Source organism: Enterobacter cloacae complex sp. P42RS (genome assembly GCF_014930595.1).
Classification (GTDB): domain Bacteria; phylum Pseudomonadota; class Gammaproteobacteria; order Enterobacterales; family Enterobacteriaceae; genus Enterobacter; species Enterobacter bugandensis.
The window spans coordinates 1-57,671 of the sequence record NZ_JADBRK010000011.1; the positions used below are offsets into that span (position 1 = coordinate 1).

Here is a 57,671-nt window from a genome sequence, read left to right on the forward strand (position 1 = left end):
TCCTTGAAATACCACCCTTTAATGGCTGGTGTTCTAACGTGGACCCGTGATCCGGGTTGCGGACAGTGTCTGGTGGGTAGTTTGACTGGGGCGGTCTCCTCCCAAAGAGTAACGGAGGAGCACGAAGGTTAGCTAATCCTGGTCGGACATCAGGAGGTTAGTGCAATGGCATAAGCTAGCTTGACTGCGAGAGTGACGGCTCGAGCAGGTGCGAAAGCAGGTCATAGTGATCCGGTGGTTCTGAATGGAAGGGCCATCGCTCAACGGATAAAAGGTACTCCGGGGATAACAGGCTGATACCGCCCAAGAGTTCATATCGACGGCGGTGTTTGGCACCTCGATGTCGGCTCATCACATCCTGGGGCTGAAGTAGGTCCCAAGGGTATGGCTGTTCGCCATTTAAAGTGGTACGCGAGCTGGGTTTAGAACGTCGTGAGACAGTTCGGTCCCTATCTGCCGTGGGCGCTGGAGAATTGAGGGGGGCTGCTCCTAGTACGAGAGGACCGGAGTGGACGCATCACTGGTGTTCGGGTTGTCATGCCAATGGCACTGCCCGGTAGCTAAATGCGGAAGAGATAAGTGCTGAAAGCATCTAAGCACGAAACTTGCCCCGAGATGAGTTCTCCCTGAGACTTTAAGTCTCCTGAAGGAACGTTGAAGACGACGACGTTGATAGGCCGGGTGTGTAAGCGCAGCGATGCGTTGAGCTAACCGGTACTAATGAACCGTGAGGCTTAACCTTACAACGCCGAAGCTGTTTTGGCGGTGAGAGACACGATTTTCAGCCTGATACAGATTAACAGAATTTGCCTGGCGGCTTTAGCGCGGTGGTCCCACCTGACCCCATGCCGAACTCAGAAGTGAAACGCCGTAGCGCCGATGGTAGTGTGGGGTCTCCCCATGTGAGAGTAGGGAACTGCCAGGCATCAATCAAGAAGAACCCCGTACCGTAAGGTGCGGGGTTTTTTGCTTTTGTTTTTCTCCCTCTCCCTGAAACTTTCTCACCTTCGACTTGCAGGCTCGACATTCATACCATTTCTGGGTATCGTTAGCTGTCTGGATGTCTAAACGTTTATACGTATATTGTGAGGAAGTAAGGTTATGCCGATTCGGGTGCAGGACGAGCTACCAGCCGTCAATTTCTTACGTGAAGAGAACGTCTTCGTGATGACGGCTTCACGCGCGACAGGTCAGGAAATTCGCCCGCTGAAGGTTCTCATCCTCAACCTGATGCCGAAAAAGATTGAGACTGAGAACCAGTTTCTGCGTCTGCTGTCGAACTCCCCGCTGCAGGTCGATATTCAACTGCTGCGTATTGATGCCCGCGAGTCACGTAACACGCCCTCTGAGCATCTGAATAACTTCTACTGTAACTTCGAAGATATTCGGGGGGAAAACTTCGACGGACTGATTGTGACAGGCGCGCCGCTCGGTCTGGTTGAATTTAACGATGTTGCTTACTGGCCGCAGATCAAACAGGTGCTGGAGTGGGCAAAAGATCACGTCACGTCAACGCTGTTTGTCTGCTGGGCGGTACAGGCCGCACTCAACATTCTCTACGGTATTCCCAAGCAAACCCGCACTCAAAAGCTCTCCGGCGTATACGAACACCACATTCTTCATCCACACGCGCTGCTGACGCGTGGTTTTGATGACACCTTCCTGGCCCCGCATTCTCGCTACGCCGATTTTCCGGCCCAGCTGATTCGTGATTACACCGATCTGGAGATCCTGGCCGAAACGGAAGACGGGGATGCCTACCTGTTTGCCAGTAAAGACAAACGTATCGCGTTCGTTACCGGCCATCCTGAGTATGATCCCGATACTCTCGCATCAGAGTATTTTCGTGATGTCGAAGCGGGTCTTAATCCGGATATCCCGTACAACTATTTTCCGAAAAACGATCCGCAAAACAAACCAGGAGCCACCTGGCGCAGCCACGGAAATCTGCTGTTCACTAACTGGCTCAACTATTACGTCTACCAGATTACGCCGTACGATCTTCGCCACATGAATCCGACGCTGGAGTAATCGTCTGCATTAAACGATCCTAAAGCGTTTCAGCTATTCAGATCAGGCACCTTCGGGTGCCTTTTTTATTTCCGAAATCCCGTTCAACATACCAGGAAACTTTAACTCTATATTAATCATCATGTTGCGTTGTAATTAAAATTAAAATGGAAATTGTTTTTGATTTTGGAAAAATTATAGATAGTCTTAATTCTGCTGAGCGAAAACTACACAACGATCTTTCGTTCGCATTGGGGGCGTGATTTTGGATCTTTGATGAGGAGCAGAACGATGACTCAACAGGCAACCACGGTCGATGAATTGACCTTTACCCAGCCGAATGGTGAGCAAGAACAGCAGGTTTTGACGGCCGAAGCGGTAGAGTTTCTGACTGAGCTGGTGACCCGCTTTACGCCGCAGCGCAATAAGCTGCTGGCGGCACGCATTCATCAACAGCAGGAAATCGATAACGGCAAGTTGCCAGGATTTATTTCGGAAACTGCTTCCATTCGCCGTGGTGAGTGGAAAATCCGCGGCATTCCTGAAGATTTACAGGATCGTCGCGTTGAGATCACTGGTCCGGTAGAGCGCAAAATGGTGATCAACGCCATGAACGCCAACGTTAAAGTCTTTATGGCCGATTTTGAAGACTCGCTGGCCCCGGACTGGAACAAAGTTATCGACGGGCAGATCAACCTGCGCGATGCCGTCAACGGCACCATCAGCTACACCAACGAAGCCGGGAAAATCTACCAGCTCAAACCGAATCCGGCGGTGCTGATCTGTCGTGTACGAGGTCTGCACCTGCCTGAAAAACATGTCACATGGCGTGGAGAAGCCATTCCGGGCAGCCTGTTTGATTTCGCACTCTATTTCTACCATAACTACAAAAACCTGCTGGCAAAAGGTAGCGGTCCCTATTTCTATCTGCCAAAAACGCAGGCCTGGCAGGAAGCCGCCTGGTGGAGTGAAGTATTCAGCTACGCGGAAGATCGCTTCAACCTGCCGCGCGGCACGATCAAGGCCACGCTGCTGATTGAAACGCTGCCCGCCGTGTTCCAGATGAATGAAATTCTGCATGCCCTGCGCGACCACATTGTCGGCCTGAACTGCGGACGCTGGGACTATATTTTCAGCTACATCAAGACGCTGAAAAACTATCCCGATCGCGTGCTGCCGGACCGCCAGGTCGTGACCATGGATAAACCCTTCCTGAGCGCCTATTCGCGTCTGCTGATTAAAACCTGCCACAAGCGCGGTGCCTTTGCGATGGGCGGCATGGCGGCCTTTATTCCGAGCAAAGACGCGGAGCGCAATAATCAGGTGCTCAACAAGGTGAAAGCCGATAAAGAGCTGGAAGCCCGTAACGGTCACGACGGCACGTGGATTGCCCATCCGGGCCTGGCCGATACGGCGATGGAGGTCTTCAATCGCGTACTCGGCGATAACAAAAATCAGCTGTTTGTCACGCGCGAAGAAGATGCCCCAACGGCTGAAGAACAGCTGCTGGCACCGTGCGCGGGCGAGCGAACGGAAGAGGGGATGCGTGCCAATATTCGCGTCGCGGTCCAGTACATCGAAGCGTGGATCTCCGGCAACGGCTGCGTGCCTATCTACGGCCTGATGGAAGATGCTGCCACGGCGGAAATTTCGCGCACCTCTATCTGGCAGTGGATCCACCATCAAAAAACGCTCAGCAACGGCAAGCCGGTCACCAAAGCCCTGTTCCGTCAGATGCTGGCCGAAGAGATGCGGGTCATCCAGGACGAGCTGGGCGAACACCGCTTCAGCAGCGGACGCTTTGACGACGCAGCGCGGCTGATGGAGCAAATCACCACATCAGATGACTTAATCGACTTCCTGACCCTGCCGGGCTACCGCTTCCTGGCGTAACTCACCACATAACAATATGGAGCATCTGCACATGAAAACCCGTACCCAACAAATCGAAGAATTAAAGAAAGAGTGGACTCAACCGCGCTGGGAAGGCATCCGCCGTCCTTACAGCGCGGAGGACGTGGTGAAATTACGCGGCTCGGTCAACCCGGAATGCACGCTGGCACAGAACGGTGCGGCGAAAATGTGGAAGCTGCTGCACGGTGGCTCCAAAAAGGGTTATATCAACAGCCTCGGTGCGCTGACCGGCGGTCAGGCATTGCAGCAGGCGAAGGCCGGCATAGAAGCCATTTACCTTTCCGGCTGGCAGGTCGCGGCGGACGCCAACCTGGCCTCCAGCATGTATCCGGATCAATCTCTTTATCCGGCCAACTCGGTACCGTCGGTGGTGGATCGGATCAACAATACCTTCCGCCGCGCGGATCAGATCCAGTGGGCCGCAGGCATCGAGCCCAACGATCCGCGTTTTATTGATTACTTCCTGCCGATCGTGGCGGATGCGGAAGCGGGCTTCGGCGGCGTGCTGAACGCCTTCGAACTGATGAAATCGATGATTGAGGCCGGTGCAGCGGCCGTTCACTTCGAAGACCAGCTGGCGTCGGTGAAGAAGTGCGGGCATATGGGCGGAAAAGTTCTCGTCCCGACCCAGGAAGCGATTCAGAAGCTGGTTGCCGCGCGTCTGGCTGCTGACGTGCTCGGCGTGCCGACGCTGGTGATTGCCCGTACCGATGCGGATGCGGCAGACCTGATCACCTCTGACTGCGATCCGTACGATAGCGAATTTATTACCGGCGAGCGCACCAGCGAGGGGTTCTATCGCACGCATGCCGGTATCGAACAGGCCATCAGCCGCGGCCTGGCCTATGCCCCTTACGCCGACCTGGTCTGGTGTGAAACGTCCACGCCGGATCTGGCGCTGGCGAAGCGCTTTGCCGATGCGATTCATGCGAAATACCCGGGCAAACTGCTGGCCTACAACTGTTCGCCGTCCTTCAACTGGCAGAAAAAGCTGGATGACAAAACCATCGCCAGCTTCCAGCAGCAGCTGTCGGATATGGGCTACAAGTACCAGTTCATCACCCTGGCAGGCATCCACAGCATGTGGTTCAACATGTTCGACCTGGCGCACGCTTACGCGCAGGGGGAGGGCATGAAGCACTACGTTGAGAAGGTGCAGCAGCCGGAGTTTGCGGCGGGCAAAGATGGTTATACCTTCGTCTCTCACCAGCAGGAAGTGGGCACCGGCTACTTTGATAATGTGACCACGATTATTCAGGGCGGCACCTCCTCCGTCACCGCCTTGACGGGTTCAACGGAAGAAGCACAGTTCTAATCTTTTCCCCCTCTCCCCCCTGGGGAGAGGGTTGGTGGTGAGGGGGAATATATGTCGCGTGGCCTGGAATTACTGATTGCCCAAACCATTCTGCAGGGCTTTGATGCCCAGTATGGTCGTTTTCTGGAAGTGACCTCCGGCGCGCAGCAGCGCTTCGAACATGCAGACTGGCATGCGGTTCAGCAGGCCATGAAGCAGCGTATTCATCTCTATGACCACCATGTGGGTCTGGTGGTGGAGCAGCTGCGCTGTATTACCGACGGTAAAAGCCCGGACGCGGCATTTTTACTGCGCGTGAAAGAGCATTACACCCATCTGTTACCCGACTACCCTCGCTTCGAGATTGCGGAGAGCTTTTTCAACTCCGTCTATTGCCGGTTATTTGACCACCGCTCATTATCTCCTGAGCGGTTATTTATCTTCAGCTCCCAGCCTGAGCGCCGCTTCCGTACCATTCCGCGTCCGCTGGCGAAAGATTTCTTTCCCGATCGCGGGTGGGAAAAGCTCCTGCATCGCATCTTAACGGATTTGCCGCTGCGCCTGCCGTGGGAGAACAAGCTCCGGGATATCGGCTATATCCATGCGCATCTTCGTGAAACCTACGGCGAGGAGGTGCTCAGCCGTAGCCATTTGCAGGTGGCCAACGAGCTGTTCTACCGGAATAAGGCCGCCTGGCTGGTGGGCAAACTGGTTACGCCGACGGCCATTGTGCCGTTTCTGTTGCCCATTCACCGTACCGACGACGGCGAACTGTTTGTCGATACCTGCCTGACCACCAGCGCCGAGGCCAGCATCGTATTTGGCTTCGCCCGCTCCTATTTCATGGTGTACGCCCCGCTGCCTGCCGCCCTGGTGGAGTGGCTGCGCGAGATCCTGCCAGGTAAAACCACCGCCGAGCTGTATATGGCGATTGGCTGTCAGAAGCATGCCAAAACGGAAAGTTATCGGGAATACCTGCGATATGTCACCGCGGCGGATGAGCAGTTTATCGAAGCGCCAGGTATCCGCGGCATGGTGATGCTGGTCTTCACGCTGCCGGGCTTCGACCGGGTCTTTAAGGTGATAAAAGACAGATTCGCCCCGCAGAAAGAGATGACCGCCGCGCACGTCCGCGCCTGCTATCAGCTGGTAAAAGAGCACGATCGCGTCGGGCGAATGGCCGATACCCAGGAGTTTGAAAACTTTGTGCTGGATAAGCAGCAGATCGATCCGGCGCTCATGTCGCTGTTAATGCAGGAAGCGCCGACGAAAATCACCGATCTGGGCGATAAAATAGCGATTAGCCATCTCTATATTGAGCGCCGTATGGTGCCGCTCAATATCTGGCTGGAACAGTCAGAGGGCCAGGCATTACGTGATGCCATCGAAGAGTACGGCAACGCCATCCGCCAGCTCGCCGCCGCCAATATCTTCCCTGGCGATATGCTGTTTAAAAACTTCGGCGTCACCCGGCACGGGCGGGTGGTGTTCTACGATTACGATGAAATTTGCTACATGACCGAGGTGAACTTTCGCGATATCCCGCCGCCCCGTTACCCGGAGGATGAGCTCTCCAGCGAGCCGTGGTACAGCGTTTCGCCGGGCGATGTGTTTCCCGAGGAGTTTCGCCATTGGCTGTGTGCGGACCCACGCATCGGGCCGTTATTTGAAGAAATGCATGAAGATCTGTTCCACGCCAGCTACTGGCGCGGGCTACAAACGCGGATCAAAAATGGGCATGTGGAGGATGTGTACGCTTACCGCCGCAAGCAGCGGTTTTGTGTGCGGTTTAACGAATCCCACCGTACGCCAGCGTCACCTCTTTCGCGGCCTTAATCACCAGCGCGCCCAGCTCGGTCACCCGGTCGTCGGTCATACGTGAGATGGGGCCAGAGATGGAGATCGCAGCAAACGGCTCGCGATGTTCGTCGAAAATACAGGACGCGAGGCAGCGCAGCCCCAGCGCATGTTCTTCGTCATCAAACGAATAGCCGCGCTTGCGGGTCAACGCCAGATCTTCTTTCAGATGCACTGGCGACACCAGCGTGGCGTGGGTATAGGCGTGCAGCCCTTTACGGTGCAGCAGCCCCGTCACCTGCTCTTCGCTCAGCTGCGACAAAAACGCTTTCCCCGCCCCGGAGGCGTGCATCGGCAGCTTGCCGCCAATCGGCGCGGACATGCGCATCAGCTGCGTGCACTGCACCTGGTCGATGATAATCGCCTGGTGGTCGCTCTGGTCCAGCACCGCGAGGTTGACGGTTTCGCCGGACTCCTCCATCAGCTTGCGCAGAATCGGATGCACAATCGCCAGCAGGTTACGGCTCTGCAGGAAGCTGCTGCCCACGATAAACGCATGCGCGCCCACCGCCCAGTGCCCCAGCTCGCCGACCTGGCGGACAAAGCCCAACTGCTGCATGGTGGTCAGCAGGCGGTGCGTGGTGGAGTTCGGCAGGCCAGCCTGCTGGGCCAGCTCCGTCAGGGCCACGCTGCCGTGCGACTCGGCTATCCACTCCAGCAGCTTCAGACCGCGCGTCAGGGATTGAACCTGTCCGCCGGGTTGTGCAGCGGCGGTGGCGGCAGGTTTTCTGCCGCGTTTGGCGGGAACGGTCGCGACCATGACGATCTCCTTTTTCTGTATCGTGGAAATCATTTTCGTTTTATTTGGTGAATTTGCAACCGCTTTCCTGACTGATCGGAGGAGTGATGGTGAACATGTCTCATGTTACCGCGGCGTGACTTTTCCACCCTGCGAGATTGTGCCAGTATGGAACGCAGCCTTTTGGCCTTGTTGAGCGTTGTCGGGAGCAAGTGTGAGCAGCAAAGTAGAGCAACTGCGTGCGCAGTTAAATGAACGAATTCTGGTGCTGGACGGCGGCATGGGCACCATGATCCAGAGCTATCGTCTGAGCGAAGACGATTTCCGCGGCGAGCGCTTCGCCGACTGGCCCTGCGACCTGAAAGGGAACAACGACCTGCTGGTGCTCAGCAAGCCGTCCGTGATTAAGGATATCCACAACGCCTACTTCGAAGCAGGTGCGGATATTGTAGAAACCAACACCTTCAACTCGACAACCATCGCCATGGCGGATTACCAGATGGAATCCCTGTCGGCGGAGATCAACTATGAGGCGGCCAGGCTCGCCCGCGCCTGTGCCGACGAGTGGACGGCCCGCACGCCGGACAAGCCGCGCTACGTTGCCGGGGTGCTTGGCCCGACCAACCGCACCGCGTCGATTTCACCGGACGTCAACGACCCGGCGTTTCGTAATATCACCTTTGACCAGCTGGTTACGGCGTATCGTGAATCGACCAAAGCGCTGGTGGAAGGTGGCTCCGACCTGATCCTGATTGAAACGGTGTTCGATACCCTCAACGCCAAAGCCGCGATATACGCGGTGAAAGAGGAGTTTGAGGCGCTGGGCGTTGACCTGCCGATCATGATCTCCGGCACCATCACCGACGCCTCCGGCCGCACCCTGTCCGGCCAGACAACCGAAGCGTTTTATAACTCCCTGCGCCACGCCGACGCGCTCTCCTTCGGCCTGAATTGCGCGCTGGGACCAGACGAACTGCGCCAGTACGTGCAGGAGCTTTCGCGCATCGCCGAATGCTACGTTACCGCGCATCCGAACGCCGGTCTGCCGAACGCGTTTGGCGAGTACGATCTGGATGCTGACACCATGGCGGCGCAAATCCGCGAGTGGGCCGAGTCAGGCTTCCTGAACATCGTCGGCGGCTGCTGCGGCACCACGCCGGAGCACATCGCCGCCATGAGCCGCGCCGTGGCCGGGCTGCCGCCGCGCAAGCTGCCAGAGCTGCCGGTTGCCTGTCGCCTCTCCGGCCTGGAGCCGTTGACCATCGGCGACGACAGCCTGTTTGTGAACGTGGGTGAACGTACCAACGTTACCGGTTCCGCTAAATTCAAGCGCCTGATCAAAGAAGAGAAGTACAGCGAAGCGCTGGACGTCGCCCGCCAGCAGGTGGAAAGCGGGGCGCAGATTATCGATATCAACATGGACGAGGGGATGCTTGACGCCGAAGCGGCGATGGTGCGTTTCCTCAACCTGATTGCCGGTGAGCCGGATATCGCCCGCGTGCCGATCATGATTGACTCCTCCAAGTGGGAGGTCATCGAAAAAGGGCTGAAGTGCATTCAGGGCAAAGGCATCGTTAACTCCATCTCGATGAAAGAGGGCGTGGATATCTTTATCCACCACGCGAAGAGGGTGCGCCGCTACGGTGCGGCCGTGGTGGTGATGGCCTTCGATGAGGTGGGCCAGGCCGACACCCGCGAGCGCAAAATTGAGATATGCCGCCGCGCGTACAAAATTCTGACCGAAGAGGTGGGCTTCCCGCCGGAAGACATTATTTTCGACCCGAACATCTTTGCCGTCGCGACCGGCATCGAAGAGCACAACAACTACGCCCAGGACTTTATCGGCGCGTGTGAAGACATCAAGCGCGAGCTGCCGCATGCGCTGATCTCCGGCGGCGTGTCGAACGTCTCGTTCTCGTTCCGCGGCAACGACCCGGTGCGTGAGGCGATCCACGCCGTGTTCCTCTACTACGCCATCCGCAATGGGATGGACATGGGCATCGTCAACGCCGGACAGCTGGCGATTTACGACGATCTGCCTGCCGAACTGCGCGATGCCGTAGAGGACGTGATCCTCAACCGTCGCGACGACGCCACCGAGCGCATGCTCGACCTGGCGGAAAAATACCGCGGCAGTAAATCGGATGAATCGGCCAATGTTCAGCAGGCCGAGTGGCGTTCCTGGGACGTGAAAAAGCGTCTGGAATACTCGCTGGTGAAAGGGATTACCGAGTTCATCGAGCAGGACACCGAGGAAGCGCGTCAGCAGGCAGCCCGCCCGATTGAGGTGATCGAAGGGCCGCTGATGGACGGCATGAACGTGGTCGGCGATCTGTTCGGCGAGGGCAAGATGTTCCTGCCGCAGGTGGTGAAATCCGCCCGCGTCATGAAGCAGGCAGTGGCTTATCTTGAACCCTTCATCGAAGCCAGCAAAGAGAAGGGCTCCAGCAACGGTAAAATGGTTATCGCCACCGTGAAGGGCGACGTACACGACATCGGCAAAAATATTGTTAGCGTGGTGCTGCAGTGTAATAACTACGAAATTATCGACCTTGGCGTGATGGTTCCGGCGGATAAAATCCTCAAGACCGCGCGCGAAGTGAACGCCGATCTGATTGGCCTCTCCGGCCTGATTACGCCGTCGCTCGACGAAATGGTCAACGTGGCAAAAGAGATGGAGCGTCAGGGTTTCACCATTCCGTTATTGATTGGCGGGGCGACCACCTCGAAAGCGCACACGGCGGTGAAAATCGAGCAGAACTACAGCGGCCCGACGGTCTACGTGCAGAACGCCTCGCGCACGGTGGGCGTGGTTTCCGCACTGCTCTCCGAGACTCAGCGCGACGATTTTGTGGCGCGCACTCGCCAGGAGTACGAAACCGTTCGCGTGCAGCACGGGCGCAAAAAACCGCGCACGCCGCCGGTGACGCTCGCCGCCGCACGCGATAACGACCTGGCCTTTGACTGGGCAAGCTATACGCCGCCGGTCGCGCATCGTCTGGGCGTGCAGGACGTGACGGCCAGCATCGAGACGCTGCGCAACTACATTGACTGGACGCCGTTCTTTATGACCTGGTCGCTGGCGGGCAAATATCCGCGCATCCTTGAGGATGAAGTGGTTGGCGAAGAGGCGAAGCGTCTGTTTAAAGACGCCAACGATATGCTGGACACGCTGAGCGCAGAGAAAACCCTCAACCCACGCGGCGTGGTGGGGCTGTTCCCGGCGAACCGCGTGGGTGACGACGTAGAAATCTACCGCGATGAAACCCGCACCCACGTGCTGGCCGTGAGCCATCACCTGCGGCAGCAAACCGAAAAAGTGGGCTTTGCCAACTACTGCCTGGCGGATTTCGTTGCGCCGAAGCTGAGCGGGAAAGCTGACTATATCGGCGCCTTTGCGGTAACCGGCGGTCTGGAAGAAGACGCCCTGGCAGACGCGTTTGAAGCGCAACACGATGATTACAATAAGATCATGGTGAAAGCGATTGCCGACCGCCTGGCGGAAGCCTTTGCTGAATACCTGCACGAACGCGTACGTAAGGTGTACTGGGGTTACGCGGCGAATGAGAACCTCAGTAACGAGGAGCTGATCCGCGAAAACTACCAGGGGATTCGTCCGGCGCCGGGCTATCCGGCATGTCCGGAACACACCGAAAAAGGCACTATCTGGAAACTGCTGGACGTGGAAGCGCATACCGGCATGAAGCTCACCGAGTCGTTCGCTATGTGGCCGGGCGCGTCCGTGTCGGGCTGGTACTTCAGTCATCCGGACAGCAAGTACTTCGCCGTGGCGCAGCTGCAGCGCGATCAGATCGAAGACTACGCCCTGCGCAAAGGCATGAGCGTGTCAGAGGTAGAGCGCTGGCTGGCGCCGAATTTAGGCTACGACGCGGATTAACGTCACTTTTCCTTACAACAAACAGGGCACCTCAACGGTGCCCTGTCTCTTTCTTACGTTTAAACCCTTATACTTAATCATAAAATCTATAACGATAAGGAGAACCCACTTCCGTGCTGACGTTGTTACATCTGCTTTCGGCAGTCGCACTGCTCGTATGGGGCACCCATATTGTCCGCACCGGCGTGATGCGCGTGTTCGGCGCGCGCTTACGTACCGTCCTCAGCGGCAGCGTTGAGAAGAAGCCGCTCGCCTTCTGCGCGGGGATTGGCGTCACGGCGCTGGTGCAAAGCAGCAATGCCACCACCATGCTCGTCACCTCGTTCGTGGCGCAGGATCTGGTCGCGCTCGCCCCGGCGCTGGTGATCGTGCTGGGTGCTGACGTCGGTACCGCGCTGATGGCGCGTATCCTGACGTTCGATCTCTCCTGGCTGTCGCCGCTGCTGATTTTCATCGGTGTGATCTTTTTCCTTGGCCGCAAGCAGACCCGGGCCGGGCAGCTTGGCCGCGTGGGCATTGGCCTCGGGCTGATTCTGCTGGCGCTGGAACTGATTGTGCAGGCGGTGACGCCTATCACCCAGGCGAACGGCGTGCAGGTCATCTTCGCCTCGCTGACCGGTGACATTATGCTGGATGCGCTGATCGGGGCAGTGTTTGCCATCATCAGCTACTCCAGCCTGGCCGCCGTGCTGCTGACGGCCACGCTCACCGCCGCGGGCGCGATCTCCTTCCCGGTGGCGCTGTGTCTGGTGATCGGCGCTAACCTCGGCTCTGGCCTGCTGGCGATGCTCAACAACAGCGCGGCCAATGCTGCCGCCCGCCGCGTGGCGCTGGGGAGTTTGCTGTTTAAGCTGGTGGGCAGCCTGATTATTCTGCCGTTTGTCCATCCGCTGGCAAACCTGATGGACAACCTCCCGCTGCCGAAAGCGGAGCTGGTGATCTACTTCCACGTCTTCTATAACCTGGTGCGCTGTCTGGCTATGGTGCCGTTTGCCGCGCCGATGGCCCGCTTCTGCGAGCGTCTTATCCGTGATGAACCGGAGCTGGACGCGCGCCTTAAGCCGAAGCATCTGGATACCTCCGTGCTGGACACCCCCGCGCTGGCCATCGCCAACGCCGCCCGCGAAACGCTGCGCATGGGCGACGCGATGGAAACCATGCTCGAAGGGCTGAAAAAGGTGATGCACGGCGAGCCGCGCGAGGAAAAAGAGCTGCGCAGGCTGGCGGACGACATCAACGTGCTGTATACCGCCATCAAGCTCTATCTGGCGCGTATCCCGCAGGACGAACTGGCGGAAGAGGAGTCGCGCCGCTGGGCGGAAATCATTGAGATGTCGCTTAACCTTGAGCAGGCCTCGGACATCGTTGAGCGTATGGGCAGTGAAATCGCGGACAAATCCCTGGCCGCGCGTCGGGCGTTCTCCGTGGAAGGGCTGAAGGAGCTGGAAGCGCTGCACGAAAAGCTGGTGAGCAACCTGAAGCTGGCGATGTCGGTCTTCTTCTCCAGCGACGTACCGAGCGCGCGCCGCCTGCGCCGCAACAAGCATCGTTTCCGCATCCTCAACCGCCGCTACTCGCACGCCCACGTTGAGCGTCTGCACCAGCAGAACGTGCAAAGTATCGAGACCAGCTCCCTGCACCTGGGGCTGCTGGGGGATATGAAGCGTCTTAACTCGCTGTTCTGCGCGGTGGCCTACAGCGTGATGGAACAGCCGGATGAAGATGACGAACGGGATGAGTATTAATCCCCGGCGTGTTTGAGTGTTAACCCAAAACCCAATGCTTTCATGACCGCGAGCGTGGTTTTGAGCGTTGGGTTTCCTTTATCACTAAATGAACGATAAAGCTGCTCACGTGATAAGCCGGTTTGCTGTGAAATGGTCGACATTCCTTTGGCTCGCGCGACAACACCAAGGGCTTTAGCGATATACGTCGAGTCGCCTGTTTCTAGTGCATCAGCGATAAACACGGCGATTTCCTCGTCATCCACCAACGCGTTGGCGGGATCGTAAGGTGTTAATTTATGCATGCTCATTCACTCCTGCCATTGGGATACATTGCCCAGCATTTTTGCCATCAGTATGTCTCTGTCCTGGCTGCTTTTGTCACCGCCACATAACAGCACAATGATGCAATTGCTTTGGTATTTAAAATAGATTCTGTAGCCCGGACCAAAGTGGATCCTTAGCTCACCTATACCTTCTCCCACGGGTTTAACGTCGCCCGCTAAGCCATTTGCCAACCGAAAGAGGCGGGAAGCGATAATGGTCTTCGCTCGTCGATCTTTTAAGTTTTGCTCCCAGCGTCGGAAGGATTCTGTCTGAACAATCTCCTTCATATTACTCCCTGTGATTTATAAACTACAAACACTTCTACATGGAGAGCAAAACTAAAAGGCTTGAACACATGGGTAAATGACAGGATGCTAAATCCTGAAAGCATCTCGCAAACTAAAAAACCCGTCTCAGTTACCGTCGGCTAATCTTTTTTTTCGGCCCAAACCTAAGGTATATTTCGCCCTTCACAGGAGAAACTATGCTGCCAACTCAATCAACCCGATTAAACAAATACATTAGCGAGAGCGGGATCTGCTCACGTCGCGAGGCGGACCGTTACATTGAACAAGGTAATGTGTTCCTCAACGGCAAACGCGCCACTATCGGCGACCAGGTGGTGCCTGGCGATGTGGTTAAAGTGAATGGTCAGGTCATCGAACCGCGTGATGCTGAAGACCTGGTGTTTATCGCGTTGAACAAACCGGTTGGGATTGTCAGCACCACGGAAGACGGTGAACGGGACAACATCGTTGATTTCGTGAACCACAGCAGCCGTATCTTCCCGATTGGCCGTCTGGATAAAGACTCTCAGGGGCTGATTTTCCTCACCAACCATGGCGACCTGGTGAACAAAATTCTGCGTGCCGGTAACGACCACGAGAAAGAGTACATCGTGACGGTGAACAAGCCGGTGACGGACGAGTTCATTCGCGGGATGGGCGCAGGCGTGCCGATTCTGGGCACCGTCACGAAGAAGTGCAAGGTCAAAAAAGAAGCGCCGTTTGCCTTCCGTATTACCCTGGTGCAGGGCCTGAACCGCCAGATCCGTCGCATGTGCGAGTATTTTGGTTATGAAGTGACGAAGCTGGAACGCACGCGCATCATGAACGTCAGCCTGTCCGGGATCCCGCTGGGCGAGTGGCGTGACCTAACGGACGACGAGCTGATTGAACTGTTCAAGCTTATCGAAAACTCCTCGTCCGAAGCGAAGCCGAAAGCCAAAGCCAAACCGAAAACGCAGGCGATTAAACGTCCGGTGGTGAAGGCACCGCAGGCGGAAGAGAAAGGGCGGGGCAAGCCGGGTAACGGAAAACGCTTTACCCAGCCGGGTCGCAAAAAGAAAGGGCGCTGATTAGCGCCTTCCACGGGTTGATGTATTGGCGGACCAGGAAAAGGTCGCCTCTGCATCCGGCTTATAAGCCTGCTCTTTTTTCAGCTTGCGGGCTTTTTTCGCCGCAGCCTCACGTTGCGCCATCAGCTTGTCGATGTACTCTTTTTTAACCTGATTGGTTTCGGCGTTCGTCAGCGTGCGGCCATGGGCGATGCGGGCGCGGTCGAGAAGCGTTTTCAGTTCGCGCTGCTCGGCTTCCGTCATGTCTTTCTGGGTCAATCGTGGTGTAGCCATTGCTGAAGCCTCCTGATGGGGAGGCTCCAGTGTAAAGCAAGCTGCGTCAATTAACCCTGCTTCAGCGCATCTTTTTTCGGTTGTTCATCAATCGGTTTACCGGACCAGTAGCCCGCCAGCAGCGAACCGGACAGATTGTGCCAGACGGAGAACAGCGCGCCCGGCAGGGCCGCCAGCGGTGAGAAGTAAATTTTACCCAGCGCCGCCGCCAGGCCGGAGTTCTGCATCCCTACCTCGATTGCCAGCGTGCGGCAGGTGGACTCGTCAAAGCCAAACAGCTTCCCGCCCCAGTAGCCGCCCAGCAGGCCAATGGTGTTATGCAGCACCACCGCGACGATCACCACAAAGCCCACCGAGGCAATGTGCGACGCGGAACCGGCCACCACGGCGCTGATGATCGCCAGAATGCATACCATCGAAAACGCGGGCAGGTACGGCTCAACCGCTTTCACCACGCGTGGGAAAAGATGGTGAATGACCAGCCCCAGCGCAATCGGGATCACCACAATCTGCAGAATGCTGAGCAGCATGCCCATCACGTCCACCTGAATATGTGCGTCCACGTACAGGCGGGTTAACAGCGGTGTGGCAATCACGCCAACCAGCGTGGATACCGAAGAGATGGTCACGGAGAGCGCCACGTCACCTTTCGCGAGATAGATCATCACGTTAGATGCCGTACCGCTGGCGACGCTGCCCACCAGCACCATCCCGGCGGAGAGATCGGGCGGCATCTTAAAGGCCATCGCCAGCAGCCAGGCCGCGAGCGGCATCACCAGGTAGTGCAAAAATATTCCTGCCGCGACGGGCGCCGGGCGCGACAGCACGCGTTTAAAATCGTCGATTTTCAGGTGCACGCCCATGCCGAACATGATCAGCATCAGCAGCGTGGTGACCCACGGACCGATCCCGGTGAACGTGGTGGGGGTGTAATACGCGAGTACGGAGAGCAGCAGCGCCCATAACGGGAACAGCCGCGTGATGGCGGATAACATAATGGATTCCTTGCAGTATTGTCGTGTTGTTTAGTTATGAAAAAGCCGGGTCTGTGCCCGGCTTATCGATATTGTTTAACGTGCTAACGAATTTTATTCAAACAAATTCTGATGAAGTTTCTGCACCACCTGCTCGGCCTGATCGGCAGGGACCAGGAAGCAAAGGTTATAGCTGGATGCGCCGTAGCAGATCATGCGGATGTTGAACGGGTCAAGCACGCCGAACACCTCTTTGCCCACGCCGCAGGCGCGAGACAGCTTGTTACCGATGATGGCCACCAGCGCCAGGTCTTCTTCGACCTCCACGCGGCACAGCTCAGACAGCTCAATCAGCAGCGACTGCGTCAGGAGGGTGTCGCCGGTGGAAGTGGAGCCGGTGGTGTCCAGCGTCAGCGCAATGCTCACTTCGGAGGTGGTAATCAAATCTACAGAGATGTTATGGCGCGCGAGGATGCCAAACACTTCCGCAAGGAAGCCGCGGGAGTGCAGCATATTGTGGCTGTGCAGCGTGACCAGCGTCTGGCGGCGGCGCAGGGCCAGCGCGCGGAACAGCGGCGGGTTCTCGGTTTTCTTGCAGACCAGCGTCCCGCCCGCTTTTGGATCTTTACTGGAGCCAACGAAGACCGGGATATCGCTGCGCACGGCGGGCAGCAGCGTTGCCGGATGCAGCACTTTTGCACCGAAGGTGGCCATTTCCGCCGCTTCTTCAAACGCGATTACATCGATACGTTTTGCCGCGGAAACCACGCGCGGGTCGGTAGTGTAAATACCCGGCACGTCAGTCCAGATATCCACGCGCGTTGCGTGCAGGGCTTCGCCCAGCAGCGCGGCGGTGTAGTCGCTGCCGCCACGGCCCAGCGTGGTCGTGCGTCCTTTCGCTTCGCTGCCGATAAAGCCCTGGGTGATCACGATGCCGTCTGCCAGACGCGGGGCCAGCTGCTGATTGGTCAGCTCCGCCAGCACTTCAACGTCCGGTTCGGCGCGCCCAAAACGATCGCTGGTGCGCATCACTTTACGCACGTCAAACCACTGCGCCTGAACGTTACGCTCGCGCATGATTTCAACAAACAGCAGGGTGGACATCAGCTCGCCGTGGCTGACCAGTTCATCGGTCAGGGCGGTGGAGGTTGCCAGGGACGCCGCTTCTGCCAGGGTGGTGATATTTTCCAGCAGACGCTCCACTTCTTCGCGGATCACGTTCGGGTTTTGCAGACGTTCAAGAATGTCGAACTGAATTTTGCGCAGTGCATCCAGCTTCACGAAACGTTCTGTCGCTTCCAGTCCTTCAGACAGAGAAACCAGCAGGTTCGTCACGCCGGCGGATGCAGAGAGCACCACCAGGCGGGTATTCGGATCGGCCAGCACCACATCGGCGCTGCGGTTCATGGCATCGTAATCGGCCACACTGGTGCCGCCAAACTTGGCGACCACAAAACTCGTCATAACAACCTCGTGTCAGGGAATGAATAAGCGACCTTGGCACAAGAATGAAACGAAAACAGGTGCAGGCGCAAAATACGGCCCTATAAATAAAATGCGGGGGAGGTCCTGTCAATGCTGGGATTATGCGGATTTTTTATGGGGGGGTACCCCTGAGAAACAGGACTTATAACAGGCCCATATTTTATGCTCCTTTTTACCCCCTTTTGACCGACATTTCGCCACGCCGGAAGGGCGCGACAGCAGCTATACTTTTCGGGTCTTTTCACCTGCGTTTGATGCAGACCAGGGCAATGGCATAAAAACCATCACAATTTTTATTTGCAGGCGCTACAATCGACCGCAGTCACAATTCTCAAATCAGAAGAGTATTGCTAATGAAAAACATCAACCCAACGCAGACCGCTGCCTGGCAGGCACTCCAGAAACATTATGATGAAATGAAAGACGTCACCATCGCGGATCTGTTCGCGAAAGATGCCGATCGTTTCACTAAGTTCTCCGCGACCTTCGATGACCTCATGCTGGTGGATTTCTCCAAGAACCGCATTACCGAAGAGACGCTGGCAAAACTGCAGGATCTGGCGAAAGAGACCGAGCTGGCCGACGCCATCAAATCCATGTTCTCCGGCGAGAAGATCAACCGCACCGAAGACCGTGCCGTGCTTCACGTGGCGCTGCGCAACCGTAGCAATACGCCAATCATCGTTGACGGCAAAGATGTGATGCCGGAAGTAAACGCGGTGCTGGAAAAGATGAAAACCTTCTCTGAAGCGATCATCTCCGGCAGTTGGAAAGGCTACACCGGCAAAGCAATCACCGACGTGGTGAACATCGGTATCGGCGGCTCTGACCTCGGCCCGTTCATGGTGACCGAAGCGCTGCGCCCGTACAAAAACCACCTCAACATGCACTTTGTCTCTAACGTCGATGGTACCCACATCGCCGAAGTGCTGAAAAACGTGAACCCGGAAACCACCCTGTTCCTGGTGGCGTCTAAAACCTTTACCACCCAGGAAACCATGACCAACGCCCACAGCGCGCGCGACTGGTTCCTGAAAACCGCGGGCGACGAAAAGCACGTGGCGAAACACTTTGCGGCGCTCTCCACCAACGGTAAAGCGGTAGGCGAGTTTGGCATCGATACGGCGAACATGTTCGAGTTCTGGGACTGGGTTGGCGGCCGCTACTCGCTGTGGTCTGCAATCGGTCTGTCCATCATCCTGTCCGTGGGCTTTGACAACTTCGTTGAGCTGCTCTCCGGCGCGCATGCGATGGACAAACACTTCTCCACCACCGAGCCTGAGAAAAACCTGCCGGTGCTGCTGGCGCTGATCGGTATCTGGTACAACAACTTCTTCGGCGCTGAAACCGAAGCGATCCTGCCGTACGACCAGTACATGCACCGTTTTGCGGCCTACTTCCAGCAGGGCAACATGGAATCCAACGGTAAGTACGTTGACCGTAACGGCAACGCGGTGGATTACCAGACTGGCCCGATCATCTGGGGCGAGCCGGGCACCAACGGCCAGCATGCGTTCTACCAGCTGATTCACCAGGGTACCAAAATGGTACCGTGCGATTTCATCGCCCCGGCGATCACGCACAACCCGCTGTCCGACCACCATCCGAAGCTGTTGTCTAACTTCTTCGCACAGACCGAAGCGCTGGCGTTCGGTAAATCCCGCGAAGTGGTTGAGCAGGAATACCGTGACCAGGGTAAAGATCCGGCCACGCTGGAGCACGTTGTGCCGTTCAAAGTGTTCGAAGGCAACCGCCCAACCAACTCCATCCTGCTGCGCGAAATCACCCCGTTCAGCCTGGGCGCGCTGATTGCGCTGTACGAGCACAAGATCTTCACCCAGGGCGCGATCCTGAACATCTTCACCTTTGACCAGTGGGGCGTTGAGCTGGGCAAACAGCTGGCAAACCGCATTCTGCCAGAGCTGGGTGACGATAAAGCCATCGACAGCCACGACAGCTCCACCAATGGTTTGATTAACCGTTATAAAGCATGGCGTGCGTAATTAATATGTCATGAAAAATGCCGGCGATATGCCGGCATTTTTTTATCGGATAATTCCTGATGTCTGTTAGTTAACTCAAATTTTGACTCTGAGTTTAATCTGAAAAAGGCGGTTAACCTGCTAATTGCTGCGGTTTATTTTAAGAAAATACGCAGAGCTAAGATAATAAGGCTATATTATAATTTATTGATTTTTATCGATTATTTATTTCAAATATTTGTTTTTCGTTTCTGTTTTATCCATTAGTCCGAAAACCATCCCCCTATTTCCCCCCACGGTAAACCCTCTGCTGTAGTTGTGTATACTCGATTCCGCCTGAATTTCTTTTCGGGCAAATCTCCATTCATTCATTGAAGGGAAATTGTTATGAAGAAAGTACTGTATGGCATTTTTGCCATATCTGCACTTGCGGCGACGTCTGTCTATGCAGCTCCGGTCCAGGTCGGGGAAGCAGCAGGGTCGGCAGCGACGTCTGCGTCTGCGGGAAGTTCTACCGCAGCCAGCACCAGCACCGTAAGTTCAGCCGTGGGTGTCGCGCTGGCGGCAACCGGTGGCGGTGATGGCTCTAATACCGGAACCACGACCACTACGACAACCAGCACCCAGTAATACCGGGTGTTTTAATCATAACCACACTTCGGTGTGGTTATTTCGCCCCTTCGGAGAAGAGTCGTGAAGCGACCTGCAATCATTCTGATTTGCCTGCTGTTGCAGGCGTGCTCAGCCACCACCAAAGGGCTGGGACATTCACTGTGGGAAAGCCTGTTCGGCACGCCGGGCGTTCATCTGACCGATGACGAACTTCAGAACATGCCGTACGCCAGCCAGTACATGCAGCTAAACGATGGCCCGCAGCTGTTTGTGGTGCTCGCTTTCGATGAAAACGGGCAGCAGAAATGGGTGACGCAGGATCAGGCCACCATCGTCACGCAGCATGCCCGAATCGTGAAAACGCTGCTCGGCGGCGACAACTTGCTCGAGGTGAATAATCTCGCCGAAGACCCGCTCATCAAGCCAAATCAGATCGTCGACGGCGCAAGCTGGACGCGCACGATGGGCTGGACCGAGCACAAGCAGGTGCGCTACGCCACGGCCCGCTCCACCTTCCGCTGGGACGGTACGGACAACGTGAAAGTCGGCAGCGACGAAACGCAGGTTCGCGTGCTGGATGAAGAGGTCACCACCGACCAGGCCACCTGGCATAACCGCTTCTGGATCGACGAGGATGGGCAGATCCGTCAGTCCTTGCAGTATCTCGGTGCCGGTTTCTTCCCGGTGAAAACCACCCTGATCAAGGCGGCGAAATCATGAAAACGCTCATCCACGCTGCGCTTCTCGCCAGCCTTGCCGCGCCGCTGGCATGGTCCGCAGGAACGGTAAAGGTCTACACGCCGGACAGTGAAAAACCCAAAACCTTAACCAACGCCGAGCATCTGCTCGATCTCGTCGGGCAGCCAAGGCTTGCCAACAGCTGGTGGCCGGGAGCGGTGATCGGCGAGCGTCAGGCGACGGTTAAGGCGGAGCAGCAACACCGTGCCCTGCTGGCCCGCCTGACGAGCCTGGCGGAGCAGGAAGACGGCGACGATGCCGCGGCCATTAACAGCGTTCGCCAGCAGCTTCAGGCGCTGAAAGTGACAGGCCGCCAGAAAGTTAATCTTGATCCAGATGAAGTGCGCGTCACGGAAAAGGGCAACCCCACGCTTGAAGGGGAGTACACCCTCTGGCTTCCGGTGAAGCCGACGACGGTGACCGTGATGGGGCTTATCAGCAGCCCCGGTAAAAAGCCCTTTACGCCCGGCCGCGACGTGGCGAGCTATCTCGACGAACAAAGCCTGCTGAGCGGCGCGGATAACAGCTACGCATGGATTATTTATCCAGACGGGCATACGCAAAAAGCGCCGGTGGCGTACTGGAATAAACGCCATATCGAACCCATGCCGGGCAGCATCATTTTTGTCGGTTTTGCCGACCATTTCTGGACGAAGGCATATGACGGGCTTAACGCCGATATCCTTCACTCCCTGACACAGCGGATACCGGAAGAATGAAAAGAACCTATCTCTACAGCATGCTGGCGCTCTGCGTAAGCGCCGCCTGCCATGCAGAAACGTATCCGGCACCTGTTGGCCCGTCTCAGTCAGACTTCGGCGGCGTCGGTTTACTGCAAACGCCTACCGCGCGCATGGCGCGTGAAGGGGAAATTAGCCTTAACTACCGCGATAACGACCAGTATCGCTACTATTCCGCCTCCGTACAGCTTTTCCCGTGGCTTGAAACCACGCTGCGCTATACCGACGTGCGTACGAAACAGTACAGCAGCGTCGACGCCTTCTCCGGCGATCAGACCTACAAAGATAAAGCCTTCGACGTCAAACTGCGCCTATGGGAAGAGAGCTACTGGATGCCGCAGGTCTCCGTGGGTGCAAAAGATATCGGCGGTACCGGCCTGTTCGACGCGGAATACATCGTGGCCAGCAAGGCCTGGGGACCGTTTGATTTTTCTCTCGGTCTTGGCTGGGGCTATCTCGGCACCAGCGGCAACGTTAAAAACCCGTTCTGTACCTACAGCGATAAATACTGCTACCGCGATAACAGCTACAAGAAAGCCGGTTCCATCAACGGCGACCAGATGTTTCACGGCCCGGCCTCGCTGTTCGGTGGCGTGGAATACCAGACGCCGTGGCAGCCGCTGCGCCTGAAGCTGGAGTACGAAGGGAACGACTACTCGCAGGACTTCGCCGGGAAGATTGAGCAGAAGAGCAAGTTTAACGTCGGCGCCATTTATCGCGTCACCGACTGGGCCGACGTTAACCTCAGCTACGAGCGCGGCAACACGGTGATGTTTGGCTTCACGCTGCGCACCAACTTCAACGACATGCGGCCGCACTACAACGATAACGCGCGGCCTGCCTACCGGCCGGAGCCGCAGGACGCGATTCTGCAGCACTCCGTGGTGGCAAACCAGCTGACGCTGTTGAAATACAACGCCGGTCTGGCCGATCCGAAAATTCAGGTGAAAGGCGATACGCTGTACGTCACCGGCGAGCAGGTGAAATACCGCGACTCGCGGGAAGGGATCGAACGCGCCAACCGGATCGTGATGAACGATCTCCCGGACGGGATCCGCACGATCCGCGTGACGGAGAATCGCCTGAATCTGCCGCAGGTCACCACCGAAACCGATGTCGCCAGCCTCAAGCGCCATCTTGAAGGCGAACCGCTCGGGCATGAAACCGAGCTGGTGCAAAAACGCGTAGAGCCGATCGTGCCGGAAACCACCGAGCAGGGCTGGTATATCGATAAATCGCGCTTTGATTTCCATATCGATCCGGTACTGAACCAGTCCGTCGGCGGGCCGGAAAACTTCTACATGTATCAGCTGGGTGCGATGGCGACGGCGGATCTGTGGGTCACCGACCACCTGCTGACCACCGGCAGCCTGTTCGGCAACATTGCGAACAACTACGACAAGTTTAACTACACGAACCCGCCGAACGACTCGAAGCTGCCGCGCGTGCGTACCCGCGTGCGTGAATACGTGCAGAACGATGTCTACGTGAATAACCTGCAGGCCAACTACTTCCAGTACTTCGGCAACGGCTTCTACGGCCAGGTTTACGGAGGCTACCTGGAGACTATGTTCGGCGGCGCGGGGGCGGAGGTGCTGTATCGTCCCGTCGACAGCAATTGGGCCTTCGGGATTGATGCCAACTACGTTAAGCAGCGTGACTGGCGCAGCGCGCAGGACATGATGAAGTTCACCGACTACAGCGTCAAAACCGGCCACCTGACCGCCTACTGGACGCCTTCGTTCGCGCAGGACGTGCTGGTGAAAGCCAGCGTCGGCCAGTATCTGGCGGGCGACAAGGGCGGCACGCTGGATATCTCCAAACACTTCGACAGCGGCGTCGTGGTGGGCGGCTACGCCACTATTACCAACGTCTCGCCGGACGAGTACGGGGAAGGGGACTTCACCAAAGGGGTTTACGTGTCGATTCCGCTGGATCTCTTCTCATCCGGTCCGACCCGCAGCCGTGCGGCAGTAGGCTGGACGCCGCTGACGCGTGACGGTGGTCAGCAGCTTGGGCGTAAGTTCCAGCTGTACGACATGACCAGCGATAAGAACATTAACTTCCGCTGATGCTTCACGCCGGGCGGCACTGCGTTTGCCCGGCCTACGGTTTTTGTAGGCCCGGTAAGCGCAGCGCCACCGGGCGAATCACAAGCGGCGCAGCAGCCTCGCCGGGTTTCCGGCATAGACACCTTTCTCGACGATCGATTTCGTCACCACGCTTCCAGCCCCAATCACCGCTCCGTCGCAAATGGAGACCGCCAGGATGGTGGCACCGCTGCCAATCGACACATCATTCCCGATGGTAATATGGCCCCAGCTGGTCCGGTCGGCGTTCGGTTTCCCCTCACGAAACATATCGTTGGCAAACATCACGCCATGGCCAACAAAGCAACGCTTACCGATAGTCACATACTCACAGATGAAGGTGTGCGACTGAATTTTGCTGTCGTCACCGATGCGCGTATTGCCCTGGATTTCAACAAACGGGCCGACGAATACGCCGTTGCCCAGTACACAGTCGTAAAGATTAGTCGGTTCATATACGGTCACATTGTCGCCGCACGTCACGTTGCGAACCCCGGTTGGTTTACGATCCATCGGTTACCTCCCTACATAAAACATAATTAAAAAATATAGATCCCCGTCACATTTTTGCGTTATACAGGAACCTCGCCCTGGAGAATGAGGTGCTGTATGACATCCCTGACTCGCCCGCGCGTTGAGTTCATCTCAACGATACTCCAGACCGTGCTGAACCTCGGTCTGCTGAGCCTTGGCCTGATCCTGGTCGTCTTTCTCGGCAAAGAGACGGTGCATCTGGCGGATGTGCTGTTCGCCCCTGAGCAAACCAGCAAATATGCGCTGGTGGAAGGCCTGGTGGTCTACTTTCTCTACTTTGAATTTATCGCCCTGATTGTGAAGTACTTCCAGTCCGGCTTTCACTTCCCGCTACGCTATTTTGTTTACATTGGCATCACCGCCATTGTGCGGCTGATCATCGTCGATCATAAATCCCCGCTCGACGTGCTGATCTACTCGGCGGCGATCCTGCTGCTGGTGATCACCCTCTGGCTGTGTAACTCGAAGCGGCTGAAACGGGAATAAAAAAATGGCGGCCCGGAGGCCGCCTAACAACAGTCACAAGTTGGGTCAATACAATACGTCTAAAGTTGAGGGTTGCAGTGGCATAACAAATGAAACTTAACCTTTCACGCCGCCCGCCGTCAGGCCATTCACCAGCCAGCGCTGGGCCAGCAGGAACACCACGGTAATCGGGATGGCAGAGAGTACGGCCGCCGCGGCAAAGTCGCCCCACAGGTAGTTTTGCGGGTTGAGGTATTGCTGCATACCTACGGCCAGGGTGTAGCTGTTCACATCGCGCAGTAACAGTGAGGCGACCGGTACTTCGGTGATCGCCGCGATAAACGACAGGATAAACACCACCGCCAGAATCGGCACTGACAGCGGCAGCAGCACCAGACGGAACGCCTGCCACGGGGTAGCGCCATCCAGCGACGCCGCCTCTTCCAGCGAGCCGTCGATGGTTTCGAAATAGCCTTTAATGGTCCACACGTGCAGGGCAATACCGCCGAGATAGGCAAAGATCACGCCGCCGTGGGTATTCAGACCGATAAACGGCACGTACTGGCCCAGACGGTCAAACAGGGCATACAGCGCCACCAGCGACAGCACCGCCGGGAACATCTGGAAAATCAGCATGCCTTTCAGCAGCGTTGCTTTGCCCGGGAAACGCATGCGGGCGAAGGCATAAGCACAGGTGGTGGAGAGCGTCACGATGCCGATCGCGGTGATGGTTGCTACCTTCACCGAGTTCCACAGCCACAGCAGCACCGGGAACGGCGGCGGGGTGACGCGTCCATCGGCGTGCTCCACGCTGAAGCCCAGCGCGAGCTTCCAGTGCTCCCAGGAGATTTCATCCGGGATCAGGCTCCCGGTCGCAAAGTTACCCGAGCGCAGGGAGATGGCGATAACCATCAGCAGCGGGAACATGATGGCCGCGATGAAAATCAGCAGGCCTAAGTGCGTCGCGAGGAGGCGCAGCTTCTGAGATTTGGGTTGTACCATTGCCATGTTCAGTGCCCTCCTTAGTCAAATTTCATACGTGTGGCTTTCAGGTTCACAATCGCCAGAGCGCCAACCAGCAGGAAGATCAGGGTGGCAATCGCCGCCGCCAGACCAAAGTCCTGGCCGCCGCCGCCTTCAAAGGCGATACGGTAGGTGTAGCTCACGAGCAGGTCGGTATAGCCTGCCGGCGTGGTGGTGCCGAGACGGTCCGGGCCGCCGTTGGTCAACAGCTGAATCAGCACGAAGTTGTTAAAGTTAAAGGCGAAGCTGGCAATCATCAGCGGCGTCAGCGGCTTAATAAGCAGCGGCAGCGTAATTTTAAAGAAGTTCTGGAACGGACCCGCGCCGTCCATCGCCGAGGCTTCATACAGATCGTCCGGAATCGCCTTCAGCAGCCCCATGCACAGGATCATCATGTACGGATAGCCCAGCCAGGTGTTGACGATGATAATCATCGAGCGGGCGGTGGTCGGGTCGCTGAACCATGCCGGTTTGATACCGAACAGCGCGCTCAGCATCATGTTGATTTCACCGAAGCTCTGGTTAAACAGCCCTTTGAAAATCAGAATCGAGATAAACGACGGTACGGCGTAAGGCAGAATCAGCAGCACGCGGTAAATCGCTTTGCCTTTCAGGGACTCCCACTGCACGAGGCAGGCCAGTACCATGCCTACGGCAACGGTCAGGATCACCGTCAGCACCGAGAAGACCACCGTCCAGACGAAGATGGCGAAAAACGGTTTCTGGATACCTTCGTCGGTAAACACGCGGGTAAAGTTGTCCCAGCCGATGGTGACGGTATAGCCAGGGCTGAGCTTGTCATCACCCCATTTGCCATCGGCATTTACAGACTGATAAAAACCAATGTCGTTATTCGGACGGTACTTCACGCCGCTCTGGTTGTTGGTCAGCGTGCCGTCATCCGCCAGGGTATATAGCGGCTGCGTGCCGGAGAACTGGCGCAGCGAGCTCATGGTCACTTTGCTTTCATCGGGCAGCACGGCGGTGAGCTGGGTCAGCGCCTGGCGATTCTGGGTAATGATACGCAGGTTCGCACGTTCACCCTCCGGCAGGGCCGCGGCCTCTTTTAAAACCAGCTTCTGCTCGCCGCCAAATTTGAACGCGTCGGAAAGATAGTTTTTGCCGCTCTCACCGTCAGTGAGCGCTAACTTCCACTCGTCACCTGCAGGATACAGGCCGAAGTTAAAGGTTTTACCCGCCTGATAAGAGCGATCCAGAAGCACCTGAGTGGCGCGCTCCTGCGCGAGCTGGTTGGTGCTGCTGTAGTTGGTGAACGCAATGGCGATGGTGCAGATCAGCGGGAACAGGACAAATAGCCCCATCCCGGCCACGCCCGGGTAGACATAGCGCCAGGCATAGGCTTTACGGTTGGCGAAAATATACAGGCCAGCAGAGCTTAAGATCAGCGTCATGATGGCGAACAGATATTCCCCTTGTACGTACATTAAAACAACAAGGTAACCCACCAGCAGACACAGCAGACCGATCGCTGACCACTTCAGCGCGTCGCTTTGCCACCAGTGCTTCTTTTTAATGACATCCATGGGGTTCTTCCTCTACAACGGTGGAAACTTTTCGTCAGGTGGCGCTGCGCTTACCTGACCTACGGATCGTGCCGTAGTCGTAGGGCGGGTAAGCGCACGCGCCACCCGCCGTTTTTCTTCTTACTTAGTAATACGACCCTGAGCATCCTTCAGCGCGGCATCGACAGTCTGGCGACCGCTTGCAGCGTTGATGACGGCGGTACGGGTGGCGTACCAGAACGCGGCCATCTGTGGGATGTTCGGCATGATTTCGCCTTTCTGAGCGTTATCCATGGTTGCCGCGATGCGTGGATCTTTTGCCAGCTGATCCTGGAAGGATTTCAGCGCCACGGCGCCCAGCGGTTTGTCCTTGTTCACTTCACCCAGACCCTGATCGGTCAGCAGGTAGTTTTCAAGGAACTCTTTCGCCAGCTCTTTGTTCGGGCTGGCGGCGTTGATGCCCGCGCTCAGCACGCCCACGAACGGTTTAGACGGCTTGCCGTTGAAGGTTGGCAGCAGGGTCACGCCGTAGTTGATTTTGCTCTTGTCGATATTGGTCCAGGCCCACGGACCGTTGATGGTCATCGCGGTTTCGCCTTTGTTGAACGCCGCTTCCGCGATGGAGTAGTCGGTATCCGCGTTCATGTGTTTGTTCTTAATCAGGTCAACCAGGAAGGTCAGGCCTTTTTTCGCGCCCGCGTTGTCCACGCCCACGTCTTTCACGTCATATTTGCCGTTTTCAAACTTGAACGCGTAGCCGCCGTCGGCAGCAATCAGCGGCCAGGTGAAGTACGGTTCTTGCAGGTTGAACATCAGGGCGGATTTACCTTTCGCCTTCAGCTCTTTATCCAGTTTCGGGATCTCTTCCCAGGTTTTCGGTGGGTTTGGCACCAGGTCTTTGTTGTAAATCAGTGACAGGGCTTCAACCGCGATTGGGTAGGCGATCAGCTTGCCGTTATAGCGAACGGCGTCCCAGGTGAACGGGAACAGTTTGTCCTGGAAAGCTTTGTCTGGCGTGACTTCAGCCAGCAGGCCAGACTGCGCGTAACCGCCGAAACGGTCGTGTGCCCAGAAGATGATGTCCGGGCCGTCGCCGGTTGCTGCAACCTGCGGGAATTTCTCTTCCAGTTTGTCCGGGTGCTCTACGGTGACTTTGATACCGGTGTCTTTCTCGAATTTTTTGCCCACTTCGGCCAGGCCGTTATAGCCCTTGTCGCCGTTAATCCAGATAACCAGCTTGCCTTCTTCAATTTTGGCGAGCGCTGGGGCGGAAACCATCATTGCTGCAAGGGCGGACAATGCGAAAACGCGTGCGCCAGTCTTGATATTCATATCTGCCATCCTTTTTGGTGATGTGCTCGTGGATACATAAGGTGGTTCAACGTGACTCAGTCTCCTTATTTGACATCCTCTTTCCATCCTCCCAACCCCTACGCCCCACCCCCCGTTTGTGTGATCTCCGTTGCATAAATTTAAGTTATGAGTGCTGGCGCACATAAAAACCCACCGAATTTTGCAGGCGGCTTCACGAATTTCGCCTCAGCCCCCCGGCTGCGGTCGCAGAGCCTGTTCTCTCATCCTCCCGCCTCCTCCCCCATAAAAAAGGCGGGGGGTGGAGGATTCACGAAAGTAATGGATACCCCATAGTGAACTTATCTTGAATGTTTCTGTCGGTGACAGGTTGTAACGAAGGGAGAAGGGCATGGCGAGCGTACAGCTGCGTAATGTAACGAAAGCCTGGGGCGACGTAGTGGTGTCGAAAGACATCAATCTGGACATCACTGAAGGCGAGTTTGTGGTGTTTGTCGGCCCATCAGGCTGTGGTAAATCAACTCTGCTGCGTATGATTGCCGGTCTTGAAACTATCACCAGCGGCGACCTGTTGATCGGTGATACCCGAATGAATGACGTCCCGCCAGCCGAACGCGGCGTAGGCATGGTGTTCCAGTCTTATGCGCTTTATCCCCATCTTTCCGTTGCCGAGAACATGTCCTTTGGCCTGAAGCTGGCCGGGGCGAAAAAAGAGGTCATTAACCAGCGCGTCACGCAGGTGGCTGAAGTGTTGCAGCTGGCGCACCTGCTGGAGCGTAAACCGAAAGCGCTTTCCGGCGGTCAGCGTCAGCGTGTGGCGATTGGCCGTACGCTGGTGGCCGAGCCGCGCGTGTTCCTGCTTGATGAACCTCTCTCTAACCTGGATGCCGCCCTGCGCGTCCAGATGCGTATTGAAATCTCCCGTCTGCACAAGCGCCTTGGCCGCACGATGATTTACGTCACCCACGATCAGGTTGAAGCGATGACCCTCGCCGACAAAATCGTGGTGCTGGACGCCGGTCGCGTGGCGCAGGTGGGCAAACCGCTGGAGCTGTATCACTACCCGGCAGACCGCTTTGTTGCGGGCTTCATTGGCTCGCCAAAGATGAACTTCCTGCCCGTCAAAGTGACGGCGACAGCCATTGAACAGGTACAGGTGGAGCTGCCAAACCGCCAGCAGGTCTGGCTGCCGGTCGACAGCGCCAACGTACAGGTCGGGGCAAATATGTCCCTCGGTATCCGTCCTGAGCATCTACTGCCAAGCCACATTGCGGATGTGACGCTGGAAGGTGAAGTTCAGGTCGTCGAACAGCTTGGTCACGAAACACAGATTCATATCCAGATCCCCGCCATCCGTCAGAACCTGGTCTACCGCCAGAATGACGTGGTGTTGGTAGAAGAGGGTGCCACATTCGCTATCGGCTTGCCGCCAGAGCGTTGCCATCTGTTCCGTGAGGATGGCACCGCATGTCGTCGGTTGCATAAAGAGCCAGGCGTTTAAGCAATCCCAAAAGAAGACACGAAACCGACAGGTGAAGTGTTCAAAGAAAAGCAATGATCTCAGGAGATAGAATGATGATTACTCTGCGCAAACTTCCTCTGGCAGTTGCCGTCGCAGCGGGCGTAATGTCTGCTCAGGCGCTGGCCGTGGATTTCCATGGTTATGCTCGTTCCGGTATCGGCTGGACGGGTAGTGGCGGCGAACAACAGTGCTTCCAGGCAACCGGTGCCCAAAGTAAATACCGTCTTGGTAACGAATGTGAAACCTATGCGGAACTGAAGCTGGGCCAGGAAGTGTGGAAAGAAGGCGACAAGAGCTTCTACTTCGACACCAACGTCGCGTACTCCGTGGCGCAACAGAACGACTGGGAAGCCACTGACCCGGCGTTCCGTGAAGCCAACGTGCAGGGTAAAAACCTGATTGAGTGGCTGCCAGGTTCTACCATCTGGGCCGGTAAGCGCTTCTATCAGCGTCATGACGTCCACATGATCGACTTCTACTACTGGGATATTTCTGGTCCTGGTGCGGGTCTGGAAAACATCGATGTCGGTTTTGGTAAGCTCTCTCTGGCAGCAACCCGTTCTTCCGAAGCAGGCGGTTCATCCTCTTTCGCCAGCAATAGTATTTATGATTACACCACTCGTACAGCGAACGATGTCTTTGACGTGCGCCTGGCACAGATGGAAATCAACCCAGGTGGCACTCTGGAACTGGGTGTTGATTACGGTCGTGCTAACCCGCGTGATGATTATCGCCTGGTTGATGGTGCTTCAAAAGATGGTTGGATGTTCACCGCTGAGCACACCCAGAGCATGCTGAAGGGCTATAACAAGTTTGTGGTTCAGTATGCCACTGACTCAATGACGTCTCAGGGTAAAGGCTTGTCTCAAGGTTCTGGTGTAGGCATCGATTCTAACTCGGGTTATGCCTATGACATTAACAACAACGGTAGCCTGCTGCGTATTCTCGACCACGGTGCAATCTCTCTGGGCGATCGCTGGGACCTGATGTATGTCGGTATGTACCAGGACATCGACTGGGATAACAACAACGGGACCAAGTGGTGGACCGTGGGTGTACGTCCGATGTTCAAATGGACGCCTATCATGAGCACCTTACTGGAAGTGGGTTACGACAACGTGAAATCACAAAGCGCTGACGAAACCAACAACCAGTACAAAATCACCCTGGCACAACAGTGGCAGGCAGGCGACAGCATTTGGTCTCGCCCGGCAATCCGTGTATTCGCAACCTACGCCAAGTGGGATGAGAAGTGGGGTTATGACTACAACGGTAACCCATCTAACAACGCTAACTACGGTAAAGCGTTCAAAGATGGTTTCAATGGAAGCTCCTTCGGTCGTGGCGACAACGACGAGTGGTCCTTCGGCGCCCAGATGGAAATCTGGTGGTAATCCCGTCTTAATCTGACGTAATGACCAAACTGAGGGGCGCAAGCCCCTCAATCCTTGGGACGGCGCGCTATTGCCTGGCTACCGCTGAACCTGTGCATTTTGAGGTGATAACAATGAAAATGAACAAAACTCTCCTTGCCCTTTGTTTATCCGCAGGGCTGCTGGCAAGCGCGCCTGCCGTGACGCTCGCTAACGTCAATTTCGTTCCGCAAAACACAACATCTGCACCAGCTATTCCGACAGCGGCACTGCAACAGCTTGTCTGGACGCCTGTCGATCAGTCTAAAACCCAGACCACCCAGCTCTCAACGGGCGGCCAGTCGCTTAATGTTCCGGGTATTACCGGCCCGGTCGCTGCGTATAGCGTACCCGCCAATATCGGTGAACTGGCCATTACCCTGACCAGTGAAGTCAACAAGCAGACGAGCGTATTTGCGCCTAACGTGCTGATTCTCGATCAGAACATGACGCCATCAGCCTTTTTCCCAAGCGAATACTTTACCTACCAGGAGCCTGGCGTGATGAGCGCCGATCGTCTGGAAGGCGTCATGCGCCTGACCCCTGCGCTGGGCCAGCAAAAACTCTACGTGCTGGTCTTTACCACCGAGCAGGATCTCCAGAAGACCACCACGCTGCTCGATCCGGCTAAAGCCTACGCAAAAGGCACCGGTAACGCGATTCCTGATATTCCGGACCCTATTGCTCGTCACGTCACCGACGGAACGTTAAAGCTGAAGGTGAAAACGAACAGCGGTTCCAGCGTGCTGGTCGGCCCGCTGTTTGGCTCCTCCGGTAACGGCCCTGTGACCGTGGGCAATACCGCAGCACCTGCTTACACCGCGCCTGCTGCCACGGCAGCCGCACCGGTCGCCGCAGCAGCGCCAGCCCCGGCGAAGAAAGCCGAGCCCGTACTGAACGACACCGAAGAGTACTTCAACAACGCCATTAAGCAGGCGGTGAAGCGCGGCGATGTCGATAAAGCGCTGAAACTGCTTGATGAAGCCGAACGTTTAGGTTCAACCACTGCCCGTTCCACCTTTATCAGCAGTGTAAAAGGCAAGGGGTAACTGTTCCCCACAGTGCTGATTTGTTAGTAGTTTAGTGCGCCTGAGTGGGCGCACTTTTTTTCGTATTCGCCAGGCTGTTGCGCCCATGTTGCGATAGTGATCGTTAAATAACGTTTGGCCCCCCCTCATTGCCCGTTTCTGCGATACAATGCCATTACGTTATGTATCGGAGAGTCTGGCATGTCACACCCCGCGCTAACGCAACTGCGTGCGCTGCGCTATTTCGACCAAATACCTGCGCTTGATCCGCAGCAGCTGGACTGGTTGCTGCTGGAAGATTCCATGACAAAACGTTTTGAGCAACAGGGTAAAACGGTCACGGTAACCCTGATACAGGAAGGGTTTGTCTCCGGCGATGAGATCGCCAGCGAGCTGCCGCTGTTGCCGCAAGAGGAACGCTACTGGCTGCGTGAAATTTTGCTCTGTGCCGATGGCGAACCCTGGCTTGCCGGGCGGACGGTGGTGCCTGAATCTACCCTATCCGGGCCTGAGCTGGCGCTGCAGCGGCTGGGGAAAACGCCGCTGGGACGTTATCTTTTCACCTCATCTGAGCTGACCAGGGATTTCATTGAAATTGGGCGTGATGCCGAACTGTGGGGGCGCCGTTCCCGCCTTCGCCTGAGCGGTAAGCCGTTAATCCTGACGGAGCTATTTTTACCGGCATCACCGTTGTACTAAGAGGAAGAAAAAATGGAGTGGACCCTGACGCAGAATAAGCTGTTGGCGTATCACCGCTTAATGCGTACCGATAAACCCATTGGCGCGTTGCTGCTGCTGTGGCCGACCTTATGGGCGCTGTGGGTGGCCACGCCGGGCATGCCGCCACTGTGGATCCTGGGCGTATTCGTTGCCGGCGTCTGGCTGATGCGCGCGGCGGGCTGCGTGGTGAATGACTATGCCGATCGTAAATTTGACGGCCACGTAAAGCGCACAGCCAACCGCCCGCTACCCAGCGGCCAGGTGACCGGGAAAGAAGCCCGCGTACTGTTCATCGTTCTGGTGCTGCTCTCTTTCCTGCTGGTATTAACCCTGAACACCATGACGATTCTGCTGTCCGTCGCGGCGCTCGCACTGGCCTGGGTTTATCCCTTTATGAAGCGCTACACCCATCTGCCTCAGGTGGTGCTGGGGGCGGCGTTTGGCTGGTCGATTCCGATGGCGTTTGCGGCAGTTAGTGAGTCCTTACCGCTTAGCTGCTGGCTGATGTTCCTGGCGAACATTCTCTGGGCCGTGGCGTATGACACGCAATATGCGATGGTTGACCGCGACGATGACCTGAAAATTGGCATTAAATCCACCGCCATTCTCTTTGGACGCCAGGACAAACTTATCATTGGCATTCTGCAGGTTGCGGTACTGGCGCTGATGGTCGCGATTGCGCGCCTGAACGGGCTGAACTGGGAATTTTACTGGTCGATACTGGTGGCAGGGCTGCTGTTTGCCTACCAGCAAAAGCTGATTGCAAAACGCGAACGTGAAGCCTGCTTTAAAGCGTTTATGAACAATAACTATGTCGGTCTGGTGCTGTTTTTAGGCCTGGTCATGAGCTATTTTTCCTGATTGACGCGCGGTCATGCCCCGCCGGGTATGACCGCGTCGTTACCCGGCATTACCGCCCTCACAAATTTAAACCATCGTTTCATAAATTCGCGCTTTTGTGAGGCGCTTCACCTACGCTTCTCCCGGGCTAGTCTATTTTCTAAGCGTAAAAAAATAAAACACTGTTTTAACGCTGACATCGCTACCCTGGAGCTGACTCAATGAAAACGACCCTCAAGCCGTTACTGGCCGCGCTGTGCCTGTCTGCTTTTGCCTGCACCGTTTCTGCCCAAACCATCAAAGCCGCCGATGTGCATCCTGAAGGCTACCCGAACGTGGTCGCGGTTCAGCACATGGGTGAAAAACTCAAACAACAAACCGACGGCAAGCTGGAGATTAAGATCTTCCCCGGCGGCGTGCTGGGGGATGAAAAGCAGATGATTGAGCAGGCGCAGATGGGGGCGATTGACATGATCCGCGTCTCCATGGCGCCGGTTGCCGCCATCCTGCCGGATATCGAAGTCTTCACCCTGCCGTACGTTTTCCGCGATGAGGATCATATGCATAAAGTGATCGACGGGGATATCGGCAAGCAGATCGGCGACAAGCTGACCGCGAACCCGAAATCCCGCCTGGTGTTCCTCGGCTGGATGGATTCCGGCACCCGCAACCTGATCACCAAAGAGCCGATCGTCAAACCTGAAGATCTGAAAGGGAAGAAAATCCGCGTGCAGGGCAGCCCGGTGGCACTCGCCACGCTGAAGGACATGGGGGCGAACTCGGTGGCGATGGGCGTTAGCGAGGTTTACAGCGGCATGCAGACCGGCGTGATCGACGGCGCGGAGAATAACCCGCCCACCTTTATCGCCCACAACTACATGCCGGTTGCTAAAAACTACACCCTCAGCGGCCACTTTATCACCCCGGAAATGCTGCTCTATTCAAAAGTGAAATGGGACAAGCTGAGCGCTGATGAACAGCAAAAAATCCTGACCCTGGCCCGTGAAGCGCAGTTCGAACAGCGCAAGCTGTGGAATGCGTATAACGACCAGGCGCTGGCGAAAATGAAGGCGGGCGGCGTGCAGTTCCACGATATCGATAAGACGGTATTCATCAAGGCCACAGAGCCGGTGCGCGCCCAGTATGGCGACAAGCATCAGGATCTGATGAAAGCCATCGCTGACGTCCAGTAATACGGAGCACGTATGTCCGAACTCTACCTGAAGTGGATGGACCGTCTGTACCTGCTCGCCATGGCGGTGGCGGGTGTCTCGCTGCTGGTGATGACGATTGTCATCCCCATCGGCATCTTTTCACGCTACGTGCTCAACCGCGGCGAATCCTGGCCGGAGCCCGTCGCCATTATCTGCATGGTGACGTTCACCTTCATCGGCGCGGCGGTGAGCTACCGCGCCGGATCGCATATTGCGGTCAATATGCTCACCGACCGTCTGCCCGCGTCGCTGCAAAAGCTGTGTGCACGTGTGGTTGATCTGCTGATGCTGCTGATTTCCGGTCTGATGTTCTGGTACAGCTACTGGCTGTGCGTCGAGCTCTGGGAGCAGCCGGTGGCGGAGTTCCCGATCCTGACTTCCGGCGAAAGCTACCTGCCGCTGCCGATCGGGTCGGCGATTTTGATTCTGTTTGTGCTTGAACGCCTGCTGTTTGGCGCGCAGGAAAACCGTCCGGTCGTGCTGATCGGCAATCACAGTTAAGGGGTGAACAATGGATGCTTTTGTTTTGTTATTCACCCTCGCCATTTTGCTGGCGCTGGGGATGCCGGTGGCCTTCGCCGTGGGGCTGAGCGCCGTGGCAGGTGCGCTGTGGATTGATTTACCGCTGGAGGCGCTGATGATCCAGATCACCAGTGGGGTGAACAAATTTACCCTGCTGGCGATCCCGTTCTTCATCCTCGCCGGAGCGATCATGGCGGAAGGGGGCATTGCCCGACGGCTGGTTAACTTCGCCTATGTGTTTGTCGGCTTTATCCGCGGCGGGCTGTCGCTGGTGAACATCGTCGCCTCGACGTTCTTCGGCGCGATTTCTGGCTCGTCGGTGGCGGATACAGCGTCCATCGGCAGCGTGATGATCCCGGAGATGGAGAAGAAGGGCTATCCGCGCGAATACGCGGCGGCGGTCACGGCGAGCGGGTCGGTGCAGGCGATTCTGATCCCGCCCAGCCACAACTCGGTGATTTATTCCCTGGCGGCGGGGGGAACAGTCTCCATCGCCACGCTGTTTATCGCGGGCGTTTTGCCGGGCCTGCTGCTGGGCGTGAGCCTGATGGTGCTCTGCCTGTGCTTCGCCCGCAAACGCGGCTACCCGAAGGGGGATAAAATCCCGTTCAGACAGGCGCTGAAAATCATGCTCGATGCCCTGTGGGGGCTGATGACGGTGGTGATTATCCTCGGCGGGATCTTGTCCGGGATTTTTACCGCCACTGAATCTGCCGCCGTGGCCTGCCTGTGGGCGTTTTTCGTCACCATGTTTATCTACCGCGACTACAAATGGAGCGAACTGCCGAAGCTGATGTGCCGCACGGTGAAAACCGTCACCATCGTGATGATTTTAATCGGCTTTGCCGCGGCGTTTGGCGCGGTGATGACCTACATGCAGCTGCCGATGCGCATCACCGAGTTCTTCACGTCGCTCTCTGATAATAAGTACGTGATCCTGATGTATCTCAACATCATGCTGCTGCTGATCGGCACGCTGATGGACATGGCGCCGATCATCCTGATCCTGACGCCGGTGCTGCTGCCGGTGACCAACGCGCTGGGGATCGACCCGGTGCACTTCGGGATGATCATGATGGTTAACCTGGGGATCGGGCTGATCACCCCGCCGGTCGGATCGGTGCTGTTTGTGGCGAGCGCGGTGAGTAAGCAGAAGATTGAAACCGTGGTGCGGGCGATGCTGCCATTTTACGGCATCCTGCTGGTGGTGCTGGGGATGGTGACGTATATCCCGGCGATATCATTGTGGCTGCCGAGGATGTTAGGGATGCAGTGACGCCGTTTTTTGCCGGGTGGCGGCTGCGCCTTCCCCGGCCTACGGTTCAGAGTTGTTATTGGCCCGGTAAGGCGCAGCCGCCACCGGGCGTTTTTATTTCCGCCGTAATAATCTCAACGCGTTCGCCGTGACCAGCACCGTCGCCCCGGTGTCCGCCAGCACCGCCAGCCACAGTCCGGTCATGCCGAGCAGCGTGGTGACGAGAAATATCCCCTTCAGCCCCAGCGCAATGCCGATGTTCTGGCGAATATTGGCGCGCGTCGCCCGCGCAAGATCTATCATCTGCGCCAGCCCGGTCAGACGGTTATGCGTCAGCGCCGCATCCGCCGTCTCCAGCGCTACGTCGGTGCCGCTGCCCATCGCAATACCGAGGGTGGCGGCCTTCATCGCCGGGGCATCGTTAATTCCGTCACCGACCATCGCCAGCGGCGCGCGGCTGTTCAGTTCGGTTACCGTGCTGACCTTGTCCGCAGGCAGTAATCCGGCCTTAAACGCCAGCCCAAGCTCGCCAGCAATCGCGGCCGCCGCGCGCGGGTTATCGCCGGTGAGGATCACGCCCTGTACGCCCAACTGATGCAGCGCCGCCACGGCGTCTTTGGCGTCATCGCGCAGAGTGTCGCGTAGTGCCAGCATGCCCTTCGACACGCCGTCCTGCATCACGGCAACGACCGTCTGCCCGGCCTGCTCTAACGCCTCAACCTGTGGATGAGAGAACGCGCCCGCCGCAACAATCAGCACTTTTTTGCCGTCGACGACGGCCTCAATCCCTGACCCGACCAGCGCCCGTTGGGCGGTTGCCGAAGGGATAGCCAGCCCGCGTCTCTGCGCTTCACGCACTATCGCCTGCGCCAGCGGGTGAGTGGAGCCCTGCTCAACGGCGGCGGCCATTATCAGCAGTTCGTCTTCACTGATGTCCTGCGGATAGATGCCGGTGACCTGCGGCTTACCAACCGTCAGCGTGCCGGTTTTATCGAAGGCGATGTGCTGAACCTGGCTCAGCTGTTCCAGCGCCGCGCCGCCCTTAATCAGCGCCCCGCGACGTGCCGCCGCCGCCAGCCCCGAGGTAATCGCCGCGGGCGTAGAGATCACCAGCGCGCACGGGCAGCCGATCAGCAGCAGGGTCAGCCCTTTATAAATCCAGCCCTCCCACGGCGCGCCGAAGAACAGCGGTGGAACGACGGTGACTAGCAGCGCCACCAGCATGATGGCGGGTGTGTAAATCCGGCTGAAGCGGTCAATAAAGCGTTCGACCGGCGCGCGGCGCTCCTCGGCCTCTTCAATCAGCTTCAGGATACGGTCGATGGCGCTGTCGCCCGGCTCGGACAGGACTTTGAGCTGCACCAGGCGGTCGACGCTGGTGGCACCGGCAGGGACTTTTTCTCCTGCCGCACGCTCCACCGGAATGGATTCCCCGGTCAGGGCGCTTTCGTCAAAGCTCGCGGTCGCGGTAACGAGAGCCCCATCGGCAGGCAGACGCCCACCCGCGGCGACTTCAATCACGTCGCCCGGGCGCAGCGTGTTGATGGCGACCGTTTCACGTTTGCCTTCATTAACCCGCGTGGCGGTTTCTGGCTTCAGCGCCATCAGCGCGCTCACCCCTTTGCGCGCCCGGCTAGCTGCCCAGCCTTCAAGGCGTCCGCCGATCAGGAACAGCAGCAGCACCATCGCCGCTTCCGCCGTCGCGCCAATGAACAGCGCGCCAATGGCCGCCACGCTCATCAACGTTTCAATGGCAAACCAGCTGCCGCTTCTCATCAGGCGCAGTGCCTGACGGGCAATCGGGAACAGCCCGACCAGGGTAGTGGCAATAAACGCCAGATTACCGAACGGGTGGTTAACCTGTTCCAGCCCCCAGCTCAGGGCCATCATGATGATGAGGGTAATAAGCGGCAGGTTTTCTTTCAGGGGAGAGGTTTTTTCGGCAGGTGCCGTTTCGCTGCGCAGGGTATAGCCCGCCTTGCTGACGGCGGCTTCAACCTGCTTGCTGACGTCTTTTTCGGCACTAACCAGCAGCTTTTCGGTGGCGAACAGGACCTGAACGTGGTTCACGCCCGGTACTTGCCTCACCGCGTTTTCCACTTTGCGGGCGCAGGCCGCGCAGTCCATGCCGTTGATGACCCAGCTGTAGCGGTTGCCGCCTTCAGGCAGCGCGTCGACCTGCGTTTCGCACGCGCCCTCGCAGCAGCAGTCGTCTTTCGGCGGAACCGGGCTGAGCTTAAGCGCCGAGAATTGTGGGACTTTTTTTGGAATTTCTGGAGTCGACATGGCAGTCTCCGGTAATGATAATTTTCTCATTAACCGCAGCATACACTCTGGAGTCGACTCCAGAGTCAAGCGTTATTTAGATATACAATGAACGCACGATCAGGAAGTGCCCGGCAAAGTAGCAGGCGGACGAAATCGCGTTATCCGCGCGGAAGCGGCGGCGATAGTGGCTGCCCAGCCAGACGATATTGCCGATTAACAGCAGCGCCGCGCCGAAGAACGCGGACATCGCCTGAGATGTCGGACGGAAGAACCACAGTTCACCGGCCAGCCACACCATCACCAGCGTCATGGCGATAAACGTGCACACCGGCAGACGCATCTCTTCCAGACGCGACCAGATCACCGCAATCAGCAGCGCGCCAATCACCAGCAGCACCAGCGGCAGCGGCCAGAAGAAGGAGAGCGTCATCTGGCTGGCAAAGTAGATGGTATACAGCAGATGGGAGAGGAAAAATGCCCCCACGGCATACAGCAGGCGCTGACGCGGCAGCAGGGTTAAGGCATCACCAATCAGGGAGGCACACAGCCCGGCGAGCACCAGATAGCTGATGGCGTTAAACATCGGAGCCTGCCAGGCGAGCAGCAGAAGCAACAGCAGCGTGACGGGTTTAAACAACCAGCGCTGCCAGGCTGGACCGCGATAGGACGCATCGACATAAAGCCATGCGGAAAAACAGACAGCGATAAATGACCAAAGCATATTAACTCCCTGTAACTGTTGAGGCTGAATAATCAGTTTCTGATCCAGTGTAGTGACGCGAGCGTGCGTTTGGCAATCCCGGGGCAGGCGAGGTATCCTGAATTCCGCATAATCTGATGGGATGTTTCAATGAGCAAGATGCCGCTGTTTTTCATTATTGTGGTGGCTATTATCGTCATTGCCGCCTCGTTTCGCTTCGTGCAGCAGCGCCGCGAAAAGGCGGACAACGACGCCGCGCCGCTGATGCAAAAGCGCGTAGTGGTGGCGAACAAACGCGAAAAACCGCTTAACGACCGCCGCTCTCGCCAGCAGCAGGTGACGCCTGCGGGCACCGGCATGCGCTATGAAGCCAGCTTTAAGCCGGAAACCGGCGGTCTGGAGATGACCTTCCGCCTGGAGGCGCAGCAATACCATCAGCTGACGGTGGGAGAGAAAGGCACGCTGAGCTATAAAGGGTCGCGTTTTGTAGGTTTTAGGGCTGAATAATGCGCGATCGGTCCCCTCTCCCGTCGGAGAGGGTTAGGGTGAGGGCATCACACCGCACCTTACTTCTTCACCTGCGCCTTAAACTTCTTCATCCACACCAGCAGTTCAAACACGCCGAAAATAAACACCCGCAGCTGCTGCCAGCCGGTCATCGGTGGGCCATCTTTCGGCAGGCCGTTTTTCAGCATCACCATCTGCAGGGCGTGCATGAACGAGGTGAAAATCAGCGCCACGTTAACAAAGATGTTCAACGGGCGCGGGAACGGGTGCACCAGATTCAAAATCAAAAATGCCCAGACGCCCAGCATCAGCAAGCGTCCCAGGTTAATCAGTACCGGCATCGGATCCTCCTTGTGCCTGACGGTGATACAAACGATAAGCCACCTGGCCTGCGACCTTTTCGCGGTGCAGATCCCAGTGAACGGGAACGGGTGGCAGGCCGTTTTCCACTTCGCTTTCTACATAAATCAGCGCGTCATCCGCCAGCCAGCCATTGTGCTCCAGCAGGGATAACGTCTCTTCCAGCAACCCCTTGCGGAACGGCGGGTCGACAAAGACCACGTTATGCGGCGTACCCTGCTGCGCGAGGAAGCTCAGCGTATTGGTGTTGACCACTTTCGCGTTCGTCGCCTTCAGCGTCGCCAGATTTTGCTGCAGCGTCTGCGCAACGCCGCGCTCCATCTCCAGCAGCGTGGCGCTGGCGGCGTAGCGCGATAGCGCCTCCAGCCCTAAGGCACCGCTTCCGGCGAAGCAGTCCAGGCAGTGGGCGTCTACCATTGATGGGGCAAGCCAGTTAAACAGCGTCTCGCGAACGCGGTCGGTTGTAGGGCGTAAACCGGGGCTGTCCGGCACCGGTAATTTCCGGCCTCGCCACTGACCGCCGATAATGCGAATTTGACCGGCCGGGGCGCGGGTGGGTTTCTTCATCTCTGGAAAGCTCTGTTAACCATAGCCCTGCGATTGCGGGCGGTGATGTCAATTAAGTAAAGTGTTAGACTATTTCATCATTTTTTTAGCTTCCCTGTATATAGCGCCGCGAGGAGTGTAGTCGCAGATGGCAAAACAAAAAAAACGTGGCTTCTTTTCCTGGTTGGGTTTCGGTGAAAAAGAGCAAGAAACAGAACAGAAAACCGAAGAGCAACAGGTTGTAGAAGAGCAGTCACAGCCTGAAACGCCTGTCGAAACCGCTGCGATTGTCGAAGCGGAAGAACCAGCGCACAGCAAAGAAGAGATTGAATCCTTTGCTGAAGAGGTGGTTGAGGTCACTGAGCAGGTTCAGGAGAGCGAGAAGCCAGAGCCGGTTATCGTAGAAACCCTTACCGAAGCGCCGCAGGCCGCTATTGAACACGAAGCGCTGCCGCTGCCCGAAGAGGTTAAAGCTGAAGAGGTTTCTGCCGAAGAGTGGCAGGCCGAAGCGGAAACCGTTGAAATCGTTGAGGCGGTGGAAGAAGAGGCGGCACTTGAGCCAGAGCTGACCGACGAAGAGCTGGAAGCTCAGGCGCTGGCGGCGGAAGCGGCTGAAGAAGCGGTAATCGTCGTGCCGGTGGAAGAGCAGGCCGAAGAAGAGATCGTTCAGGAGCAGGAAAAACCGACCAAAGAAGGTTTCTTCGCGCGCCTGAAGCGCAGCCTGCTCAAAACCAAAGAAAACTTAGGTTCCGGATTTATCAGTCTTTTCCGCGGCAAGAAGATCGACGACGATCTGTTTGAAGAGCTGGAAGAGCAACTGCTGATTGCGGACGTGGGCGTGGAAACTACCCGTAAGATCATCGCCAACCTGACCGAAGGGGCGAGCCGCAAACAGCTGCGCGACGCCGAGGCGCTGTACGGCCTGCTGAAAGACGAGATGGGTGAAATTCTCGCAAAAGTTGACGAACCGCTTAATATTGAAGGCAAAACGCCATTTGTTATTCTGATGGTTGGCGTTAACGGCGTGGGTAAAACCACCACCATCGGCAAGCTGGCGCGCCAGTTTGAGCAGCAGGGCAAATCGGTGATGCTGGCGGCGGGCGATACCTTCCGTGCGGCAGCGGTTGAGCAGCTCCAGGTGTGGGGCCAGCGCAACAACATTCCGGTGATTGCCCAGCACACCGGCGCGGATTCCGCATCCGTGATTTTCGACGCCATCCAGGCGGCGAAGTCGCGCAACGTGGACGTGCTGATTGCTGACACCGCAGGGCGTTTGCAAAACAAATCGCACCTGATGGAAGAGCTGAAGAAAATCGTTCGCGTCATGAAGAAGCTGGACGAAGATGCACCGCATGAAATTATGCTGACTATCGACGCCAGCACCGGGCAGAACGCCATTAGCCAGGCGAAGCTGTTCCATGAAGCGGTAGGGCTGACGGGGATCACGCTGACCAAACTGGACGGCACCGCGAAAGGCGGGGTGATCTTCTCCGTGGCCGACCAGTTCGGCATTCCTATCCGCTACATCGGTGTGGGCGAGCGTATTGAGGATTTGCGTCCGTTTAAGGCGGACGACTTTATTGAGGCATTATTTGCCCGAGAGGACTAACAATGATTCGCTTTGAACACGTCAGCAAGGCCTATCTCGGTGGGAGACAAGCGCTGCAGGGGGTGACGTTCCACCTGCAGCCAGGCGAGATGGCATTCCTGACCGGCCATTCCGGCGCGGGGAAAAGTACCCTGCTCAAGCTTATCTGTGGGATCGAACGGCCAAGCGCCGGGAAAATCTGGTTCAGCGGCCACGAAATTAGCCGTCTGAAAAACCGTGAAGTGCCGTTTCTGCGTCGTCAGATCGGCATGATTTTCCAGGATCACCACCTGCTGATGGATCGCACCGTTTTCGATAACGTGGCGATCCCGCTGATTATTGCCGGCGCCAGCTATGACGATATCCGCCGTCGCGTCTCTGCGGCGCTGGACAAGGTCGGGCTGCTGGACAAAGCGAAGAACTTCCCGATCCAGCTTTCCGGCGGTGAACAGCAGCGCGTGGGCATCGCCCGCGCGGTGGTGAACAAGCCTGCCGTACTGCTGGCGGATGAACCGACCGGTAACCTGGACGATGCCCTGTCCGAAGGGATTTTGCGTCTGTTTGAGGAATTCAACCGCGTAGGGGTAACGGTACTGATGGCGACGCACGACATGGGGCTGATTTCCCGTCGTTCGTACCGCATGCTGACCCTGAGCGACGGGCATTTGCACGGAGGCCACGGTGAACAAGCGTGATGCAATGAACCAGATTCGGCAGTTCGGGAACCGGTTCGACCGTTTCCGTAAGCCGCAGGGCGGCGGTGACGGCAATCGTAATGCGCCTAAGCGCCAGAAAGCGGCGCCGAAACCGGCCTCCCGCAAGACCAACGTGTTTAACGAACAGGTGCGCTACGCCTTCCACGGCGCGCTGCAGGATCTGAAAAGCAAACCGCTGGCGACGTTCCTGACGGTGATGGTGATTGCCATCTCCCTGACGCTGCCAAGCGTCTGCTACATGGTCTATAAGAACGTCAACCAGGCGGCGTCGCAGTATTACCCTTCACCGCAGATCACCGTTTATCTGGATAAAGCGCTCGACGATAACGCGGCGGCGCAGGTGGTCGGGCAAATCCAGGCCGAGCAGGGCGTGGAGAAGGTGAATTATCTCTCCCGTGAAGAAGCGTTGGGCGAGTTCCGTAACTGGTCAGGCTTTGGCGGCGCGCTGGACATGCTGGAAGAGAACCCGCTGCCCGCCGTGGCGGTGGTGATCCCGAAGCTGGATTTCCAGGGTACCGATTCGCTGAATACCCTGCGCGACCGGATCACACGCATCAACGGGATTGATGAAGTGCGCATGGACGACAGCTGGTTTGCCCGTCTTGCGGCGCTGACCGGGTTGGTGGGGCGCGTGTCGGCGATGATCGGCGTGCTGATGGTGGCGGCGGTGTTCCTCGTCATCGGTAACAGCGTGCGTCTGAGCATCTTTGCGCGTCGCGATACCATCAACGTGCAAAAACTGATTGGCGCAACGGATGGTTTCATCCTGCGTCCGTTCCTCTACGGTGGCGCACTGCTCGGTTTCTCCGGCGCATTTCTTTCACTGATATTGTCAGAAATTTTGGTTATGCGGCTTTCGTCTGCCGTCACAGAAGTGGCGCAGGTTTTCGGAACTAAGTTTGATATCAGTGGCTTAGGCTTCGATGAATGCCTTCTGTTGCTGCTGGTGTGCTCCATGATCGGCTGGATTGCCGCATGGCTGGCAACGGTTCAACATTTACGCCACTTTACTCCCGACTAATAAAAGCGTGATATAATCTTTCCCTGCACCGAGATGTTCGCTCTGCAGGGAAAGCGTCCCTGTTGTCTCTTCCCCTGTTATCATCTCCATGTCACATTTTGTGCGTAATTTATTCACTGTTGCACCTGGAACTTGTGGATAAAATCACTGTCTGATAAAAGAGTGAATGCTAATCTCGTTGCTCAAACGCTTTGGCATGGTTGTTGCCTGACGGGGACAGCCTGGACCAGAAGAAACATTGAGAGGAATGAATGACCAAAGAAATGCAAACTTTAGCTTTAGCCCCTGTTGGTAACCTGGAATCTTACATCCGGGCTGCGAACACCTGGCCGATGTTAACGGCCGAGGAAGAAAAGGAGCTTGCTGAAAAGCTGCATTACCAGGGCGATCTGGAAGCAGCGAAAAAGCTGATCCTGTCTCACCTGCGCTTTGTTGTTCACATTGCTCGTAACTATGCGGGCTATGGCCTGCCGCAGGCGGACTTGATTCAGGAAGGTAACATCGGCCTGATGAAGGCTGTACGTCGCTTTAACCCGGAAGTGGGCGTGCGACTGGTCTCCTTCGCCGTACACTGGATCAAAGCAGAAATTCATGAATACGTGCTGCGCAACTGGCGTATCGTGAAAGTCGCCACGACAAAAGCGCAACGTAAGCTGTTCTTCAACCTGCGTAAAACCAAGCAGCGTCTGGGCTGGTTCAATCAGGATGAAGTGGAAATGGTGGCGCGCGAGCTGGGTGTATCCAGCAAAGACGTCCGTGAGATGGAATCCCGTATGGCCGCGCAGGACATGACCTTTGATATGTCCTCCGACGACGACGCATCTGACAGCCAGCCGATGGCACCGGTTCTGTATCTGCAGGATAAAACCTCTAACTTTGCCGACGGCATTGAAGAGGACAACTGGGAAGATCAGGCCGCGAACAAGCTGACCCATGCGATGGAAGGCCTCGACGAGCGTAGCCAGGATATCATCCGTGCCCGCTGGCTGGACGAAGACAACAAGTCCACGCTGCAGGAGCTGGCCGACCGCTACGGCGTTTCTGCTGAACGTGTCCGTCAGCTTGAAAAGAACGCCATGAAAAAACTTCGCGCTGCTATCGAAGCGTAATTACCGCGAAGTACACCGAGAGCCCTCGAATGCAAATTCGGGGGTTCTGTTTTTTTAGCGCCCGCTCTGGCGAATTTCTCCCCCCTGGCAAACACTTACTGATGCGCTAAGCAGGCGATTTTCTCAGGGGGTCAGGGTGAAAAATAACGAACTGAACGACCGGCGTTTACAGGCAACGCCGCGCGGCATCGGGGTGATGTGTAGCTTCTATGCTGATAAAGCCGAAAACGCCACGGTGTGGGACGTGGAAGGCAATGAGTACATCGACTTCGCCGCCGGGATCGCGGTGCTGAATACCGGCCATCGCCATCCCAAAGTTATCTCCGCTATCGAAAAACAACTCCACGCTTTTACCCACACGGCCTACCAGATTGTGCCGTATGAGGGCTATGTGGCGCTTGCCGAGCGCATCAACCAGCGCGTGCCGATTAATGGCCCGGCCAAAACCGCCTTCTTCTCGACGGGTGCTGAAGCGGTCGAAAACGCGGTCAAAATTGCCCGCGCGTATACCAGACGCCCCGGCCTTATCACCTTCGGCGGCGCGTTCCACGGGCGCACCTTTATGACCATGGCGCTGACCGGTAAGGTCGCGCCGTACAAGCTGGGTTTCGGCCCGTTCCCCGGTTCGGTATACCACGCTCAATTCCCTGATGATCTGCACGGCATCAGCACGGCGGAAGCATTAAAAAGCCTGGAGCGCATCTTTAAGGCGGATATCGCCCCAGACCAGGTGGCGGCCATTATTCTCGAACCGGTTCAGGGAGAGGGCGGGTTCAACATTGCGCCCGCTGATTTTATGCAGGCGCTGCGCGCCCTGTGCGATACCCACGGAATTTTGCTGATTGCCGACGAGGTGCAAAGCGGCTTCGCCCGCACCGGCAAGCTGTTCGCGATGGAACACCACTGCGTGAAGCCGGACCTGATCACCATGGCAAAAAGCCTCGCGGGCGGGATGCCGCTCTCAGCAGTATCGGGCCGCGCCGAGGTGATGGACGCGCCTGCACCTGGCGGACTGGGCGGTACCTACGCAGGTAACCCGCTGGCGATTGCCGCGGCCCACGCGGTGCTGGACGTGATTGATGAGGAAGATCTCTGCACGCGCTCGGCGCATCTCGGCCATCATCTGGTAGAAGTGCTCAACAAAGCGAAGGAAAACTGCCCGTTCATCGCCGACATCCGTGCCCAGGGCTCGATGGTCGCGGTAGAGTTTAACGATCCGCAATCCGGGCAACCGTCGCCGGAATTTACCCGTCAGGTGCAGGAGCGCGCGTTGAACGAAGGGCTGCTGCTCCTGAGCTGCGGCGTTTACGGCAACGTGATCCGCTTCCTTTATCCGCTTACCATCCCAGAAGCGCAGTTCCGTAAAGCGCTGGACATTATCTTCGCGTCGCTGACACGTTAAAGCCACCAGCCCGGCGGTAAATCCTGTCGGGCTTATCATATATTCATTTCAAATTAGCTATTCCAAAATCATAAAAATGGGGTATGTTTTAGCAGAGTATGCTGAAAAAGCGCGAACAGCACACCAATAACTGAAATAAAGCGCTGCACAACAACATCACAACAATCGTAATAACCATAATAATGGGGAATCTCAGGATGAACATGAAGGGTAAAGCGTTACTGGCAGGATGTATCGCGTTGGCATTCAGCACCATGGCGCAGGCAGATATTAAAGTGGCCGTGGTGGGCGCAATGTCCGGTCCGGTAGCACAGTACGGCGACCAGGAATTTACGGGCGCAGAACAGGCAGTTGCAGACATTAATGCTAAGGGCGGCATCAAGGGCGAAAAACTGCAGATCGTAAAATACGACGATGCCTGTGACCCGAAGCAAGCGGTCGCGGTGGCGAACAAAGTGGTCAACGACGGCATCAAATACGTTATCGGTCACCTGTGCTCCTCTTCTACTCAGCCCGCGTCTGACATCTACGAAGACGAAGGTATTCTGATGATCACCCCGGCTGCGACCGCACCGGAGCTGACCGCGCGCGGCTACAAGCTGACCCTGCGTACCACCGGTCTGGACTCCGATCAGGGCCCAACGGCGGCTAAGTACATTCTGGAAAAAGTGAAGCCGCAGCGTATCGCGATTGTTCATGACAAACAGCAGTATGGTGAAGGTCTGGCCCGTGCGGTGCAGGACGGTCTGAAAAAAGGCAATGCCAACGTGGTCTTCTTTGATGGGATCACCGCTGGCGAGAAAGACTTCTCCACCCTGGTGGCGCGTCTGAAGAAAGAGAATATCGACTTCGTTTACTACGGCGGCTACCACCCGGAAATGGGCCAGATCCTGCGCCAGGCGCGCGCGGCGGGTCTGAAAACCCAGTTCATGGGCCCGGAAGGCGTGGCGAACGTTTCCCTGTCTAACATCGCGGGTGAATCTGCCGAAGGTCTGCTGGTGACCAAGCCTAAGAACTACGACCAGGTGCCAGCGAACAAACCTATCGTAGATGCCATCAAGGCGAAGAAGCAGGATCCAAGCGGCGCGTTCGTCTGGACCACCTACGCAGCGCTGCAGTCTCTGCAGGCAGGTCTGAATCAGTCAGCCGATCCGGCTGAGATTGCCACCTGGCTGAAAGCCAACACGGTGGAAACCGTGATGGGGCCGCTCTCCTGGGACGCGAAGGGCGATCTGAAAGGCTTCGAGTTCGGCGTGTTTGACTGGCATGCTAACGGAACGGCGACAGACGCCAAATAAAAGCAAAAAGGCAACTTAAGTTGCCTTTTTTAATGTTTTCTCCCTCTCCCCGTGGGAGAGGGCCGGGGTGAGGGCATCATGCCGCACCGCACAATTCATCCCAAACGCTTCTCCCACCCGCTCTCCTGCGCCGTAAACCCTAACGCCTGCATAAACGCTGCCATCACGCCGCGGTCTTCCACGCCCACGTCGGCCATCCACCATGAGTTTACGTTCGGGTTTTCGCGGATCACTTCTTCAATTAAATACTGTCCCACACCGCGACGACGGGTCACGTCACGCACGCGCAGCGAGTCCAGCGCTCCCTCCGTGCCGCTCAGGGTCACGCGAACCGCGGCCAGCAGGCGCTCGTTGAAGCGCGCGGCATAAATGCGATGGTTCTCGTCGACATGCAGCGACGAAGGGGAATATTCCGGCCAGATCTTGCCCAGGTCGATATGATCCTGGTCGCTAAAGGTCACCAGACGCACGATAGTCAGTTTCATTAGCAGCTTGTCCAAATCAAATTGAGTAGAGGCAGTGTACTCAATTTATTCACTCAGCGGCTTCCTCTTTTTATTCTCATTAACCAGGTGATTAGTTTTTTAGCAATGCAATGGGCAGTGTGAAAACACATGGATCGAAAAATAAGCAGAATTTTAACCTGAATGGCAGTGATTTATTCGGCGCTTTGTACCGTTATTTTATGCTGCAAACTGCACTTTTATTTGTTTATCTCTGCCTGATTTCAGAATATTATCTTTCCTTAATCGCCTGAAAAATAGAGATTTTAGTCTGGTTTTTGACAAAAAACTGCGCTAAACCATTAAAGGCACTGGTAAAAATAGCGTTGTTCATTAAAAGTACAGAATGCTTTTTAACCATAATAAAACAAAATATAAACACGACATCACGAATGGGGATTCTGAGATGAAAAGGAACGCGAAGACATTTATCGCGGGAATGGTTGCACTGGCGATCTCGCATGCGGCCATGGCGGAAGAGATTAAAGTTGCGGTAGTCGGTGCGATGTCCGGCCCTGTTGCCCAGTGGGGTGACATGGAGTTTAACGGCGCGCGTCAGGCCATCAAAGACATCAACGCCAAAGGCGGCATCAAGGGCGACAAGCTGGTAGGCGTGGAGTATGACGACGCCTGCGATCCGAAACAGGCCGTTGCGGTCGCCAACAAAATCGTCAACGACGGGATTCAGTACGTCATCGGCCACCTGTGCTCATCCTCCACCCAGCCCGCGTCCGATATCTACGAAGACGAAGGTATTCTGATGATCACTCCGGGCGCCACCAACCCGGAGCTGACCCAGCGCGGTTACCAGCACATTATGCGTACCGCCGGGCTGGACTCCTCCCAGGGGCCAACCGCGGCCAAATACATCCTCGAGACCGTTAAGCCACAGCGTATCGCCATCATTCATGACAAGCAGCAGTACGGCGAAGGCCTGGCGCGCTCCGTGCAGGACGGCCTGAAAAAAGGCGGCGCGAACATCGTCTTCTTCGACGGCATTACCGCAGGCGAAAAAGACTTCTCCGCGCTGATCGCCCGTCTGCAAAAAGAGAACATCGACTTCGTCTACTACGGCGGCTACTACCCGGAAATGGGCCAGATGCTGCGCCAGGCGCGCGCCACCGGTCTGAAAACCCAGTTTATGGGGCCAGAGGGCGTGGGCAACGCCTCCCTGTCAAACATCGCAGGGGATTCTGCCGAAGGCATGCTGGTGACGATGCCAAAACGCTATGACCAGGATCCGGCCAACAAGGCTATCGTGGATGCGCTCAAGGCGCAGAAGAAAGATCCGAGTGGTCCATACGTCTGGATCACCTACGCTGCCGTGCAGTCTCTGGCAACCGCATTGGAGCGTACCGGCAGCAAAGAGCCGCTGGATCTGGTGAAAGATTTAAAAGCACACGGGGCGAACACCGTGATTGGGCCGCTGAACTGGGATGAGAAAGGCGATCTGAAGGGATTTGAGTTTGGTGTCTTTAAGTGGCACGCCGACGGTTCGTCCTCGGTCGCCAAATAATTATCCCACCGCCCGGCTCACCGGGCGGGTATAAAAAGGTTTGCATATGTCCGAGCAGTTTCTCTACTTTTTGCAGCAGATGTTTAACGGCGTCACGCTGGGAAGCACCTACGCGCTGATCGCCATCGGCTATACGATGGTTTACGGCATTATCGGCATGATCAACTTCGCCCACGGCGAGGTGTACATGATCGGTAGCTACGTCTCCTTTATGATTATCGCCGCGCTGATGATGATGGGCATCGACAGCAGCTGGCTGCTGGTCGCCGCCGGGTTTGTTGGCGCGATCGTGATCGCCAGCGCCTACGGCTGGAGCATCGAACGCGTGGCCTACCGGCCGGTGCGCAGCTCCAAGCGTCTTATTGCGCTGATTTCCGCGATCGGGATGTCGATCTTCCTGCAAAACTACGTCAGCCTGACCGAAGGTTCGCGCGACGTGGCGTTGCCAAGCCTGTTTAACGGCCAGTGGATTGTGGGGGCCAGCGAAAACTTCTCTGCCTCTATTACCACGATGCAGCTGGTGATCTGGGTCGTGACCTTTGTCGCCATGCTCGCCCTGACCCTGTTCATCCGCTACTCCCGCATGGGACGCGCCTGCCGCGCGTGCGCGGAAGACCTGAAGATGGCGAGCCTGCTCGGCATCAACACCGACCGCGTAATCGCCCTGACCTTCGTGATTGGCGCGGCGATGGCGGCGGTAGCTGGCGTGCTGCTCGGCCAGTTTTACGGCGTAATTAACCCGTACATCGGCTTTATGGCCGGGATGAAAGCCTTCACCGCGGCGGTACTGGGCGGCATTGGCAGCATTCCGGGCGCGATGATTGGCGGCCTGATCCTGGGCGTGGCGGAAGCGCTCTCCTCGGCGTACCTGAGCACCGAATATAAAGACGTGGTGTCGTTTGCCCTGCTGATTCTGGTTCTGCTGGTGATGCCTACCGGTATTCTGGGCCGTCCGGAGGTAGAGAAAGTATGAAACCGATGCATTTTGCAATGGCGCTGCTCTCTGCCGCCATGTTCTTCGTGCTGGCCAGCGTCTTTATGGGCGTCCAGCTTGAGCTGAATGGCACCAAACTCGTTGTCGATACTGCAGCTGATATTCGCTGGCAGTGGGTCTTTATCGGCACCGCCGTGGTGTTCCTGTTCCAACTGCTGCGCCCGCTGTTCCAGAAAACGCTGAAAAATGTCTCCGGACCGAAATTCGTCCTGCCGGCGATCGACGGTTCAACGGTAAAACAGAAGCTGTTCCTCGTGGCGCTGCTGGTGGCTGCCGTGGCGTGGCCGTTTATGGTGTCGCGCGGCACGGTGGACATCGCCACCCTGACTATGATTTACGTGATCCTCGGCCTCGGTCTGAACGTGGTGGTCGGTCTCTCTGGCCTGCTGGTGCTGGGCTACGGCGGTTTCTACGCTATCGGCGCGTACACCTTCGCGCTGCTGAACCACTATTACGGCCTGGGCTTCTGGACCTGCCTGCCGCTGGCGGGGCTGGTCTCTGCCGCCGCAGGCTTCCTGCTCGGCTTCCCGGTGCTGCGCCTGCGCGGTGACTACCTGGCGATTGTGACCTTAGGCTTCGGTGAAATCGTCCGTATCCTGCTGCTCAACAACACCGAAGTGACCGGCGGCCCGAACGGCATCAGCCAGATCCCGAAGCCGACCTTCTTCGGCCTGGAGTTCAGCCGTACCGCCCGCGAAGGCGGCTGGGATACCTTCAGCAACTTCTTCGGCATCAAATATGATCCCTCTGACCGCGTAATCTGGCTCTACCTGGTGGCGCTGCTGCTGGTGGTCATCACCCTGTTCGTGATCAACCGCCTGCTGCGCATGCCGCTGGGCCGAGCGTGGGAAGCGCTGCGCGAAGATGAGATCGCCTGCCGCTCCCTGGGCCTGAACCCGACCCGCATCAAGCTGACCGCGTTCACCATCAGCGCCGCGTTTGCCGGTTTCGCCGGCACGCTGTTCGCCGCGCGTCAGGGCTTCGTCAGCCCCGAGTCGTTCACCTTTGCCGAATCGGCCTTTGTGCTGGCGATTGTGGTACTCGGCGGGATGGGCTCGCAGTTCGCCGTTATCCTCGCGGCCATCCTGCTGGTGGTCTCCCGCGAGCTGATGCGCGACTTTAACGAATACAGCATGCTGATGCTGGGTGGTTTGATGGTGCTGATGATGATCTGGCGTCCGCAGGGTCTGCTGCCGATGACGCGTCCACAGCTGAAGCTTAAGAATGTGGAAGCGAAAGGAGAGCAGGCATGAGTCAGCCATTATTATCCGTAAACGGTCTGATGATGCGTTTTGGCGGCCTGCTGGCGGTCAACAACGTGAACCTGGACCTGCATAAAAAAGAGATCGTCTCCCTGATTGGCCCGAACGGCGCGGGGAAAACCACGGTCTTTAACTGCCTGACCGGTTTCTACAAGCCGACGGGCGGCACCATCATGCTGCGCGACCAGCACCTGGAAGGGCTGCCGGGCCAGCAGATTGCCCGCATGGGCGTGGTGCGTACCTTCCAGCACGTGCGCCTGTTCCGCGAGATGACGGTGATTGAGAACCTGCTGGTGGCACAGCATCAGCAGCTGAAAACCGGCCTGTTCTCCGGCCTGCTGAAAACCCCGGCCTTCCGCCGCGCGCAGGAGGAGGCGCTCGATCGTGCCGCCACCTGGCTCGACCGCATCGGCCTGCTCCAGCACGCCAACCGTCAGGCGAGCAACCTTGCCTATGGCGACCAGCGTCGACTGGAGATCGTGCGCTGCATGGTGACGCAGCCGGAGATCCTGATGCTCGACGAACCGGCGGCGGGCCTCAACCCGAAAGAGACCAAAGAGCTGGACGAGCTGATTGCCGAGCTGCGCGATCATCACGACACCACTATCCTGCTGATTGAGCACGACATGAAGCTGGTGATGGGTATTTCGGACCGTATCTACGTGGTTAACCAGGGCACGCCGCTGGCAAACGGCACGCCGGAAGAGATCCGCAACAACCCGGACGTGATCCGCGCATACCTTGGTGAGGCATAAGATGGAAAAAGCGATGTTAACGTTCGACAAGGTCAATGCGCACTACGGCAAGATCCAGGCGCTGCACGACGTCAGCCTGCACATCAATCAGGGTGAAATCGTCACCCTGATTGGCGCCAACGGCGCGGGCAAAACCACGCTGCTCGGCACCCTGTGCGGCGACCCGCGCGCCACCAGCGGGCGGATTGTGTTCGATGGTAAAGACATTACCGACTGGCAGACCGCCAGAATCATGCGTGAGGCGGTGGCGATTGTCCCGGAAGGGCGCCGCGTCTTCTCCCGCATGACGGTGGAAGAGAACCTGGCGATGGGCGGGTTCTTCGCTCACCGCGATGAATACCAGACCCGCATCAAGTGGGTGTACGAACTCTTCCCGCGTCTGTGGGAGCGCCGCATTCAGCGTGCGGGCACCATGTCCGGCGGTGAACAGCAGATGCTGGCGATTGGCCGCGCGCTGATGAGCCAGCCGCGCCTGCTGCTGCTGGACGAGCCGTCGCTCGGCCTGGCACCAATCATTATCCAGCAGATATTCGACACCATCGAGCAGCTGCGCAAAGAGGGGATGACCATCTTCCTCGTCGAGCAGAACGCCAACCAGGCGCTGAAGCTCGCTGACCGTGGCTACGTGCTGGAGAACGGCCGCGTGGTGCTGGAAGACACCGGCGACGCGCTGCTGGCGAACGAAGCGGTGCGGAGCGCGTATCTGGGCGGCTGAGCCGTCTGTATTGCCCGGTGGCGCTACGCTTACCGGGCCTACGGATACCATGTAGGCCGGGTAAGGCGCAGCCGCCACCCGGCTTTTTTTGCATTAACCCTTTCACACAACCATCATCCCCCTGACCCTTTCCTGTCACTTATCTGTAAACAAACAGTTATTTTTCTGTCATTCGAGCATGTCATGTTACCTCGCGAGCATAAAACGCGTGATATCGCGCATCCGGCACAATAAGAGAGATGACAATGACATCGTTACGACACACAGCTTTGGGTCTGGCACTGGGTCTGGCTTTTGCGACGAACGCAATGGCTGTGACCACCATTCCGTTCTGGCATTCCATGGAAGGGGAGTTGGGTAAAGAAGTTGACTCCCTGGCGCAGCGTTTCAACGACACCCATCCGGATTACAAAATTGTGCCGGTGTATAAAGGTAACTACGAGCAGAGCCTGAGCGCGGGCATCGCCGCCTTCCGTACCGGTAACGCGCCTGCGCTGTTACAGGTTTATGAAGTGGGCACCGCCACCATGATGGCCTCCAAAGCCATCAAGCCGGTGTATGAAGTGTTCAAAGAAGCGGGCATCAACTTCGATGAATCCCGGTTCGTGCCGACCGTAGCGGGTTACTATACCGATTCCAAAACCGGTCACCTGCTGTCCCAGCCGTTTAACAGCTCCACGCCGGTGCTGTACTACAACAAAGACGCCTTCAAAAAAGCCGGTTTAGATCCGGAGCAGCCGCCAAAAACCTGGCAGGACCTGGCCGAATACACCGCGAAGCTGAAAGCAGCGGGGATGAAGTGCGGCTACGCCAGCGGCTGGCAGGGCTGGATCCAGATTGAAAACTTTAGCGCCTGGCACGGCCTGCCGGTGGCGACCAAAAATAACGGCTTCGACGGCACTGACGCGGTACTCGAGTTCAACAAGCCGGAGCAGGTGAAGCACATTGCGCTGCTTGCCGATCTGAACAAGAAGGGCGATTTCAGCTACTTCGGGCGGAAAGACGAATCCACCGAGAAGTTCTACAACGGCGACTGCGCCATTACCACCGCCTCGTCCGGCTCGCTGGCGGATATCCGTCACTACGCCAAATTTAACTATGGCGTGGGCATGATGCCGTACGACGCCGACGTGAAGGGGGCGCCGCAGAACGCCATCATCGGCGGGGCGAGCCTGTGGGTGATGCAGGGCAAAGACAAGGGCACCTACAAAGGGGTGGCCGAGTTCCTCGACTTCCTGGCGAAGCCGGAAAATGCCGCCGAATGGCACCAGAAGACCGGCTACCTGCCGATCACCAAAGCCGCGTACGATCTGACCCGCGAGCAGGGCTTCTACAGCAAAAACCCGGGTGCGGACATCGCGACGCGTCAGATGCTGAACAAGCCGCCGTTGCCGTTCACTAAAGGCCTGCGTCTGGGCAACATGCCGCAGATCCGCACCATCGTAGATGAAGAGCTGGAAAGCGTCTGGACCGGGAAGAAAACGCCACAGCAGGCGCTGGATTCCGCAGTAGAGCGCGGGAATCAGCTGCTGCGCCGCTTTGAGCAGTCGACGAAATCGTAATTTGTGATTCGCCCGGTGGCGCTGCGCTTACCGGGCTTACGACGTGCCCCATCCAGGCCGGGTAAGGCGCAGCCGCCACCCGGCATTGTTCAGGAACCCAATCTCCATGTCCTCATCCCGTCCGGTGTTTCGCTCCCGCTGGCTGCCGTACCTGTTGGTCGCGCCTCAGCTGGTCATCACCGTTATCTTCTTTATCTGGCCTGCGGGCGAAGCGCTGTGGTACTCGGTACAAAGCGTCGATCCGTTCGGGCTCTCCAGCCAGTTCGTCGGGCTGGACAACTTTACCGCGCTATTCCATGACAGCTACTACCTGGACTCCTTCTGGACGACGATGAAATTCAGCGCGCTGGTGACCGTGAGCGGTCTTGTTGCCTCGCTGTTTTTCGCCGCGCTGGTGGATTACGTGGTGCGCGGCAGCCGCCTGTATCAGACCCTGATGCTGCTGCCTTACGCCGTGGCCCCCGCCGTTGCCGCTGTGCTGTGGATCTTCCTGTTTAACCCCGGACGCGGGCTGATTACTCACTTCCTGGCAGAGTTCGGCTACGACTGGAACCACGCCCAGAACAGCGGTCAGGCAATGTTCCTGGTGGTGTTCGCCTCGGTGTGGAAGCAGATCAGCTATAACTTCCTGTTTTTCTTTGCCGCGCTGCAGTCCATTCCGCGCTCGCTGGTGGAGGCCGCGGCAATTGACGGCGCAGGCCCGATCCGCCGCTTCTTCAGGCTGTCCCTGCCGCTGATTGCCCCGGTGAGCTTCTTCCTGCTGGTGGTTAATCTCGTGTACGCCTTCTTCGACACCTTCCCGGTGATCGACGCGGCCACCGCAGGCGGCCCGGTGCAGGCGACTACCACGCTGATTTACAAAATCTACCGCGAAGGTTTTGCCGGACTCGATCTCTCTGCTTCTGCCGCGCAGTCCGTCGTGCTGATGTTCCTCGTCATCATCCTCACGGTGGTGCAGTTCCGCTATGTTGAAAGTAAGGTGCGCTACCAATGATTGAGAACCGTCGCGGGCTGACGATTTTCAGCCATACCATGCTGATTTTAGGGATTATCGTCATCCTGTTCCCGCTGTACGTGGCCTTTGTCGCCGCCACGCTGGACACCAAAGCGGTGTTCGACACGCCGATGACGCTGATCCCGGGCGGGCATCTTTTCGAGAACATGAAAACCATCTGGACCCAGGGCGTGGGCGCCAACAGCGCGCCGTTCTGGCTGATGATGCTCAACAGCTTCATCATGGCGTTCGGCATTACGGTGGGCAAAATCACGGTGTCGATGCTCTCGGCTTTCGCCATCGTCTGGTTTCGCTTTCCGCTGCGTAACCTGTTCTTCTGGATGATTTTCATCACCCTGATGCTGCCGGTGGAGGTGCGTATCTTCCCGACGGTGGAGGTGATCGCCAACCTGAAGATGCTGGACAGCTACGCGGGCTTAACCCTGCCGCTGATGGCCTCGGCGACAGCCAC

51 protein-coding genes and 2 rRNA genes (1 of these 53 running past the window's edge) are annotated in these 57,671 nt (G+C 57.0%); 38 read left to right on the top strand and 15 right to left on the bottom strand.

Features of this window, described 5'->3' with window-relative positions:
* From IM314_RS14145 to aceK, 6 genes are all read left to right on the top strand, one after another.
* Positions 1-742: ribosomal RNA gene (locus tag IM314_RS14145) — 23S ribosomal RNA — on the top strand; the annotation flags it as partial.
* Between the two features lie 67 nt (positions 743-809).
* Positions 810-925: ribosomal RNA gene (gene rrf / locus IM314_RS14150) — 5S ribosomal RNA — on the top strand.
* A gap of 176 nt (positions 926-1,101) precedes the next feature.
* Positions 1,102-2,031: a homoserine O-succinyltransferase gene (metA, locus tag IM314_RS14155; RefSeq protein WP_048957448.1), complete on the top strand. Its 930-nt coding sequence runs from the start codon at positions 1,102-1,104 to the stop codon at positions 2,029-2,031.
* Between the two features lie 270 nt (positions 2,032-2,301).
* Entirely contained in the window at positions 2,302-3,903 is a 1,602-nt protein-coding gene (gene aceB, locus IM314_RS14160) for a malate synthase A (protein ID WP_059355147.1), read from the top strand.
* Positions 3,904-3,934: 31 nt separating this feature from the next.
* On the top strand, positions 3,935-5,239 hold the full coding sequence (gene aceA, locus IM314_RS14165) for an isocitrate lyase (RefSeq protein ID WP_041911582.1): 1,305 nt from the start codon (positions 3,935-3,937) through the stop codon (positions 5,237-5,239).
* 51 nt (positions 5,240-5,290) lie between these two features.
* On the top strand, positions 5,291-7,054 hold the full coding sequence (gene aceK / locus IM314_RS14170) for a bifunctional isocitrate dehydrogenase kinase/phosphatase (protein ID WP_048998345.1): 1,764 nt from the start codon (positions 5,291-5,293) through the stop codon (positions 7,052-7,054).
* On the opposite strand, the gene iclR is transcribed toward aceK, so the two are convergent.
* Positions 7,008-7,835 carry a glyoxylate bypass operon transcriptional repressor IclR gene (gene iclR / locus IM314_RS14175; protein ID WP_072201792.1) on the bottom strand — a complete coding sequence of 276 codons (828 nt, stop codon included), beginning with the start codon at positions 7,833-7,835 and terminating at the stop codon, positions 7,008-7,010. The two genes, aceK and iclR, sit on opposite strands and share 47 nt — an antisense overlap.
* A gap of 193 nt (positions 7,836-8,028) precedes the next feature.
* Here iclR and metH point away from each other — a divergent pair, with 193 nt between their 5' ends.
* Both metH and IM314_RS14185 read left to right on the top strand, forming a co-directional pair.
* Positions 8,029-11,712 carry a methionine synthase gene (metH, locus tag IM314_RS14180; RefSeq protein WP_193359110.1) on the top strand — a complete coding sequence of 1,228 codons (3,684 nt, stop codon included), beginning with the start codon at positions 8,029-8,031 and terminating at the stop codon, positions 11,710-11,712.
* A gap of 113 nt (positions 11,713-11,825) precedes the next feature.
* Positions 11,826-13,457: a Na/Pi cotransporter family protein gene (locus tag IM314_RS14185; RefSeq protein WP_041911578.1), complete on the top strand. Its 1,632-nt coding sequence runs from the start codon at positions 11,826-11,828 to the stop codon at positions 13,455-13,457.
* Here the strand turns inward: IM314_RS14185 and IM314_RS14190 are convergent.
* Together IM314_RS14190 and IM314_RS14195 are read right to left on the bottom strand one after the other, a co-directional pair.
* The gene (locus IM314_RS14190) at positions 13,454-13,741 is read right to left on the bottom strand and encodes an addiction module antidote protein (protein ID WP_041912091.1); all 288 of its coding nucleotides are present in this window, start codon (positions 13,739-13,741) and stop codon (positions 13,454-13,456) included. The genes IM314_RS14185 and IM314_RS14190 overlap by 4 nt on opposite strands.
* A gap of 6 nt (positions 13,742-13,747) precedes the next feature.
* Positions 13,748-14,050, bottom strand: a complete 303-nt coding sequence (locus IM314_RS14195) for a type II toxin-antitoxin system RelE/ParE family toxin (protein WP_193359111.1) — start codon at positions 14,048-14,050, stop codon at positions 13,748-13,750.
* 197 nt (positions 14,051-14,247) lie between these two features.
* On the opposite strand from IM314_RS14195, the gene rluF reads away from it, so the two are divergent.
* Complete coding sequence (rluF, locus tag IM314_RS14200; RefSeq protein WP_022646725.1) at positions 14,248-15,120, top strand: 23S rRNA pseudouridine(2604) synthase RluF; 873 nt, start codon at positions 14,248-14,250, stop codon at positions 15,118-15,120.
* Here the strand turns inward: rluF and IM314_RS14205 are convergent, their stop codons facing one another.
* The 3 genes from IM314_RS14205 to lysC all read right to left on the bottom strand — a co-directional run bounded on the left by IM314_RS14205 (position 15,121) and on the right by lysC (position 17,831).
* Positions 15,121-15,393, bottom strand: coding sequence for a DUF3811 domain-containing protein (locus IM314_RS14205; RefSeq protein WP_003860346.1), 273 nt, complete (start codon positions 15,391-15,393; stop codon positions 15,121-15,123). It lies immediately after the preceding gene.
* A gap of 50 nt (positions 15,394-15,443) precedes the next feature.
* Complete coding sequence (panS, locus tag IM314_RS14210; protein ID WP_047362611.1) at positions 15,444-16,388, bottom strand: ketopantoate/pantoate/pantothenate transporter PanS; 945 nt, start codon at positions 16,386-16,388, stop codon at positions 15,444-15,446.
* 93 nt (positions 16,389-16,481) lie between these two features.
* Positions 16,482-17,831 carry a lysine-sensitive aspartokinase 3 gene (gene lysC, locus IM314_RS14215; protein ID WP_028015122.1) on the bottom strand — a complete coding sequence of 450 codons (1,350 nt, stop codon included), beginning with the start codon at positions 17,829-17,831 and terminating at the stop codon, positions 16,482-16,484.
* Between the two features lie 374 nt (positions 17,832-18,205).
* On the opposite strand from lysC, the gene pgi reads away from it, so the two are divergent.
* The 5 genes from pgi to IM314_RS14240 all read left to right on the top strand — a co-directional run bounded on the left by pgi (position 18,206) and on the right by IM314_RS14240 (position 23,996).
* Entirely contained in the window at positions 18,206-19,855 is a 1,650-nt protein-coding gene (pgi, locus tag IM314_RS14220) for a glucose-6-phosphate isomerase (RefSeq protein WP_045631502.1), read from the top strand.
* A 366-nt stretch (positions 19,856-20,221) separates the two neighbouring features.
* Positions 20,222-20,464 (top strand): exopolysaccharide production protein YjbE, encoded by a 243-nt coding sequence (gene yjbE, locus IM314_RS14225; RefSeq protein ID WP_013095034.1) that lies wholly within the window; start codon positions 20,222-20,224, stop codon positions 20,462-20,464.
* Between the two features lie 63 nt (positions 20,465-20,527).
* Positions 20,528-21,166, top strand: a complete 639-nt coding sequence (locus tag IM314_RS14230; protein ID WP_041911573.1) for a YjbF family lipoprotein — start codon at positions 20,528-20,530, stop codon at positions 21,164-21,166.
* Positions 21,163-21,903 (top strand): capsule biosynthesis GfcC D2 domain-containing protein, encoded by a 741-nt coding sequence (locus IM314_RS14235; protein ID WP_193359112.1) that lies wholly within the window; start codon positions 21,163-21,165, stop codon positions 21,901-21,903. The genes IM314_RS14230 and IM314_RS14235 overlap by 4 nt, the downstream gene beginning before the upstream one ends.
* Positions 21,900-23,996, top strand: a complete 2,097-nt coding sequence (locus tag IM314_RS14240; protein ID WP_028015126.1) for a YjbH domain-containing protein — start codon at positions 21,900-21,902, stop codon at positions 23,994-23,996. The genes IM314_RS14235 and IM314_RS14240 overlap by 4 nt, the downstream gene beginning before the upstream one ends.
* A gap of 78 nt (positions 23,997-24,074) precedes the next feature.
* On the opposite strand, the gene IM314_RS14245 is transcribed toward IM314_RS14240, so the two are convergent.
* Entirely contained in the window at positions 24,075-24,527 is a 453-nt protein-coding gene (locus tag IM314_RS14245; protein ID WP_047362612.1) for an acyltransferase, read from the bottom strand.
* A 96-nt stretch (positions 24,528-24,623) separates the two neighbouring features.
* On the opposite strand from IM314_RS14245, the gene psiE reads away from it, so the two are divergent.
* Positions 24,624-25,034, top strand: a complete 411-nt coding sequence (gene psiE, locus IM314_RS14250) for a phosphate-starvation-inducible protein PsiE (RefSeq protein ID WP_000202963.1) — start codon at positions 24,624-24,626, stop codon at positions 25,032-25,034.
* A gap of 96 nt (positions 25,035-25,130) precedes the next feature.
* On the opposite strand, the gene malG is transcribed toward psiE, so the two are convergent.
* The 3 genes from malG to malE all read right to left on the bottom strand — a co-directional run bounded on the left by malG (position 25,131) and on the right by malE (position 28,891).
* Positions 25,131-26,021, bottom strand: a complete 891-nt coding sequence (malG, locus tag IM314_RS14255) for a maltose ABC transporter permease MalG (protein ID WP_006810496.1) — start codon at positions 26,019-26,021, stop codon at positions 25,131-25,133.
* A gap of 14 nt (positions 26,022-26,035) precedes the next feature.
* On the bottom strand, positions 26,036-27,580 hold the full coding sequence (gene malF, locus IM314_RS14260; protein ID WP_047362613.1) for a maltose ABC transporter permease MalF: 1,545 nt from the start codon (positions 27,578-27,580) through the stop codon (positions 26,036-26,038).
* A gap of 120 nt (positions 27,581-27,700) precedes the next feature.
* Positions 27,701-28,891, bottom strand: coding sequence for a maltose/maltodextrin ABC transporter substrate-binding protein MalE (gene malE, locus IM314_RS14265; protein ID WP_032644952.1), 1,191 nt, complete (start codon positions 28,889-28,891; stop codon positions 27,701-27,703).
* 370 nt (positions 28,892-29,261) lie between these two features.
* Between malE and malK the strand changes: the two genes are divergently transcribed.
* From malK to IM314_RS14305, 8 genes are all read left to right on the top strand, one after another.
* On the top strand, positions 29,262-30,371 hold the full coding sequence (gene malK, locus IM314_RS14270) for a maltose/maltodextrin ABC transporter ATP-binding protein MalK (protein WP_060573131.1): 1,110 nt from the start codon (positions 29,262-29,264) through the stop codon (positions 30,369-30,371).
* 71 nt (positions 30,372-30,442) lie between these two features.
* Entirely contained in the window at positions 30,443-31,786 is a 1,344-nt protein-coding gene (locus tag IM314_RS14275; protein WP_028015131.1) for a maltoporin, read from the top strand.
* A gap of 113 nt (positions 31,787-31,899) precedes the next feature.
* On the top strand, positions 31,900-32,853 hold the full coding sequence (gene malM / locus IM314_RS14280; RefSeq protein ID WP_045631390.1) for a maltose operon protein MalM: 954 nt from the start codon (positions 31,900-31,902) through the stop codon (positions 32,851-32,853).
* Positions 32,854-33,033: 180 nt separating this feature from the next.
* Entirely contained in the window at positions 33,034-33,531 is a 498-nt protein-coding gene (gene ubiC / locus IM314_RS14285; RefSeq protein ID WP_014882105.1) for a chorismate lyase, read from the top strand.
* Between the two features lie 12 nt (positions 33,532-33,543).
* Positions 33,544-34,413 carry a 4-hydroxybenzoate octaprenyltransferase gene (gene ubiA, locus IM314_RS14290; protein WP_028015133.1) on the top strand — a complete coding sequence of 290 codons (870 nt, stop codon included), beginning with the start codon at positions 33,544-33,546 and terminating at the stop codon, positions 34,411-34,413.
* Between the two features lie 200 nt (positions 34,414-34,613).
* Complete coding sequence (locus IM314_RS14295; RefSeq protein WP_193359113.1) at positions 34,614-35,585, top strand: TRAP transporter substrate-binding protein; 972 nt, start codon at positions 34,614-34,616, stop codon at positions 35,583-35,585.
* 12 nt (positions 35,586-35,597) lie between these two features.
* A complete protein-coding gene (locus IM314_RS14300; protein ID WP_041911563.1) occupies positions 35,598-36,107 on the top strand; it encodes a TRAP transporter small permease in 510 nt (169 codons plus the stop codon).
* A 10-nt stretch (positions 36,108-36,117) separates the two neighbouring features.
* Positions 36,118-37,404: a TRAP transporter large permease gene (locus tag IM314_RS14305; protein ID WP_045260960.1), complete on the top strand. Its 1,287-nt coding sequence runs from the start codon at positions 36,118-36,120 to the stop codon at positions 37,402-37,404.
* A 93-nt stretch (positions 37,405-37,497) separates the two neighbouring features.
* Here the strand turns inward: IM314_RS14305 and zntA are convergent, their stop codons facing one another.
* Together zntA and IM314_RS14315 are read right to left on the bottom strand one after the other, a co-directional pair.
* Positions 37,498-39,669 (bottom strand): Zn(II)/Cd(II)/Pb(II) translocating P-type ATPase ZntA, encoded by a 2,172-nt coding sequence (zntA, locus tag IM314_RS14310; RefSeq protein WP_193359114.1) that lies wholly within the window; start codon positions 39,667-39,669, stop codon positions 37,498-37,500.
* A gap of 76 nt (positions 39,670-39,745) precedes the next feature.
* Positions 39,746-40,372, bottom strand: a complete 627-nt coding sequence (locus IM314_RS14315; RefSeq protein ID WP_028015138.1) for a lysoplasmalogenase — start codon at positions 40,370-40,372, stop codon at positions 39,746-39,748.
* 129 nt (positions 40,373-40,501) lie between these two features.
* On the opposite strand from IM314_RS14315, the gene IM314_RS14320 reads away from it, so the two are divergent.
* Positions 40,502-40,858 (top strand): DUF2500 domain-containing protein, encoded by a 357-nt coding sequence (locus tag IM314_RS14320; protein ID WP_028015139.1) that lies wholly within the window; start codon positions 40,502-40,504, stop codon positions 40,856-40,858.
* Between the two features lie 59 nt (positions 40,859-40,917).
* Here the strand turns inward: IM314_RS14320 and IM314_RS14325 are convergent, their stop codons facing one another.
* Positions 40,918-41,199 carry a DUF1145 family protein gene (locus tag IM314_RS14325; protein WP_014882110.1) on the bottom strand — a complete coding sequence of 94 codons (282 nt, stop codon included), beginning with the start codon at positions 41,197-41,199 and terminating at the stop codon, positions 40,918-40,920.
* The gene (gene rsmD / locus IM314_RS14330) at positions 41,183-41,785 is read right to left on the bottom strand and encodes a 16S rRNA (guanine(966)-N(2))-methyltransferase (protein WP_028015140.1); all 603 of its coding nucleotides are present in this window, start codon (positions 41,783-41,785) and stop codon (positions 41,183-41,185) included. Before rsmD ends, IM314_RS14325 begins: the two co-directional genes overlap by 17 nt.
* A gap of 127 nt (positions 41,786-41,912) precedes the next feature.
* On the opposite strand from rsmD, the gene ftsY reads away from it, so the two are divergent.
* The 6 genes from ftsY to livJ all read left to right on the top strand — a co-directional run bounded on the left by ftsY (position 41,913) and on the right by livJ (position 48,898).
* Positions 41,913-43,373, top strand: coding sequence for a signal recognition particle-docking protein FtsY (gene ftsY, locus IM314_RS14335; protein WP_041911558.1), 1,461 nt, complete (start codon positions 41,913-41,915; stop codon positions 43,371-43,373).
* 2 nt (positions 43,374-43,375) lie between these two features.
* Positions 43,376-44,047 carry a cell division ATP-binding protein FtsE gene (gene ftsE, locus IM314_RS14340; protein ID WP_003861525.1) on the top strand — a complete coding sequence of 224 codons (672 nt, stop codon included), beginning with the start codon at positions 43,376-43,378 and terminating at the stop codon, positions 44,045-44,047.
* Positions 44,034-45,089: a permease-like cell division protein FtsX gene (ftsX, locus tag IM314_RS14345; RefSeq protein WP_028015142.1), complete on the top strand. Its 1,056-nt coding sequence runs from the start codon at positions 44,034-44,036 to the stop codon at positions 45,087-45,089. The genes ftsE and ftsX overlap by 14 nt, the downstream gene beginning before the upstream one ends.
* Before the next feature lie 251 nt (positions 45,090-45,340).
* Entirely contained in the window at positions 45,341-46,198 is an 858-nt protein-coding gene (gene rpoH, locus IM314_RS14350; RefSeq protein ID WP_028015143.1) for an RNA polymerase sigma factor RpoH, read from the top strand.
* A 136-nt stretch (positions 46,199-46,334) separates the two neighbouring features.
* Entirely contained in the window at positions 46,335-47,600 is a 1,266-nt protein-coding gene (locus IM314_RS14355; RefSeq protein ID WP_047362619.1) for a 4-aminobutyrate--2-oxoglutarate transaminase, read from the top strand.
* 197 nt (positions 47,601-47,797) lie between these two features.
* Complete coding sequence (gene livJ / locus IM314_RS14360) at positions 47,798-48,898, top strand: branched chain amino acid ABC transporter substrate-binding protein LivJ (protein WP_072201786.1); 1,101 nt, start codon at positions 47,798-47,800, stop codon at positions 48,896-48,898.
* Positions 48,899-48,993: 95 nt separating this feature from the next.
* Here the strand turns inward: livJ and panM are convergent, their stop codons facing one another.
* Positions 48,994-49,383 carry an aspartate 1-decarboxylase autocleavage activator PanM gene (gene panM, locus IM314_RS14365; protein WP_028015145.1) on the bottom strand — a complete coding sequence of 130 codons (390 nt, stop codon included), beginning with the start codon at positions 49,381-49,383 and terminating at the stop codon, positions 48,994-48,996.
* Positions 49,384-49,807: 424 nt separating this feature from the next.
* On the opposite strand from panM, the gene livK reads away from it, so the two are divergent.
* The 8 genes from livK to ugpE all read left to right on the top strand — a co-directional run.
* Positions 49,808-50,917 carry a high-affinity branched-chain amino acid ABC transporter substrate-binding protein LivK gene (livK, locus tag IM314_RS14370; RefSeq protein WP_028015146.1) on the top strand — a complete coding sequence of 370 codons (1,110 nt, stop codon included), beginning with the start codon at positions 49,808-49,810 and terminating at the stop codon, positions 50,915-50,917.
* A 46-nt stretch (positions 50,918-50,963) separates the two neighbouring features.
* A complete protein-coding gene (livH, locus tag IM314_RS14375; protein WP_028015147.1) occupies positions 50,964-51,890 on the top strand; it encodes a high-affinity branched-chain amino acid ABC transporter permease LivH in 927 nt (308 codons plus the stop codon).
* On the top strand, positions 51,887-53,164 hold the full coding sequence (gene livM, locus IM314_RS14380; protein WP_041911555.1) for a branched chain amino acid ABC transporter permease LivM: 1,278 nt from the start codon (positions 51,887-51,889) through the stop codon (positions 53,162-53,164). Before livH ends, livM begins: the two co-directional genes overlap by 4 nt.
* Positions 53,161-53,928 carry a high-affinity branched-chain amino acid ABC transporter ATP-binding protein LivG gene (livG, locus tag IM314_RS14385; protein WP_028015149.1) on the top strand — a complete coding sequence of 256 codons (768 nt, stop codon included), beginning with the start codon at positions 53,161-53,163 and terminating at the stop codon, positions 53,926-53,928. Before livM ends, livG begins: the two co-directional genes overlap by 4 nt.
* A gap of 1 nt (position 53,929) precedes the next feature.
* A complete protein-coding gene (gene livF / locus IM314_RS14390; protein ID WP_008500102.1) occupies positions 53,930-54,643 on the top strand; it encodes a high-affinity branched-chain amino acid ABC transporter ATP-binding protein LivF in 714 nt (237 codons plus the stop codon).
* 245 nt (positions 54,644-54,888) lie between these two features.
* Positions 54,889-56,205, top strand: a complete 1,317-nt coding sequence (gene ugpB, locus IM314_RS14395; protein ID WP_041911554.1) for a sn-glycerol-3-phosphate ABC transporter substrate-binding protein UgpB — start codon at positions 54,889-54,891, stop codon at positions 56,203-56,205.
* A gap of 106 nt (positions 56,206-56,311) precedes the next feature.
* The gene (ugpA, locus tag IM314_RS14400) at positions 56,312-57,199 is read left to right on the top strand and encodes a sn-glycerol-3-phosphate ABC transporter permease UgpA (RefSeq protein WP_023618241.1); all 888 of its coding nucleotides are present in this window, start codon (positions 56,312-56,314) and stop codon (positions 57,197-57,199) included.
* Positions 57,196-57,671 carry the 5' portion of a sn-glycerol-3-phosphate ABC transporter permease UgpE gene (ugpE, locus tag IM314_RS14405; RefSeq protein WP_028015153.1) on the top strand. Its footprint extends 370 nt past the window's final position, so 476 of the gene's 846 nt are visible here — the first part of the coding sequence; the start codon lies at positions 57,196-57,198; its stop codon lies off the right edge, out of view. Before ugpA ends, ugpE begins: the two co-directional genes overlap by 4 nt.

Coding starts and splice junctions, on each gene's coding strand:
- metA (WP_048957448.1), top strand. CDS start 1,102: ATGCCGATTCGGGTGCAGGACGAGCTACCAGCCGTCAATTTCTTACGT.
- aceB (WP_059355147.1), top strand. CDS start 2,302: ATGACTCAACAGGCAACCACGGTCGATGAATTGACCTTTACCCAGCCG.
- aceA (WP_041911582.1), top strand. CDS start 3,935: ATGAAAACCCGTACCCAACAAATCGAAGAATTAAAGAAAGAGTGGACT.
- aceK (WP_048998345.1), top strand. CDS start 5,291: ATGTCGCGTGGCCTGGAATTACTGATTGCCCAAACCATTCTGCAGGGC.
- iclR (WP_072201792.1), bottom strand. CDS start 7,835: ATGGTCGCGACCGTTCCCGCCAAACGCGGCAGAAAACCTGCCGCCACC.
- IM314_RS14190 (WP_041912091.1), bottom strand. CDS start 13,741: ATGCATAAATTAACACCTTACGATCCCGCCAACGCGTTGGTGGATGAC.
- IM314_RS14195 (WP_193359111.1), bottom strand. CDS start 14,050: ATGAAGGAGATTGTTCAGACAGAATCCTTCCGACGCTGGGAGCAAAAC.
- rluF (WP_022646725.1), top strand. CDS start 14,248: ATGCTGCCAACTCAATCAACCCGATTAAACAAATACATTAGCGAGAGC.
- IM314_RS14205 (WP_003860346.1), bottom strand. CDS start 15,393: ATGGCTACACCACGATTGACCCAGAAAGACATGACGGAAGCCGAGCAG.
- panS (WP_047362611.1), bottom strand. CDS start 16,388: ATGTTATCCGCCATCACGCGGCTGTTCCCGTTATGGGCGCTGCTGCTC.
- lysC (WP_028015122.1), bottom strand. CDS start 17,831: ATGACGAGTTTTGTGGTCGCCAAGTTTGGCGGCACCAGTGTGGCCGAT.
- pgi (WP_045631502.1), top strand. CDS start 18,206: ATGAAAAACATCAACCCAACGCAGACCGCTGCCTGGCAGGCACTCCAG.
- yjbE (WP_013095034.1), top strand. CDS start 20,222: ATGAAGAAAGTACTGTATGGCATTTTTGCCATATCTGCACTTGCGGCG.
- IM314_RS14235 (WP_193359112.1), top strand. CDS start 21,163: ATGAAAACGCTCATCCACGCTGCGCTTCTCGCCAGCCTTGCCGCGCCG.
- IM314_RS14240 (WP_028015126.1), top strand. CDS start 21,900: ATGAAAAGAACCTATCTCTACAGCATGCTGGCGCTCTGCGTAAGCGCC.
- IM314_RS14245 (WP_047362612.1), bottom strand. CDS start 24,527: ATGGATCGTAAACCAACCGGGGTTCGCAACGTGACGTGCGGCGACAAT.
- psiE (WP_000202963.1), top strand. CDS start 24,624: ATGACATCCCTGACTCGCCCGCGCGTTGAGTTCATCTCAACGATACTC.
- malG (WP_006810496.1), bottom strand. CDS start 26,021: ATGGCAATGGTACAACCCAAATCTCAGAAGCTGCGCCTCCTCGCGACG.
- malF (WP_047362613.1), bottom strand. CDS start 27,580: ATGGATGTCATTAAAAAGAAGCACTGGTGGCAAAGCGACGCGCTGAAG.
- malE (WP_032644952.1), bottom strand. CDS start 28,891: ATGAATATCAAGACTGGCGCACGCGTTTTCGCATTGTCCGCCCTTGCA.
- malK (WP_060573131.1), top strand. CDS start 29,262: ATGGCGAGCGTACAGCTGCGTAATGTAACGAAAGCCTGGGGCGACGTA.
- IM314_RS14275 (WP_028015131.1), top strand. CDS start 30,443: ATGATGATTACTCTGCGCAAACTTCCTCTGGCAGTTGCCGTCGCAGCG.
- malM (WP_045631390.1), top strand. CDS start 31,900: ATGAAAATGAACAAAACTCTCCTTGCCCTTTGTTTATCCGCAGGGCTG.
- ubiC (WP_014882105.1), top strand. CDS start 33,034: ATGTCACACCCCGCGCTAACGCAACTGCGTGCGCTGCGCTATTTCGAC.
- ubiA (WP_028015133.1), top strand. CDS start 33,544: ATGGAGTGGACCCTGACGCAGAATAAGCTGTTGGCGTATCACCGCTTA.
- IM314_RS14295 (WP_193359113.1), top strand. CDS start 34,614: ATGAAAACGACCCTCAAGCCGTTACTGGCCGCGCTGTGCCTGTCTGCT.
- IM314_RS14300 (WP_041911563.1), top strand. CDS start 35,598: ATGTCCGAACTCTACCTGAAGTGGATGGACCGTCTGTACCTGCTCGCC.
- IM314_RS14305 (WP_045260960.1), top strand. CDS start 36,118: ATGGATGCTTTTGTTTTGTTATTCACCCTCGCCATTTTGCTGGCGCTG.
- zntA (WP_193359114.1), bottom strand. CDS start 39,669: ATGTCGACTCCAGAAATTCCAAAAAAAGTCCCACAATTCTCGGCGCTT.
- IM314_RS14315 (WP_028015138.1), bottom strand. CDS start 40,372: ATGCTTTGGTCATTTATCGCTGTCTGTTTTTCCGCATGGCTTTATGTC.
- IM314_RS14320 (WP_028015139.1), top strand. CDS start 40,502: ATGAGCAAGATGCCGCTGTTTTTCATTATTGTGGTGGCTATTATCGTC.
- IM314_RS14325 (WP_014882110.1), bottom strand. CDS start 41,199: ATGCCGGTACTGATTAACCTGGGACGCTTGCTGATGCTGGGCGTCTGG.
- rsmD (WP_028015140.1), bottom strand. CDS start 41,785: ATGAAGAAACCCACCCGCGCCCCGGCCGGTCAAATTCGCATTATCGGC.
- ftsY (WP_041911558.1), top strand. CDS start 41,913: ATGGCAAAACAAAAAAAACGTGGCTTCTTTTCCTGGTTGGGTTTCGGT.
- ftsE (WP_003861525.1), top strand. CDS start 43,376: ATGATTCGCTTTGAACACGTCAGCAAGGCCTATCTCGGTGGGAGACAA.
- rpoH (WP_028015143.1), top strand. CDS start 45,341: ATGACCAAAGAAATGCAAACTTTAGCTTTAGCCCCTGTTGGTAACCTG.
- livJ (WP_072201786.1), top strand. CDS start 47,798: ATGAACATGAAGGGTAAAGCGTTACTGGCAGGATGTATCGCGTTGGCA.
- panM (WP_028015145.1), bottom strand. CDS start 49,383: ATGAAACTGACTATCGTGCGTCTGGTGACCTTTAGCGACCAGGATCAT.
- livK (WP_028015146.1), top strand. CDS start 49,808: ATGAAAAGGAACGCGAAGACATTTATCGCGGGAATGGTTGCACTGGCG.
- livH (WP_028015147.1), top strand. CDS start 50,964: ATGTCCGAGCAGTTTCTCTACTTTTTGCAGCAGATGTTTAACGGCGTC.
- livM (WP_041911555.1), top strand. CDS start 51,887: ATGAAACCGATGCATTTTGCAATGGCGCTGCTCTCTGCCGCCATGTTC.
- livG (WP_028015149.1), top strand. CDS start 53,161: ATGAGTCAGCCATTATTATCCGTAAACGGTCTGATGATGCGTTTTGGC.
- livF (WP_008500102.1), top strand. CDS start 53,930: ATGGAAAAAGCGATGTTAACGTTCGACAAGGTCAATGCGCACTACGGC.
- ugpB (WP_041911554.1), top strand. CDS start 54,889: ATGACATCGTTACGACACACAGCTTTGGGTCTGGCACTGGGTCTGGCT.
- ugpA (WP_023618241.1), top strand. CDS start 56,312: ATGTCCTCATCCCGTCCGGTGTTTCGCTCCCGCTGGCTGCCGTACCTG.